The sequence below is a fragment of the Caballeronia sp. LZ035 genome (assembly GCF_031451175.1).
Taxonomy (GTDB): Bacteria; Pseudomonadota; Gammaproteobacteria; order Burkholderiales; family Burkholderiaceae; genus Caballeronia.
This window is the reverse complement of sequence record NZ_JARUXS010000004.1, coordinates 689,992-744,978: the sequence shown is the minus strand read 5'-3', so window position 1 is coordinate 744,978 and position 54,987 is coordinate 689,992. Positions and strand designations below refer to the sequence as shown.

The window sequence follows — 54,987 nt, the reverse complement described above, 5'->3', positions numbered from 1 at the left end:
TCGCGGAGTTGTTGCCGATCACCGCGATGTACGGCACGCCGAAACGGTTCGCGGTTTCCATGTCGAAGGACGTCATGGAGAACGCGCCGTCGCCGTAATAACAGAGTACTTCTTTCTCCGGATTGGCCAAGCCCGCCGCGATCGCGAAACCCGTGCCGACGCCCAGCGATCCCAGCGCGCCCGGATCCATCCACTGGCCCGGACGGCGCGGACGCACGGCCTGCGCGGAAATCGTCACGACGTCGCCGCCGTCGCCGATGTAGATGGTGTCGTCGGAGAGGAACTGGTTGATTTCGTGCGCGACGCGGTAGGGGTGGATCGGGCTGGCGTCTGACGTGAACAGCGGCATCAGCTTGGCCGTCGCGGCTTCTTCCAGCGCCGAGAGTTCGCGCATCCAGCCCTGGCGCGCCTGGCGCTTGTCGTTCTTCAGGCGGCCGCTCGCGGCTTGCAGCGCGGCGCCGAGAATCGCACCCGGATCGCCGACCAGGCCGAGATCGATGTCGCGATTCTTGCCGACCGTGCGGTAGTCCATGTCGATCTGCACCAGCTTGAGGTCCTTGCTGATGCGCTTGCCGTAACCCATGCGGAAGTCGAATGGCGTGCCGACGATCACGATCAGATCCGCCTTCGCGAAAGCCTGCGAGCGTGTGCGGTCGAAATGATGCGGGTCGCCCGGCGGCAGCAGGCCGCGGCTCGCGCCGTTGAAGTAGCCGGGGATGTCGAGGCCGCGCAGCAAGGCGATCGCTTCTTCGTGACCGCGCGCGGTCCAGACTTGCTGGCCGTACAGGATGGCGGGCCGCTCCGAGTTCACCAGCAGATCGGCGAGTTGCTCGATCGAGGCGGGATCGCCCACGGATTTCGTCGACGCCCGATAGCGGCCGGGTTGCGGAATCACGGCTTTTGTCAGGTCGATTTCACGATCGAGCACGTCGCGCGGAATCTCGAGATACGCCGGGCCAGGCGCGCCGTTGAAGGCTTCGCGCGCGGCCATCGAGATCATGTCGGCGACGCGTTCGGTGCTCGGCACCGTGGCGGCGAACTTGGTGATGGGCGCCATCATGTCGACGTGCGGCAAGTCCTGCAGCGAACCCATCTTGTGCTGCGTCAGCGCGCCCTGCCCGCCGATATGGATGATCGGGCTTTCGGAGCGGAACGCCGTGGCCACGCCGGTCACCGCGTTCGTGCAGCCGGGACCGGCCGTTGTCACGACGCAGCCGAGCTTGCCGGTCTGGCGCGCATAGCCGTCGGCCGCGTGCGCCGCCACCTGCTCGTGACGCACGTCGATGATGCGGATGCCTTCGTCGACACAACCATCGTAGATGTCGATGATGTGGCCGCCGCATAGCGTGAAGATCGTATCGACACCTTCGTTCTTCAGCGCGCGGGCAACCAGATGGCCGCCCGAAATCACGCCGGCGCCGCGTGTCTTCGCCTTCAGGGTGTCATCGGCGGTGGTGGTGGCGGGAGCGGTTTCGGGGCGGCTGCTGACGACTTCGGACATTGTTGTCTCCTCCTCGATGGGATGGTGTGCGGTTCCGTCGACCTCGATTGGGTCGCCGTTGATGTGATATACAATATTCCACACACAGTATTAGTCAACTGTATCCCGCTCGGCGAAAACCCTGTGATGCGACGCGTCATCCGCTGAAAGCGCCGTCTCGCAGGCTACTCCGCTTCTTTTGTTGCGCAGCGCAACATAGCTGTGCACCTTCCGCTCGATTGAACCACTCTTGCGAAACCCTTTGCCGCGCCTTGATATGTGATATATAGTATTTCAGCGCATGACGAGAGCGTTCGTTCCGTCTTTGCGCCATTCCCATCAGAGGATTCTGGAGACGAGATGAACATTCACGAATATCAGGCGAAGGCACTGTTGCGGCAGTACGGCGTCGCGGTGCCGGAAGGTCGCGTCGCCTTCACCGCGCAGGAAGCCGCCGATGCCGCCAGCGCTCTCGGCGGACCCGTCTGGGTCGTCAAGTCGCAGATTCACGCGGGCGGGCGCGGCGCGGGCCGCTTCTCGAACGACCCGGAAGGCAAAGGCGGCGTGCGCGTCTTGAAGTCGGTGGAAGACGTGCGCGAGAACGCGCGGAAGATGCTGTCGTCGGTGCTCGTGACCAAACAAACCGGGCCGGCGGGCAAGGAGGTCAAGCGTCTGTACGTCGAGGAAGGCTGCGACATCGCGCGGGAACTCTATCTCGGCATGCTCGTGGATCGCGCGACATCGCGCATCACGATCATGGCGTCGACCGAAGGCGGCATGGAGATCGAGGAAGTCGCGGAGCGCACGCCGGACAAGATCCTCAAGGTCGCCATCGATCCGGCCACCGGCCTGCAGCCCTTCCACACGCGTCAGATCGCCTTCGGACTGGGGCTCGACGGCAAGCAGGTGAAGGCGGCATCGACGTTCATCGCGGCGCTGTACCGCGCGTTCGTGGATCTGGACGCGTCGATCGTCGAAGTGAATCCGCTGGTGGTGACCGGTTCGGGCGACGTGATCGCGCTCGACGCCAAGCTCAATTTCGACGACAGCGCGCTCTACCGTCATCCTGACATCGAAAAACTGCGCGACGAGGACGAGGAAGATCCCGCTGAAATCGAAGCGGCGAAGCACGGCCTCAACTACGTGAAGCTCGACGGCAATATCGGCTGCATGGTGAACGGCGCCGGCCTCGCGATGGCCACGATGGACATCATCAAGCTCTATGGCGGCGAGCCGGCCAATTTTCTGGATGTCGGCGGCGGCGCGACGCAAGAACGCGTCGCGACGGCGTTCAAGCTGATCCTGCGCGATCCCAAGGTGCGCGGCATCCTGGTCAACATCTTCGGCGGCATCATGCGCTGCGACGTGATCGCGCAAGGCGTGGTCGCGGCGGCGCGCGACATCGACCTGAGCGTGCCGCTCGTCGTGCGCCTGGCCGGCACGAACGTCGATGCAGGCCGCGAGATTCTGCGCACGTCCGGACTCACCATCATTCCCGCCGACAACCTCGCCGATGCCGCCGACAAGATCGTCAGCGCGGTCGCCGGCGCACGTCATTGAGGAGCACACCGACATGAGCGTTCTGATCGACAGGAACACCAGAGTGATTTGCCAGGGCTTCACCGGCGCGCAGGGCACCTTTCATTCCGAGCAGGCGCTGGCCTACGGCACGCGCATGGTCGGCGGCGTGACACCGGGCAAAGGCGGCACGACGCATCTGGACTTGCCGGTGTTCGACACCGTCGCGCAAGCCGTCGCCCGCACCGGCGCCGAGGCTTCCGTGATCTACGTGCCGCCGCCCTTCGCCGCCGATGCCATCCTCGAAGCCATCGATGCGCACGTGCCGTTGATCGTCTGCATCACGGAAGGCATTCCGGTGCTCGACATGCTGCGCGTCAAGCGCGCGCTGAGCGGCTCGGACAGCCGGCTCGTCGGGCCCAACTGTCCGGGCGTCATCACGCCGGGGCAATGCAAGATCGGCATCATGCCGGGCCATATCCATCAGCCGGGGAAGATCGGCGTGGTGTCGCGTTCGGGCACGCTCACGTATGAAGCCGTCGCGCAGACGACCGCCGCCGGGCTCGGGCAGACGACGTGCATCGGCATCGGCGGCGATCCGGTGAACGGGACCAACTTCATCGACTGCCTGTCGCTCTTTCTGGAAGACGACGCCACCGAGGGCATCATCATGATCGGGGAGATCGGCGGATCGGCGGAGGAAGAGGCGGCGCAGTTTCTCAAGGACGCGCGCACGAAGAAGCCGGTGGTCGGCTTCATCGCCGGAACGACCGCGCCGCCGGGACGCCGCATGGGTCATGCGGGCGCGATCATCTCGGGCGGCTCGGGCACGGCCGGGGCGAAGATGGACGCGATGAAATCGGCGGGGATACGCGTGGCGGATTCGCCCGCGGCGCTCGGCGAAACGATGCTGCGCGCGATGCGCTAGTCATTTTGGAAGCGCGGCGGGGTTAGCCCAACCCCGCCATGACAGATTGTGTCAGTCGCTGCGAGCGGAAGTCGTAACCTGCGGATTTTGTCCGACGCTTCCAGCTCCACCATGATCCGCTTGTTCTCCGCAGCAACCGCCACCGCGTTGGCCCTTTCGGCAAACGGCCGGGAGGCGCCCGCGCTTTCACTCAGTCCTTCCTTCACCGACAACGCCGCCGCTACACGCTTCGAAAGCAGCAGCAACGCCAACATCACGCATCCTCCCGAAGCCGTTGCGGCGTCGCGCGCCGGCACGAGCACTCACTGCAAGGAACTTGCCTCGTCGATTGCCGCCGCCACGGCGTCGCCCGAACGAAGCGTCGCGGTGGACGTCACCACACTCGACCATCAACGCATCGTCACCGAGTCCGTTCACGACAAGCGCGGTTATCTCGAAGCGCAATCGATGAGTTCCGGTTGTCCGAAACCCTGATGCCAGCGCACATCAAAAAACAAAGGCCGCCTGACACATGCCAGGCGGCCTTCCATTACCACTAAACATCTGGCCCGACGATCAATCCAGAAAGTCGCAATTCGCCTCGACGAACGCGGCCAGATCGAGCGAATGCTGCTTCACGAGCCGCTCGACGAGTTCGGTATCGCGCTTCTCCAACGCCTCGATGATCCGCATGTGATCGACGATCGAACGCGATGCGCGGTCGCTCTGCGCGATCGTCATTTTGCGGATGGCGCGCACGTGCACGAAGATGTTCTTGATGGTGTCGAAGATGATCTCCGACTTCGCCAGCCGCACGATGGCCGAGTGAAACGCGATATTCGCTTCGGAATATTCGTCGATATGTTCGGCCGGCGTGGAATCGCGGAAGTTGTCGAACATATGGCGCAGCTGGGCGATTTCCTCGTCCGATGCGCGCTGCGTGGCGAGGCGCGCCGCCATGCTCTCCAGCGCCGCCCACATGTGAATCATCTCGACGATCTCGCGCTTCGTCTTGCGCAGGATATACACCCCGCGGCGCGGCACGGTGCGCAGAAACCCTTCCTGCTCCAGCAGCGTCATGGCCTCGCGAATAGGCGTGCGGGACACGCCCAGCGCTTCGGTCAGCTCTTTTTCGTCGAGACGAATCTCTTCCCGCGAGCGGTAGATGTCCGCCTCGGCAATGGCCTGCCGCAGCTTGGCATACGCCTGGTCGCGCAGCGACACCGTGGCGTTGATCGGCTCCAGCGAAAGCGTGAGTCCCGAGGTGCGGACTTCCGGCCGTTCTACGGATTGAGTATCAGATGGCATTGATGGCTTGATTTCCCAAGTGCGGACGGCCAGCGTCGATACGCTTGCCCGAGCCGCCGTTCTGGTCGTCCGCCGCGAGACCGGCAAAGCGACCGTGATTCTGCGCGCGCTGCAACATGCTCTGCGGCACCGCCGATGCAATCATAAACGTAACACCCATACCCACGGCAACCAGCGCGAATCCAACGACAATCAACAGGGCGATGCTCATTTCAGGCTCCGGTCAAATCACTCAAGAGCCCTCAGTATATGTTGCGTCGCAACAGGGCGCAACATATTTTGAATCTTGTATATCAGAAACAACGCTGGCGCCATGAAGGCAGTTTAGGCCGCTTTTTGCGGCTGCGGGGACGACACAGGCTTGGCGGTGCCCTGGTTCACGCCCTCGCGCAGCTTGATCAATGCGAGAACCGCATCGAGCATCGGCGTTTCGACGTGGACCAGGCGGCCGATTTCCTGCACGACAGTCATCAGTGGATCGATTTCCATCGGACGTTTGGCCTCGCAGTCCATCAGCATCGAGGTCTTGTGCGCGCCCACCGCGCCCGCGCCGTTGATGCGCCGCTCCACGTCGACACGGAAATTCACGCCTATCCTGTCGCCGATGGCCTTCGCCTCCAGCATCATCGCCTTCGAGAGCGCGCGGGTGCCGGGATCGCTCGTCAGGACGTCGAGCGTCGCGCCGGTGAGCGCGCTGATCGGGTTGAAGCAGAGATTGCCCCACAGCTTGAGCCAGATTTCGTCGCGAATGTTGTCGCGCATCGGCGCTTCCATGTCCGCTTTCGCCATCAGATCGTGCAACGCCTGCAGACGCGGCGTGATCTCCCCGCTCGGCTCGCCGATCGGAAACTTCTTGCCGTAGTGATGTTCGATGACGCCCGGCTCCGCGATTTCCGCCGCCGGCAGCAGCACGCAGCCGATGGCACGCTCCGGCCCGAACACATCCCATTGCCGTCCGCCCGGATCGACGCTTTGCAGCTTCGTGCCTTCGAGTTCGTTGCCGTGCTTGTAGAAGTACCAGTAAGGCAGGCCGTTGACGGCGGTGACGATCGCCGTGTCGGGACCGAGCAGCGGCGGGATCAGGTCGACGACGCCGGGAATCGAGTGCGCCTTGAGCGCGATGATGACAAAGTCTTGCGGGCCGAGTTCAGCGGGATTGTTCGTGCAGCGCACCTTGACGGTGTGCTCCTCGCCATCGATGCGCAGTCTGACGCCGTGCGCCTGCATGGCCGCAAGATGCGGCCCGCGCGCGACGAAACTGACATCGGCTCCCGCGCGCGCCAGTTGCGCGCCCATATAGCCGCCGATCGCACCGGCGCCGTACACGCAGATCTTCATGGTTCGTCTCCTGTTTTGTAGCCCGATGTCCACTGATATACAAGATACTACATTCCGTATGGAGCAAGAACAAGGCGTAATGCGTACGGGCGAGCACGCCAAAACCCGCATGCGCCGGCGACGCCGCGAGTGGCAAAGAAGAATGGAAGGCGCCGCTCAGGCTTCGGCGATCTGACCGCTGCCGACAGTATGCGACGTCGATGCAACGACGTGTGACCACACGCTCGCCGCGCTGGCGCGCAGCGCGCGGCCGCGACGGCGCACCAGCATCAGCGCGCGCGCGGTGGCGGGGATGAGAGGAAGGAGATGAAGCGCGGCGGGATCGCAGGCCGTGCGCGCGTGCATCGGCAGAACGCCGACGCCGAGGCCGGCCGTGGTCATGTGCGCAATCGCCGACGCCTGGGTGAAGCGCTGCCGCACCGCGCCGCTCACGCCGTGCAGCGCGAGCGCGGCCTCGATGGCGGCGAGGCTGCCGGTGTCGTCGTCGAGCAGCAGCAAGGGCGTCCCGCGCAGCTGGCGCCAGTCGAGCGCCGCGGCCCCGGCCCATCGGTGCGACATCGGGACCACCGCCGCGAACGCGTCCGGATAAAGCGGCTCGGCGGACAGTTCGTCGAGCGTGTCAGGCGCAATGACGAGGCCCATATCGGCCTCGCCCGAGCGCACGAACTGGAGCACGGCGTTCTGCGGACGATCCAGGACGACCACCGTGACATCCGGCAGACGCGCACGACACGAGGCGAGCATCGCGGGCAGCAGGCTTGCCGCCAGTGCGCCGCTGCACGCGAGATTCACAACGCCTGGCTCGGCGCCAAACCGGCCATGCGGCCGCAGCGTCGCTTCCAGTTCCTCGACGAGCGGCGCGACCCGCGCAAGCAGCTTGCGGCCCGTGTCGGTGAGCGTGACTTGACGCGTGGTGCGATCGAAGAGCCGCAGCGCGATTTCTTCTTCGAGTTCGCGAATGCCCCGGCTGACCGCTGACTGCGTGACCCCGGATGCATCGCCGGCACGGGTGAAGCTGCGATGCCGCGCCAGCGTCACGAACAGTCTCAGTTGATGCAGCGAGACACTGAGCGCCGGCGCGGCATGATCGCTCGAATCGTCCAGATCGCTCATGCCCGCGCCGTCCTGCTTACTGCACCGTCTTGTGCGATCCGTCCCAGCCGGCCTGGAACGACGCATTGACCGGTGATTCACTCGACGCCTGCGCGACCGTATTGTCGATCCAGCGCTTTCTCATCGGCGCGAGCACGAACTTGGCGCACAGCCCGGCCGCGATCGACGTCACCGCCGCCGCAATGAACACCGCGTTCCACGAGCCGATCGACGCAAGCACCGATGCCAGCGGCACCAGCATCGACGCCGTGCCTTTCGCGGTGTACAGCGTGCCGGCATTGGCGGCGGCGTACTTGCTGCCGAAGGTATCGGCGCAGGTTGCGGGGAAGATCGAGAAAATCTCGCCCCAGCACAGGAACGTCAGCGCCGCGAACAACATGAAGAGATACGGGTTGTGGCCGAACTCCATCAGCCCGAGCAGCGCGATGCCCTCGCCCAGGAAGATGATGAACATCGTGTTTTCACGGCCGATCTTGTCCGAGATGAAGCCGCACAGCGGACGCGTGAATCCGTTGCACAGATTGTCGATCGACAAGGTCATCGCGAGCAGCGGCAAGGTGATGCCGAACAGGTTCACCGGCATTTTCGCGAAGCCGTATTCCTTGGCGATCGGCCCGAACTGCGCGGTCGCGATCACGCCGCCCGCCGCGACGAACACGAACATCAGGTAAAGCACCCAGAAGATCGGCGCGCGCACCATCTGGCTGGTGGTGTAGTCGATCTTCGTCGCCACGATGCGCTTCGCCGGAACGATGCCCGCCGGCGGCTTCGGCCGCACCAGCATCAGCGCGAGTACGAAGATGCAGACGCCCTGCAGGATGCCGAAGAACATTAACGCATGCTCATAGCCCGAGCGCTGGATCATGTTCGAGATCGGAATCACCGTGACCGCCGCGCCCGCGCCGAAGCCGGCCGCCGTCAATCCCGCCGCCAGGCCGCGTTTGTCCGGGAACCACTTGAGCGCCGTGCCCACGCAGGTGCCGTACACGCACCCCGCGCCCACGCCTGCCACGACCGCCCCGATGTAGAGATGCACGAGGCTGGCCGCGTGAGCGTCGATGATCCAGCCGAGCGCCGCGCACAGCGAGCCGCCGATGACCACCGGCCGCGGCCCGAACTTGTCGACGAGCCAGCCCTCCACGGGCACGAGCCAGGTTTCGGTGACGATGAAGATGGTGAAGGCGGTCTGGATCGCCGCCTGACCCCAATGGTGCTTGGCATCCATTGGCACGACGAACAGCGTCCATGCGTACTGCAGGTTGGCGACCAGTCCCATGCAGAGAATGCCGATCACCAGCTGGAACCATCTGTTGTGATGACGCCCGTGCGATTGCCCGGACACAACCGTGTCTGCGCTTGCCATGTCTGTCTCCGTTGTGTTTCCCAGCGCTCGTACGGCGCTTGATGTGCTGCGAGAAGCCGGCGCGACGCGTCGGCGGCGGGCGGTCGGTCAGGAGAAAGGTTCGGTCCAGGCGGCGTGGGCGGGAGGCCGCCGGTCTGTCTGCGTGCGGCGCGGGGCGCGCGCGATGATGCAGGCGATCGATTCGCACATCGGGCAAACATCCGCGTCAGGCGATCGAAGAATCATGTCGAGCGATTCCCAGTTGAGTCCGGGTGATTCGAACCAGCCTTTGCAGGCGTCGCATGCTGGTGATTGATCCTGATTGATGCGTGCTGCGGTGCTGCGGGGCGCTTCTGGTGTGCCGCGCGAGGGTCGGTCGGTGCCTGGGGCCAGCATGGCCGGTCGCGCTCTGTGGGACTGTCCACCTTACAACTCACGGGGACGTGAAAGCATCGTGGGGGAGAAAAACGATTAAGGAAAGTTAGAAAAAATTATTGTATAAATTCAGTATCGTTAATGGATGAGGGATTGCCGTGCTCCGCAACGCCACCCTGCGTCAGTTGAAGATCTTTGAAACGGTCGCACGGCGACTGAGTTTTTCCCGCGCCGCCGAAGAGCTGTACCTCACGCAGCCAGCGGTGTCGACGCAGGTCAAGCAACTCGAAGAGCACGCAGGACTCGCGTTGTTCGAGCAGCTGGGCAAGAAGATTTACCTCACGCCGGCCGGCAACGAAATGCTTCATCACAGCCGCGCGATCCTGGAGCAATTCCGCGAAGCCGACGACGCCATGGCCCGCCTCAAGGGTATTTCCGGAGGCACGCTGAATGTCGCGGTCATCAGCGCGGGCGATTACTTCTTTCCGCGCCTGCTCGCTGCCTTCACGCTCCGCAATACGGACGTGCGGCTCAATCTCGCGGTTCACAATCGCGAGGAATTGCTGCACCAGCTATCCGACAATCTCACCGACCTGGCCGTCATGGTGCGCCCGCCGCGCGACATGGATACCGTGAACGTGTCGTTCGCGCCGCATCCGTATGTGATCGTCGCGCCGCCGGATCATCCGCTCGTCGGGCGCCGGGACCTTCCGCTGGAGGCCTTGGCCGACGAGCCGTTCATCGTTCGCGAGCGCGGCTCCGATACCTGGAATTCGATGGAGGAAGGATTCGCCGGCCGCCTGACCAACCTCAACGTGGCGATGGAGATCACGAGCACGGAGACCATCAAACAGGCGGTGATCGCCGGCATGGGGCTCAGCTTTCTTTCCGCTCATACCATCAGCATGGAGCTGCAGATGGGCAAGCTGGCGGTGCTCGATATCGAGGATTTTCCGGTGATGCTCAACTGGTTCGTCGTGCATCGCAACAACAAGCGCCTGCCGCCGGTGGCGCTTGCCTTCAAGGATTTCCTGATTCAGGAAGGCGCCGCGCAGATCGAAGCCATCACGCAGATCGTCGCCACGACGGGCAAACCCAATACATAAGGTTTCATCAATACATACTCGAAGAAAGTTTAACTGTCGTGTATGGATCGATTTTTCTATCCTGCCATGAAGCCCCTCGGCCAACAGGAGACGATCATGATCCATACGACGCACGACAATGACCGCGAAGTTCAGGCGCAGGTCTGCGCATTCAATACGGCTTTCGAAGAACTCGACCTGATGTTCCGCTGGGACGCGCAGACGTACCGCTCGCTTGCCTCCGCGGACAGCGACTACGGCAGGATCGCGCTGTACATCGAGATGCATTGTCCGCATCTCCTGAAGGCGTACAGCGCCGAATTCCTTTGCCAGGCTATCGTGGAGCGGAAGAATTCAATGGTCGAAGCCTGCCGGCAGAACACCGTCCAGTACGAGGACAGCGCACAGCGCGCGCGGCTCTGGCGGGCGCGCGACCGGGAAGCTGCGCAGTTCTGAGCTGCTCTTGCAAAAGGAACGGGCGGCCCGGCAATCCGGGCCGCCCGTTTTGCGTTCAGCCCTTCAGGGCGTCAGCGCCACCCAGACAGCCTTGGGCTCCGTGAAGTTTTCGATCGCCACATCGCCATGTTCGCGGCCGAAGCCGGAATCGCCGCTGCCGCCCCACGGCAGCCGCACGTCGGTGTAGCCGTAGGTATTGACCCAGACGGTGCCTGCCTTCAATCCGGCTGCCATCCGATGCACCCGGCCGATATCCGCGCTCCACACGCCCGCGGCGAGGCTGTACGCGGTGCCGTTGGCGATGCACAGCGCGTCGGCTTCGTCGTCGAATGGAATCACGCTGGCCACCGGCCCGAAAATCTCTTCCTGCGAGATCCGCATCTCGTGCTCGACGTTGGCGAACACCGTCGGCTCGATGAAATAGCCGCGCTCGCCGACACGTCGTCCGCCGGTGACGAGCGAGGCGCCTTCGCCCTTGCCGATATCGACGTATTCCAGAATCGCCTTCATCTGTTTGGCGGAGATGACGGGGCCCATGTTGGTTTCGCGCTGGGTGGGATCGCCGAGCTTGATGGTGCGGGCGCGTTGCGCGAGCCGCTCGACCACCTCGTCGTACACCGCACGCTGGGCCAGGATGCGCGAGCCCGCCGAACACACCTGCCCCGCGTTGAAGAAAATGCCCGATGCCGCCGCGCGCACGGCGCTGTCGAGATTGGCGTCGGCGAAAATGACATTGGCCGACTTGCCGCCCAGCTCGAGCGTGACGCGCTTGAAGTTGCCCGCGGCGCCCTGCAGGATGCCGCGTCCGACCGACGGCGATCCGGTGAACGTCACCTTGTCGACGCCCGGATGCGCGACCAGCGAATCGCCGACAACCGAACCCTTTCCGGTCACGATATTGAGCACGCCAGGCGGAACGCCTGCCTCGAGCGCCAGGCGGCCGAGCATCAGGGCGGACAGCGGCGTGATCTCGGCGGGCTTCACGATCAGCGTGCAACCGCAGGCGAGCGCCGGCGCGATCTTCCACATGCCGATCATCAGCGGGAAGTTCCACGGCACGATCGCCGCGACCACCCCGACCGGTTCGCGCACTGTGTAGGTCAGCGCGTCGGGCCGCGTGGGCACGACCTGACCATTGATCTTGTCGCACCAGCCGGCATAGTACGCGAGCGTATCGATGGCGGCGGGAACGTCCTGACGCTGCACCGCCGCAATGGGCTTGCCGCCGTCGAGACTTTCGAGTGCGGCGAGTTCGTCCTGATTCTGGCGCAGCAGTTCGGCGAACTTCATCAGAATGCGGCCGCGTTCGGCTGCACGGATCGCGTTCCAGGGTTTCAATGCGGCGCGCGCGGCCTGTACGGCGCGATCGACATCGGCGGACGTGCCCTGCGCGACCTGGGCAATCGGATTCTCGGTGGCCGGATCGAGGTTGGTGGAATACTCGCCGCCGCCTGGCGGTATCCATTCGCCGTTGATCAGCAATTCATAGCGCTTCAGGTCAGTCTTGCTTTCCATGTCTCGCTCCCTGTGCTTTTCCAGACTCCATCATGGTGGGGCAGAAAGACCATTCATGAAAGCAAGACATTCTTATCGTTCATATAGGGCGAGATGAATGGATGGAAGCCCGGCCAAACCAAGCCGAAAGCGTCAGTAGAGGGCACGATAGTCCCAAGCAAGGGAATCCAGTTCTCCATTCATGAATTTCTCGTAGCTGGTGAAGAAGTAGCGCAGGCTTTCCGGATCGTTCTTGAGATACGCCAGGCCCAGCACGACGAAGCTCACGCTATCCGGATTGAACTGCATCTTGGGCGCGTAAGTGCCGACGACATCCTGCAACTGCTGTTTGACCTTGCTCTTGTCGGTGTAGAGCGCTTCCAGCGCTTGTGGTCCGAGTGGCTGATCCGTCCCGGGCACACGGTTGCGCAGCCTCCATTTGCGCCGGGTCGGATCCTTCTCGATTGCAAACCTGAGCGTCTGCAAGACGACGTTCTTGAACTTCGGATCGGTTGCCAGATCCTCGACTGGAATTCCCCTGAGTTTTTCGCCGCTGTTCACCACGAGTCGTTCAACCGAATTCCGTGTTCCTGTCCGTGCGGCATAAACGTCCAGCAAGTCTTCCGCCGACATGTGATAACTCTCGTGAATCAACATCCTCGACATCACCTGATCGAACTGCGAACCCATGATCGCAACTTCATCCAGGCCTTTCTCGAAAGCGGTCAACAGGAAGGTCACATCCTTCGACGTCATTTTCAGGGGGTAGTAATCCTCGTGGGGCTGATAGAGAGGCGGCGCATTCGATGGATAGGTGGTGATCAGGACATCTCTCTGATGCCCCTGCTTCGCATAGCGTGTCGTGGTGGACACGTTCAGCTTGGCCAGCGAAGCGCCGCACAGCGGGAGCCGCGTATCCAGAAAATGATCGAGCACATCGTCTCCGGATTCGCCGAAGAATATCTCGAACAACCTTGCTATCCGAAGCCCCTCGCGGCTCTCCCGCAAGGCAAAGCTGGCTTCCTCCAGCAGGCTCAATGCTTCATGCTTCGCGCGGGCCAACACGTCACGCATCTCCTTGGCGGTTTGCAGGCTCAAGCCTTCGTCAATGTGCGTGATCGCAAATCTCCGCATCGATGTACACGGTGGCGTCGGCTCCGGAACCACCTTCCATTCGCCGTCGAAATACCTCAGCGACGGGCCATCCAGACGACTGACTGGATGAACGGCGTTATAGGTGTTGGTCCGCCAGTTGAATCTGACCTCGCAGAATTTCTCGCCTGCCCTGACATATTCCGTGTACTTCGGGACAGGCAAGGCTTCGCGCAACGTATAGGTATGGCTTGAGACATTGAATTCCAGACTGGGCCTGGCGGCCACGGGTCTCAGATATTGATTGTCAATCCTGATGCCGCGCACGTTCCAGTCGTTCGGCAGATACAGTTCCGCCTTCAGCCGGGCGGGCCTGATGACTGCGGCCTTCGATGCTCGCCCGATATCCGCTATATCGATTGGAAGCGGAACGAGTATGTCCAGCAAGGCGGCAGCAATGATTCTGGCGACCTTGGACACGTCCGCCCCCACTTTACTCACCCCGATGACGCGCAGGACGTGAGTGGCCAGCGCGGACCCGGACAATCCAAGCGCTCTGCCCGAACGTACGCTTTCCCGCAATGTGCTTCGAGAGATCACTGCACCGATCCCTTTGCTCGCCGGGTACAGAGACAGTATGACCGTGAAGGTATCGACCAGAACATCGAGCGGACTGACTTGATAATCCTTGTCGAACGAGATCAGGTATCCCAGCTTGTAGAAGGGCACCAGGTCGAACAGCAATCGTTGACCGAAGCCAGGTCTGTAGAGCTTGGTTTTGTACTGCGGGACCCGGTCTTTTATGACCCTCGTCATTTCGAGAGACAGGTAGTCCGCGATACTTGCATGCTTCGCTTTATCCAGATTCCCGGCACTGATCTGTCGAATTGAACTTTGCTTGATACCGCCAGGGCAATTCTTGGGAATCCTGGGATCACTGCATACGAACACTTCCTCGAAAACGTATTCGAATATCTGCTTGCTGGATTCGCTCAGCGTACGGATATCCTTCCAGAATCGGTATTGCGGGGCGACCCTGGCCTTGCCAACATCTTTCGCCGCAACCCTGAGACTGCTTTTGTCGGCGCTGTCCGGGCCAAGTTTCGCCAGAATCCAGTCGCCGCCGCCAAGCTTGATGAAGAACTCGTCAGACTTGTCGATTTGGTTGCCGACGTGAATCGCCTTCGTCATCGAGTAGTATTCACGGAATGAAATCTCGAGCGGCAGTAGCAGCGTCGCTACGGTCCACGCCGCATCGTAAGACAGGCTGTTCGCCTCATAACGTTCGAATTGAGCAAAGAACTCCGTGTCGTTCGCACATAGCGTACTGGGCTTCAGATTCATCAAGGTCCGGTAGCCTGCGGGTGCCCGGCCTATCTCGCTCAAGGGATGCAATGCCTGCGAGCGTTCGGAGAAATAATCCGAAACGAGGACGTGATCCAGCGGGGTGATGGACGCAATCGACACTCGCTTTTCACCGATCCAGAGCACGATCGCGGCGATGATTGCCCGGTGCGATGGATTCAGTCCGGATGACGGCTGTGATGAAGCGATAACCCAGTCCGCCTTTTCCAGTGAGGCAAGAATGTCCAGGTAGTTGCCGGCAAGACTGATCGCAAGCTGCTTCGGGTCGAACCGAACCACTTCAAACAGAATCTCGGAAAAGTTATCGGCTAGCTGCCACTGCCGGGATATATAAAGGCGCGCGTTGCGCATATCGCCAATCCTGACCATCTCCGGATCGCCCAGATTCTCACCGCTCTTGTTCCGGTGCCAAACCCTGAAGATCTCGCATTCCAGATCAGCAAGAATGCGCGAGTACGCGATTCCCTGACGTAACTTCTTGCCGAAATCGTCACTGACCCATTGCTTCGACAGTTCCTCCTTCTCCTTGCTTCGTCCGATCCTGAAGCCCGCAACGTAATCGTTGGCCAGGATTCCCTCCTGCAGGGCCATGAGGTCGGCTCTCCGGCATTTCAACTTCTCGTCCACGCGAAGCAAACGTCTGTACTCGCCGGCCCACCACTCCGCATTGGCATTCATGTCGGCGGCCAATTGATAGATCTCCTTGAGCACAACCAGCAGGAGCGGCTCAGCCTTGGGTCCATCCGCGCATGCTTCCGGGTCGGGCTTGGCGCGCTTCTCCACGAGGACATAATATTCAGCGTTCTTGAGCTCCACTTCAGTCGCCGTTATCTTCGTGGTCAGCTCATCCAGTTTCTTCTGAATCTGCTGGTCGGTCGTATCGCATACGGAAACGGCAAAAGTGATATCCGGTTCATTGACTGGCTCGTTGCGTCCCAGTTCCACACCCACCTGCTGCATCAGATCGTTGCTCAACGACGTGCTCGTTGCGATGGCGGGTGGCCACTGTTTATCAGGCGGTGTCAGCCTTTGGAGAAACCATACAAGGGACTTTCTGAGCAAGGCCATTCTGAATGCTTCAGAATCCGGAATTTTGACGTTGTCACGAAGCGAGTCCGTGGCGAGATCATCCAGTCCGATCAACATCTGTGACCAGGTCATGGGACCCGCACGCGTCAGCAAGGTATTCGACCATTCGAGAAGCTCCGACATCCGTGAACCCTGCAGAAGCTGGTAGATATTCTGCATCGCCACGCCGGCATCGAGGGGAACCCATGCGCCCTTGAAGCAGACGAGTGTCCGGGACTGCTCCTTCTTCTTTCCGGTGAAGAGAATGCCCAGCACCGGGGTCAGCATGACGAATGGCCAGAATTTTTCTTCGAGATGCATGTATAGCTTTCGATCGGACTGGTAAATGCCGCCTGGCACCGGAGGTTGAGCGACATCCAGGTTATTCAGTGCAACCGTGTCGTCGAGATCGGAGAGTTGCCTGAGCAGATCGGCGCTCGCGGCGGTATTGGCGCGCGCGAATTGACCGTACAACCCGAGATCATCCGCGCCGAATTCAGGCGTGCAGCGCGTCCTGTCGTCGAAGTGAATTCTTTGCCATTGCCCGAGGCCCTCGTCCCACGCCGCGTGAACCAATGGCGTCGCCGGCTTCTTCGGCACAAGCGACACTGCCTTGATGAAATAGCCGCGTTGGGTATTCTTGCAACCGACCAAAGGCTTCTCGGTACATCGGTAGAAATTCGCATCCAGTTTGAGATAGAGCTCTTCACTCTTCAACCTGGGCGGATGGATCGAGGTCGAATACAGTCCGGGATAAGTGTCGACGCGATGCAATCTCTCGGGGGGCTCGACCGGCGCGGCCTCTTCAAGCATCGCCCTTTGCAGTTCATCCGTGTAGATATGAACCGGCAAGGGCGACGGACTCGCGACTTGCGCCAGATTCCACCGGGACGCTTCAGCCGACCATGCAAGATAAACGGTGTCCGGACGCGCCTCCCTTATGCCCATCACTTCGATCAGCCCTGGATGAAACATCACGCATCGCCAGAACTGTCGGTCAAGGCAGATGAGTCGATTTCCCTGGGCGTCCGCATACAGCCGTGCTTCCACGCCGACACCCCTGACGTAGGGATAAGCCGACTGGTCGCTCCACCGCCCGATTGCGGCTATCACTTCTTTGGCGAGAGCCGCCGGCGCAGGCTTGCTCGTTGTATTGACACCGGCGTTGGCCCCGGGCTTCAGCTTCCAGTTGCGTCCGTCGAATGCTATATAGAGTTGCTTGCCGCCCCCGGAGAGAATGGCGTCGCGCTTCGCCGATCCCTTTTTGCCTGAAACGGTGGACTCGACCGCGTCCTGATTTTCTGCTCCGGTAATTGGCGGAAAATCATCGAACTTATGGCAGCTCCAGAAGCGTCCGTTGGCGAAAAGAAGCTTTTGCGTGCCTGCCTTGTTGGAATACAGCTTGTCTTCGACCTGCGGAAAGTATTCGACTTCCGGTGCGTAAGCGTCCGCAGCGGAAAACATATTGGCCACGGCGGACTCGAGCTGGGCATCGACCGCCGAGTCACCCGGCATGGGCCAGATTTCAGGGCTCGCTGCCGTGGCTGTCACGGATCGCCGCAAGCGCTGTGTTCCCGCCTCGACGGCTTCAGCTTCTGTTGCGTCCAAGGTTGCGCCGGCTTCCGAATGTGTCGCGTGAGTCGGACGCAGGTCGATCGGCGCGTCGATCACCAACTGATGCGACAGCCCCGAAGGCGATTCGATGCCGCACAGGTATTCACTCGCAAGAAGGTCGGGCCTGTCGGGCATGTCGTCGCCGGGCGCTGCGTCCTGTTCGGCTGATGCGTCGTCGAGCGGCGTCACGAGGGCCCAGACCGATCCCGCCGCCATCATCGCCGCCAGCGCCCCGAGCAACACGGCGTATCGGTTTCGTTTTGAAGCACCGCTGCTGTCGTCGATGCTCTCGCCGATTTCGCTGACGTCCGGTGGCAGGGGCTGCAACTCCATGGACAAGGGCACGTCTTCAAAGCGCTCGACGCTCGGCGACTCGCTTCGACGCCTGGCCGAGCCAGGAACATCGGCGCCGCGCCCCGCGCGCCAGACAAAAAACAGCGTCAGCATCAAGGAGAGACTTGCAGCAAGTCCAGCGGCACCGGCTATTCGCGTCCAGTTCATGCCGGTGGCTTCCTTCGACCCGGCGTCCGTGACGAGAAAGTCATGGATCGTCAGGACGTCGCTCTCGTCCTGATGGTGCGACGTGCCGGGTTCGGCGGTCGTCGGCGACGGAGGATCAGCGGTCGAGGCGGCATCGATTGCCGCCCCGCCAGGCAGCTTGCGGGTGCGTGGCTTGACCCACCAATGCCCGCCTCTGAATTCGAGCGGATGCCAGGCGATCCGATCGTGCTCCCGATTGGTCGACAACACGCACAAGACGCCTTCTTCGCGGTCGTAACGCACGCGATAAATACCGCCCCGCTCTTCGATGTACCGCCTGCCCTGTATCGTATGGATGCCTTGCTCGGCGACGGAATCACGCACGGACACATCGACGGCCCATGCCCTGTTGAGCGGCATCAACTCCGCCAGCCTCGAAGGCGCAGTCTCACGCTGCACGGGAGACCGGTTCAACAGCGCATCCGTCGCCTGATGCAATTTCCCGAGTATCCACGCTTCGGTCTGCTGTTCCAGGCTCTGCCGGAGCCGCATGATGACGGGCGCCTCGTTCGCCGCCAGCGCGTCGGCCAGTCTGGCCGCCCATTCGAGCCAGGAACCGGCTTGCGGTAGTTCGATGTGCTCGCGCGCCGCCATCAGATCGGGCAACAGGGGCAGGATGTGCCGCAAGCCGGCGATGGCGTCGCTTCCCTCGAAAGACGCATCGGCGATGTGGCTCAATTCCCGCGTGAGCTCATCGAGCCGACCAGCACGCTCGGTGGGATCCGCTGTGGCCAGCCGCGCAGTCAGCCAGGTGAGCCTCACCACGATGAAGGCACGATAGAGCGGCTTGGTCTGCTCGAATCCCTGGAATCCGCTCAGCATGGCCTGCCAGTCGCCCGATTCCGGCTGCGCCGGGAAGCGCCGGATCGCCGTCAATGCGTGACTGAAGTGGGTCTCGCTGAATGACTCCAGAAGCAGCGGGCAGAGGTCCCTGGTCGCCTCGATGAGTAACCTGATATCGTCCGTGACTTCCACATCCCGCGCGATCTTCCTGATTTCGCCGAACGTCTCTCGAAGCGCGACGAGACTGCCTCTCAGATCGGCGAGATTCGGGCTTGCGCCGAGCGTCTCCGCGCGTTCGCGGATGCGTCGCCGAAGATCGCCGACGCGTTCCGCGAGACGCTTGTCGTTGGACCGCGTGACGTCGGTTCTGTCGGCGTGTGACAGCATGAGCGGCCAGCGCGCCGCGATCTCCATGCCGATGCCGTGTATCTCCGCGATGATCCCTTTGACCGCTGCGACATCCTGGGCCATGCCCGACAGCAGCTTGTTGACCGTGGCCTGCCATGAGTCTTCTATCGTCACCTGGCCCAGCAAGCCTTGCAGGACTCGCTCCACGCCGAACAAGGGCGCGTACCCCAACGCGTGCCAGACAACCGCCGCGCTCGCGCTTGCGATCACCTTGAACTTTGCCAGGGGCACAAGCGCAACTTGAACGCTCGCAAGCACGGAATCGGCACGAGTCGCTTCGATGAAGCCCTTGAACAGTTCCTGCGCCAGCGCGGTATCGACGAAGCCAGTCATCCACTCGTCTTGCGACACCCCGCCGAGCGCGAGAAGCTCGCGCATTTCGGCGCTCTGTACCAGGCTCAGGAGCCATTGCGCCTGCGCGGGCAATGCGTCGCCTTGCGGACCTGCCCAGGTTTTTTGAAGCAGCACCGAAGCGGTTCGCAACATGCTCCGCATTTCCGGCGACACGTGCTTCAGCAAGACGTCGATCCGATCCGGGTCCTGCATTGCATGCGCGAGCCAGCCGAGTTGTTCGGGGACGCTTGCGTCCGCTGAATATGCGGGAAGATTCGAGGGTTTGAATTGCTCGGCGACATTCGAGAGCATTCGCGCCCATTCCAGTACCGGCTGAAGGGACTGGGGAAGCCACGCAGCCGGCCCGTCTTCCCTCAACAACGCTTGCAGGAATTCGGTGAAGCTGCTGTGTTCGTGCGCGCTGAGCAGAGCGCCGAGGTGTCCCGTCAGCATCTGGCAGGAACGCAAGGCCTGGCTCACGCCTGTCCGCGCGCTTTCGGGCAGCACGCGCGCCAGGCCAGGATCACGCGCCGCGCGTTCCAGTTGCGTGATGGCGCGCTCGATCAACCTGACACGCGCTTCTGCCGAAGAACGGTCGCCACCCTTCCACGATTGGAGCAGGCCATCCAGCAGGTCCGCGATGATCATGAGAGGCACACGCGCGACTTCAGGCAGCAGCCGGCCCGATTGATTCCTAATGAGACTCGCCGATGCGCCGAGCCTCGCCGTCAATGTGCCGGCGCTGTTGTGAATCTCGTGAAGCGAGCCATAGAGACGCTCGCCTGTCTGATATTGCTCCATCAATACGTTGGACGTGTCGATGACGATCAACACGGGTTCCGGTATGTGGCTTCTCAACGGCGCGCCTGCCGGTCCGCCAAGGAAGCCGACCAGCGCGGCAAGCCGGTGATGGAGCGCGCCCGCTGCGCTGGGTTGGTCGGCGGAACCGTCGCCGCCGAGGCGATTGCTCACCACCAGCCAGGTCTCGCTCAGGGCCCGGCAGTAGGTGGTGAACGTGGTGAACCGGTCGAAGGATGCGACGTCTCCTTTCGCGTCGTCGCCGGGCAACGTGATCAGGGCTTGAGCCAGACCCGTGAGATTGCCCGCACGCGCGAAGATGGCGCGGGCATCGTCCATGCGCCGCATGCATGCGTTCAACGTCGCTGAGGATTGCAGCGCGGCACGCATCGCTGCATACGAGGTTGCCGGCAAGCGGGCTGCCTGCAGTTCGATCAGATGACGGGCCTGCGCGAGCCTGTCGTCCATCGAGAGGCACTCGTTCGTCAGCGTGGGCTCGAGGCTTCGAGTGAGGACGTCGATGGCCGAGTAGCTGCCCAGTCCTCGCTTGAACCATTCGATGGCTGATCGAGAGACGTCGCGCATGTCATCCGGCAACACCGCGCTGCAGCGATCGACAAGCGAGAGCCAGGCGACCACGCTTTCGAGCCAGGATGCATCGGCCCGTGCGTCACTTCGTGTGGTTCGAAAAAGACTGTCCGCCGCGCGCCAGAGTGTCAGTGCATCGGCCAGCCTTGCAGCGGCGCTGGTTGCTTGAGGCCGGTAGGCATCAGGAAGGTAGGCAACGTAGGTTGGCAGCAACTCGCCGAGCTGCAAGAGCGTGGTGAGCCAGTCTTCGCGGCGCGTGTAGATGTGCTGGAGATCGCGGAAGGCCGTTTCGCCGGCGCAGCACTGCTGAACGACGTCGCGACTGAAGCGCAGGGCGATACGCGTGACCAGATCCTGGACCGTCCGGATGAAGATGCCGTCTGCGGGAGCGGACGAGTCGGAGCCTGGGGGCGCGTCCTCCTGATCCGGCATGGGATCGTGTTCAAGCGTCCAGGCCGACGCACGCGGACTCGTTTCTGTGAAAGGGTCGAACGAAGCATCGGGCAAACCGACGCCTCTTCGTCGTGGCTGGCATTCGTCGCGCCTGTCCCATTCCCACATCGCGTGCTCCTTCGCCTTTCAGGCGCACCGGGAAGCGATGCTGGAAAAGCGGGTCGAGTGATGCCCAGCGCAAACTGCGGAAGCGACTGGTGAAACGGATGAATCAGGCTCGGACAACGCGTCGCATCGCTGCGGGCGCGCTCGGGATTGACCTGGTGATTTCGGGCTCGGCCGGTGTGGTCAATGTCATCGATGCTACGCGCACGAATTCTCCTTTTTTAAATCAGGACACTAATTCACAAGGCACGAGCATCGTGTTGAAAACACGGGCAGTTTTGATTGATAGAGGGAAGAACTGGGCGGACGATTTTTCGTCCGGATGCCTGAGCGTTTGTCTCAATGAAACCGCACGGCGTTCGAGAGGGGATTCTTGCGGCGACGCGTATGAGCGGCAGCTCGGGCGTCAATCAGAAAGATCAGAAAAGCTGGTGGGCCGGGTGGGATTCGAACCCATGTGCATAGGGATTCTGGGGGATCGACGGGGCTTGAGGCTTTGATTTTTATAGAGACCTGTTCCTTCGAAACCCCTGTGATTCCCCGCATTGTCCCCGAAATTGTCCCTGGCGTCAGGGACTGAGACGGCCGAAGCAATATTGCGAATCGTGCAGTGTTTCAGAATGAGGGCGAACGTGGCAGATGGAGCCGTCGAGCTGAGCGATGTCGCCGCTAGAACAACTCACATCGAGCTCGCGTGAACGCAGTGGGAGTGCATGGGCAGGTATCTTACAGCGCGGCCGGTGCAACAGCTCGACCCTGATTTCGCGATGATCGACCTCGGCGCCGAGATAGCTGCTAGCCCAAGACGGAACGCGACCACGCCGCACGAGCGATGCGTCGCCCACTTCCGGGGTTTCGTCGAAGGATGAACGGTGACGAGCGTTCTGCAATGAAGAATGACGAAAAGCTTTCGTAAGAGCACTTTCTTGGCCGTGCTTTTCGAATCAAGTTTGATGGCGTCGTGTGGCTCCAAGGAACGTGGTACACCCCAATATGGCGAGTGTCGACTTTGTGTCTATACTGCTCGTGCATGCCTGAGAGTTCTCAGGTGCCTGGTCGCTGCCTCGGAGCCAGGCATTTTAGCCGGCGATCCTGCCGGCTCTTTTTCGCCCGAGGGTCCGTATCGCAATAGGTAATCCGCGCAATGGGACCACTAAGCTACTGTGCTGATTGCGGCTCCTCGCTCCTCATAAACGAAAAAAATGGAATGTGGTGCCCGGTTTGCGCATCTCATCAAATTCTGCACATCGCGACCATCGTTCGCTTTGAACCTGCACTTAACGAACCAGTCTTTACAACAGATGGGGATCCAACGGAGTCGCGTTGACACCTTTTGAAGGTCAGAAAGCGCGATCAATCCCTATATTCAGACTTTTTGCGGGTACAGATTTGCGTGATTTACCCGCATCTCAGGGGAGTTGCCCATGCAATCCATCGGCCAGCAGATTGAAGATTGTCATTGGATGATTGAGGTACAGAAGAATCGCATCGCTCATCAAACGACGACTGGCGTCTCTACCAAGATTTCACGCGTCGTCCTCGATTGCCTGCATAGAAGCTTGCGCGCGTTGGAGCGCGTGCAGCGAATGGATCAACGTGAGGCCAGGCTTAGAAGAGATCGCCGTGAGACCTAATCGACATCGACCACAGGCAAGCCCTGCGGCTCGTACGGAATCGAAACGCAGTGTTTCACAATTTTGATTGCGCCTTCAGCCGCAACGTCCATACTTTGAAAGGACGCTTGCATGGCGTCTGTTGCATTCAACCCTCATTGCCCGGCCATGTGCCGGGCTTTTTTGATGGGCGTGTTATGGAATCTTGCTTTTTGTAATCTATCGACTATTCTCCTTCTGAGCGTTCTCGTTGCCTGCGACGATGCTCACTGCAATGTTCGTCAACCCGTCCCTGCGGACGGGTTTTTTTCGCCTATAGCTTCGGCTTCAACGTCCATCCGCAGTGCTCGATGCCCATCTTTAGGTTTGTAGTCACCTGGTCGAGGAAAGGCCGCGACATCGCCATGACGTCGGCGTCGCTCGGCGTCTCAGGCTTGAAGTACAGGCACGAGTTATCCACGACCCGGGTCGGCCCCGGCACTTCCTTGACCTGCACCGGGGTTGTCGGCGCCGGAACCGTGGAGCAACTTGAGAAGCTCAGCGCGAGCAGCAGCGTCGTCGAGAGCAGCTTGAGAGTTTTCCACATCGGTTCGCTCCTGCGCGGCGGCTGCCGCTGTTTTTGCCGCGTCGGCGTCCGCCTGCACATCGGCCGTCTTGCGCGCGCTGAGATTGTCTTCTGCCACCTGCTGCTTCGCCTGCGCGGCCGCCACGCCGGCCTGCGCCTGCATCTGCGCGGCCGCCACCTTGGTCTTCGCACTCATGTGCGTGAACAGCGCCCACGCCGCGGCGAGGCCCATGCCAATCCATGGGCCGAGCTTCATCAAGAGTTCGATCATGGTGATTCTCCGGTGACGGCCGCGACGGCCTGCGCGTGCAGCGCGGGCCACGTGTCAGGCTTTGGTTTCCCAGGGCGCCAGACGCGCTGGTACAGCGCCCACGATCCGACTGCATCGCCGATCTCCGGCAGCCGCTTAGGGTCCGTGAAGAGGCCGAGCCGCGCGACGCCGGCAGCCAGCACGTCGTCCTCGTCGAGCGCGCCGTAGATCGTCACCGGATCGAACGCGACGCCGCGCGCCTTGCAAAGCACGCTCAGCCAGTACCGGCTCGACGGATGCAGGTAGAAGCCCCAGATTCCGCCGCGGCTCGCCTGCGTGCCCTGCTCACACTGCCAGAAGCCGCGCGCCGGGCCGCCGCCCATTTGCTGGCGCGTCGCGAAACGCGATTCCTGCAGCCCGATGCTGAGCATCATGACGCGCGCTTCGCCGGTGTCCATCTGATACGGCAGGATGGCGAGCGCCGGAGCGATCGCCGTGCGGATGACGTCATTGAGTTCCATCGCCGCCCTCCTTCGGCACGCGGTGCAGCGACGTGTAACGAATCGCGATGAAGCTCAGGCCGAACAGCGTGTAAGCGATCCACTGCTGGACGTTCTGCGGGATCACGTCGCGCAGCTCGCGTGGCATGCCGGACCATGTCTGTGAGATGAGCGGGCCCGCGCCGGCAAGCGCGGTGAATGCGGCGCCCGCGATGACCGTGCCGCGCTTGTGCAGTTGCTGCCACTCATTGGCGAGCGTCAGGCGCAGCCGAGTGAACGGGATGAGAGGCATGTGCCCTCCAGAAATGAAAAAGCCCGGCGCGCGACCGGGCTGGTGTAGAAAACGGTGATGCGGTCAGCGGCGGTTTCCCACCCAAGGTTGCGCAGGCTGCGGCGGCTGCACCGCCGTGTCCAGCTTCTTGTCGACGGCCTTCGCCGTGCTCGCGGCCTCGACAGCCTTGGCGGTCGCGACGGTCACCTTCTGCTCAACAGACTCGGTCTTCTCGGCCGCCGTCGTTGCCGCTGCGGCCGCCGCTCGTGTCTGCTTCAGCATCGCCGCGGTCCGCGCGTCATTGACCTTTGCGCGATCGCCGAGGAAGCGCAGCGTGTACGCGACGACCTCGTGGGTGTCTTCCATCTGCGCGCGGATGTCATCGAGCGCTCGTTTCCCCTGCTCGTTGAGCGCCGTCAGCCCGTCGACCTGGGCAGTGAATTCGCGCGTGCACGCCGCGCGCTCCTCCGCCCTGACTTTCGGGAAGCGCTCGATCAGCACAGCCCGCTCGTCCGCGTCGGCGCGTGACTGCCACTGCGCGCCCGCGAAGCCAGCAACGAGCACCAGCAGGCCAACGGCGATGAGCAGCTTGAACTGCCGCCACCAGTGATTAAGCTTTTCCAAGTTCGCTCTCCAGTTCGGCAATCCGATCCTCGAGCGCGGCGCTGCGCCGCCGCTCCTGGTCGAGCTCGTTCTCCGCGATGCGCCGCAGCTTGCGCTCGGCCTCTACCTCCACATCGCGCTCGTCGAGCTTCTTCTCCAGCGAATCGATTCGCTCCGTCAGCCGCGCGATCTCGTCCCTCATGTTCTTGAGGGCAAGCGCCTCCGACTGGTCGATCTGAATGTCTTTGCGCCGGCTCCGTACCTCCTGCCAGATCCACCGAAAAGCGAGCGCGCCGAGCGCGCCCATTCCGGTGCTCTGTGACCACTCAGGCAATGGCATGGAAATCTTCACCTCGTACTGTCGCCGGTCATCCGGGCATGAAAAAGCCGCCCGCAGGCGGCTCGCTCCTATCTTGCCTGTTTCTTACTCGGCGATCTCGGCGCCGATGAAGTACTGCCGTGCTGCGGTCGGCGACGTCTTGTCATCAGCCGGCGCGACGATCTTCTGCTCCGCGTACGCGCGCGCATCCAGCCCCGTCGTCGGCAATTCAGCGAACTCGATCGCCTGGCTGAACACCGGCTGCTTGCCGTCGTCGTATGTCTCCTTGCTCACGAAGGATTCGAACTGTGCAGCGCTGCGGGCGTTGCGATAGTCGATGGTCACTTGTTGCACCACGTGATAGCCCGCGGTCGCGCCGGTTCCGGGCGTGACGTAGTCGATGATGATTGCCATGTGCTGCTCTCCTAGATGTTCGAAACGTCGAGAACCAAATAGTCGTATGGCAGGTGAATCTGGCTCTCGGGGACTGCTTGGCCGGTGAAAGTCGAAGTCGCCGGGTTCTCGGTTTTCCACGTCACACTGGATCCTGAGAACGAGACCGCCGGCAGCGTCAGAACGCTGATGACCGTGATCGGATTCGTCGTTCCCGTGCCGTTGTTTTGGACGATATAGCGCAATTGGCCTTGGACAACTGCCGGCGTGCCGGTGTAGCTGCGGGTGATGCCCGTGTCCATCGGCTCACCCGACAGACCGCCGGGCGAACTCAACATGTCGACCACTCGCATGTACTTCGTGCGCGAGTCGAACACCAAGCCGCCAACGTTGTTGAAGACTTGCAGACCGTAGTTCCCCGACAGAGTCGCGGTCGCCAAGTCGTCGAAGATCCAATACTGGACGCTGACACCCGAGCCCTGGCAGTGGAAGTAATAGGTGATGCTGCTTCCAGACACTGTCGAGTAGCGGAGGTAGCACTTTCCCGATGACCGCCACGCGATCAGCGGGCTCACGCCCGCGCTCACAGTGAGCGTCGCCAAGTACCAGCCAGTGCCGCCAGACGGCGATCCGCCGGATACGACTGTGCCCTTCTCACGCAGACCCAGATTCTTGTATGTGCTGTCGATCTGGACGTTCCCAGACGAATTGAACACCTGCAGGCCGAAGTCAGCCATCAATACACCCCATACAGCACACGAACAGACCGGTTTGGATAGGAAGTCGTCGGAAACGTCCAACTGATCGTGGTTCCGCTGCGCGACACGGATGGTGGCACCGTCGACTGTGAGAACGGGTCAATGTCGCGAACGTTGAACCACGGCTCTCCGTTCGAGAACACCGGCACAGAGATCGATCCCGACGCCGTGCCGGTATCGATCTGTCCAGCGAACCGCGTAATGCGATCTGTGACCTTCAGCACGGCGTTGCCGGCCGCGTCATAGCATTCCAGTCCGTAGGCCATCAGGGGATGTATCCAAGGCGCACACGCAGCGTGCCTGCCGAGTCATAGACCTGCTGGCCGTTCGCGTTGAGCAGGTTCCGACCGCCGCCGCCTGTGCCGTTGATTTCGAACGTGCCAGCCTTGTTGATCTGCCAGCCCTGCTGCCCGGACACGAAGTTGTTGCTCTGGATGATGTCGCCGATCATCAGGTTAGTGATCCAGCCGGTGCCGATGAACGCCTGATTGATGAAGGTCTGCCCTCCCTGGATGACGAAGGGCGAACTGATCGACGTGCCGTTCGGATCGAGAACGGCAAAGCGGCTGGCTGAAACAAGCACCTGCGACACGATCACGCCGCTTGTATTGTCGACACCCACCCCGATCCCGGCGTAGTACATGGTTCCGTCGGCGCGAACCTGCGTCCTGATCGTGTACGACGCCGCGACGCGGCCGTTGAGGTCCGCGTACGAGTTCGATGCGGTCTGCGCCAAAGCCTGCGCGTCGTTCGCCGTCGACTGGATCGTCGTGATCTGCGAAGCCTGCGCACTGTCGGCGTCAATCCGCGCCTGCGTCTCAGTCTGAACCGCCGCGATCAATGTCGAGTTGTTCGACGTGATCTGCGCCGTGACGGTCTCGACGTTCTTTGCGATCGCGAGGTCGGCCTCGGCGCGCGCGCTCTGCTCGGACCACACGCCCGCGTATATCTGCGTCGAGCCCGCGTGGTCGTCCGTGCTGCCGGCCAGCGGCGGCAACAGCACCTGCGCGCTGACGACGTCGAGGCGCTCGGACAACGCGCTATCCGCATCCGATCGGGTCTGCGACTCCTGCGTGATCGCGGCCGCCGTCTCCTCGACCGTCTGCTGAAGATCAGGGATCGCCTGAATGTCTGATAGCAGATCCTGCGCGAGCTGCGTGGCCGTGATCTGGCCGGTCAGATACGAGAGGATTTCCGTCGCGTCGCTGCTGCTCTGCCCCAGCACGCCCTGCGCCGTGGTCGGATACCACGGCCCGATGTTGCCCGTCGTGTCGACCAGGCGCGCCCAGAAATAGAACGATTGGCCCGCGGCGAGTCCCATCAGATTCGCGCGCGCCTGCGGGTACGGATAGAGCGAAAGCCGCGTCGCGGTGCCGCGATCATTCGTCTTGCTGTACCAGACGTCCGTGTACGCGGTGTCGCCCGCGGAACCGTCGGCCGGGAACGCCCAGTCCAGTTGGATGGCGAAGACCTGTGTGGTCGTGGTAAGCGACACCAGCGCCGGCGGCGGGCTCGTCTTGCCGGCCAACTGGGTGTCGACGCCGTACGCAGGGATCGACGTCACGCCCATGGCGTTCTGCGCGCGCACGCGCGCCAGATACGTGCCCTGGTAGATGCCGCTCACCTCGACTTGCAGGCCGCCGGTCTGGTTTGCAGAGACCCAGTCCCCGTTGTCTTTGCGCCACTCAGGGAGGTAGTTCACCGCATTCGAGGCGGCGTCCCAAGCGATGACCATGATGGTCTTCGAGATGCCTTGATCGACGACCGAGTAGGTCGACACGCGCACGTTCGCCGGCGGCGGCTGCACCGACGGCGGAATGACGGTGATCGGCCGTACCTGAATTGCGGCGCCGTTGTCGATCGCCGCGTATTTGCCGGGCTCGTACTGCGTCGCGTTAATTGTGTAGGTGATCTGGCCGTCGTCGTCCGATTCCTGCACGCTCACGACGCGGAACAGCTGCGACGCGAGGTCGGCGCTCTCCACCATCCAGATTGCGCCCGCCGTCGGCGGCGTCGTGAAGACGTCGGAAACGGTGACGGCATCGCCCGCCACGCTCTGCACGGTCCGCTTCTGCGCCAGCCCGGAAGGCAGGATGGCCGTTAGCGTGTCGCCGGCAGCGATCGACGGCGCCTTGTCGAGCGTGACGACGCGCCCGGCCGCCGCGCGGATCCGGCCGCCGGTGCGCCAGCCTGCCTTCGCTGGGTCGGCCACGGCGATGACCGTTCCCGGCGGGCAGAGGGTGCCATCAAGGCCGACCTGGAATGAAACCGTGTTCGTCTCGTACCGGCTCGTGAGGAGCGTCCACAGACCGAGCCGGTGCGCCTGCCCCTGCGACGTCGTACCGAACGCTGTGATCTCGGCCTTCATCACGCCGTAGCGCGCCATGCCGTCCTCGTCGGGCACGTACTCGACGGCCTGCTGATAGCTGTTCGCCGGGTCGTTCCAGCTGATCAGCGCAGTCGTGTAGCGCGTCTTGCGCGCCGAGCCGACATATTCGAAGCTGCCATTGACGACGTTCGCCGCGGTATAGACGTACTCTGGATCCTGCGGCATGTCCGCGTTCGCGACGACCTGCCCCGGGCCCCAATATGCGATGCCGCGGAACACGGTCGCGAGATCCTGCAGGACTTTGTAGGCATCAGCGCGCGACTGGATGACGGCATTGCACGTGAAGCGCGGCTCCTGGCCGCCCTTGCCGTCCGACACCATGACGTCGCAATATTGCGAGATTTGATACAGATTCCACTTGTCGAGCATCGACGCGTCGACGAGCTTGCCAAGCCCGTAGCGGTCGTTCAGCACGAGGTCGTAGAAGATCCACGCCGGGTTGTCAGTCCATGCCGTCTTAAACGTACCCTGCCAGGTCCCTGAATAGGTCCGGAGCACAGGATCGTAGGTGTCTGGAACACGAACGATCAGGCCATAAACGTCATATGACCGCGTCGGCACAGAACTGAAAGACTGCGCATCGAATGTAAGCCCGGCCAGCGCGCTCATCGGATAGCGTAACTTCCTATCGATGATCTCGGTGATAGCCTCGATGTTGGTCGTGTCGGCTACCAGCGCGCTGTGCGCATTCGGCGTGAGACGGCGGACACGCACAAGCCATCCGGTCGTCGCCGGCGGCAGTTCTACGCGCACGCTGCGCTCATAGAGCGACGTCGCCTTGCCGTCAAAAGCGCCGGTCAGAACCTGCGCGTAAGCACCGCCGTCCACCGCGACGTCGATCGCGTACTCGACTCGGTAGCCTGTGATGTCACCCGTCGTCTGGTTCGACTGCTGGAACTGAGGCACCCCAAAGCGGATACGCGCGGCGGTGAGCTGCGTATCCTGGAGTTGATGAACCCATGGGGTGTCGGACGTCAAAGCCGTACCGACCGTAATTTCATTCTCAACGGATGGAAAACCAGACATATATGTCTGGTCCTGCGTTCCCGTCCGAGTATCCAGCGAATAGTTCGTGAAGTTGGTCGAGCCGTCGGCGTTCTGAATCGGTGTGTCGTCCAGATAGACCGACTGCAGTCCGGCCACGAGGCCAAGAATCGGCCCTTCAGAAATGAGGTCCAGCACCTTGGCATAGGCGACCGAACGCAAGCTGTCCGGCGATTCCGTCGGCGTGCTCGACGAGCCGCCGCCCTTGGATCCACGGATGAGCATCAGGCTTGGTCCTCGGAATAGATGCCGGCGCTAATCACCTTCGAACCGACGCGCATCCGGCCGTAGACCAACGGTACGCAGTCGCCCTGCGCGGCGCTGTTCACCGGCCCGTTGAAGTAGTAGGACGTGCCGTTGTCGCCGCTGCTGCTGGCGAGTCCGCTTGTCTGCGGACTTAGCATTTGCACCACGCCGCCGATCGCCATCGAAGCGCCGAGGCCGAGCAGGGTCGAAGAAGCGCCCGCAAAAGTAGCCGCGTTGAGGCCAGGAATGAAGGCTGACGCGATCAAAGCCGCGCCAAGAATGACCTGGAACAGGCCGCCGCTCTTGCTGCCGATGAGAATTGGCGCAATTCGAAGGTCAGAGTCGCCCACGGGATGCGGCAACTCGTCTTCCCCGAGGTTCCGGCGGCCGTTGAAAACTGCGAACGTCAGCCCGCTGTCTTTCGCGCACAGCATGAATTTGCGAAAGCCCGGCAGCAGCACCCCGAGGGCGCGCACTGCCTCGGCTGTCGACGACACCGCGAGCGTATGCACGCGACCGAAGCGTGCACCGAGCACGCCATACAGCCGGATTGTCCGAAGCTTTTCGCTCACGCGACTTCTCCTTTATAGCGAAGCACCGTGCGCAGCGCGTGCGCCCACATGCCGCCCCACACCGTGCGGCCAGACAGACGTCCGTGCATGTGGTGCAGCATCACGCCACTTCCGAGATAGACGCCCGCGTGGTTCGGCACATCGTTCTTGCTGCGGATCTGCATCAGCAACACGTCGCCCGGCTGAAGGTCGGCGTCCTGGCCGACGTCCATGAAGCCCGCCTCGGCGAAGTGATCCATGTAGAGGCTCGACGCGCCGTCTTCCCACCAGTGATCCGAGCGCTCGAAGTCCGGAAGGGCGATGCCACGCTCGAGGTGGTACCAATCGCGCACGATGCTGTAACAATCCAGCGTGCCGTGCGCCCACTCGCGGCCGATGAGCGGCGCGACATAGCCGCTCGGGCCGAACTCGCACCAGTCCTCGACGGCGTTGGTTCCGTCCGGCTGCACGCCCACCGACGCGATCACCCACTTGTCGACGCCGCTCTTTTCGGCCATCGCCTTATCGCCCATACTCGGGCGCGCCGGCGCGCCCGGATGCGAATGCACGACCGCGGCGATCGGCCCCATGTCCTCGGCCAGCGCATAGTCCTCGGGCGACATCACGAAGTGCTCGCCGGGCGCGGCCGACAGGTTGCGGCATGGGACGTAGCGCTCGAGCCCGTCGTGCAACACGACGAGCCCGCACGACTCGCGCGGGTATTCCGCGAGCGCGTGATCCGCGATCGCTTTTTTCGTCTCTTCGTTCATCAGGAAAGGGTGTCGCTGAGGAAGCCGCCGAAACTGAGCGGCTCGTTGACGCCGAAGCGGCATTCGCAGCCGCTGATCCGTTTGCTGCACCGGTCGAGCGCTGAATCGCCCACCGGCTGATCGTTCGCATCGAAGTACGCCGCGCCGGTGTATCCGCAGTTCGCATCGCGATACTGCCACTGGCAGATGGTCACGATCTGGCGCGCCGGAAGCTGCTGGCCGCCGAAGTCGAGCGCGCTGGATAGCGTGAACTCGACCTGCACGTTCGTCTCGCTGCTCTTCTGCTCGATGTACCAGAGTTCTGTGGCCATCTCCTCGGTCGGATCGGCCGTCGGATTGCCGCCCGGAAAATTGACCGCGTCGAGGTACTTGCTCAGCGTGCGCCGGCGCCGAACCTTCGCGCCGACCAGGTCGGCCAGATACACGCACAGAGCCGAGATCGTCCCGTCGACGTTGGCGACGGTCAGCTTCGGCTCGGGCTGCTGCGCGTCAGATGTGTGTTCGAAGCCAGTCGCCTCGATCGGCCACGGCTTGTATTCGTTTCCCTGCCAGAAGATCGACGCGGTCTGCAGATGTCCTTGAAAGCGCAACAGGTCGCCGCCGATCGCCGTGCAGTCGACTTCGAACATCTCGACCAAGCGTCCCGGCTCGAGCTGCTGAATGTCGGCGGAGATGGTCATGACGCGCCGCCCTCAAGCTTGTCGATACGCTTGTTGGCAGCGTCAAGCTTGCTCGACAGTTCCTTGACCGCCTCGATGAGAGGACCAACCAAGTTCCCATACGACACGCCGAGATAGTCATCCTCGCCGCCCATAGCGGAGACAACCTCGGGAAACTGGGCCTGGACTTCCTGCGCGATCACGCCAACCTGCCGTACCCCTGGATTGGACTTGAGCTCGTAGAAGACCCCGCGCAATGCCAAGATGCGATCAAGCGGACTGTCGATCTCGACGATCTCCGACTTAAGCCGCGCGTCCGATCCGTTGATCCACGAGCCATTTACGGCATTGCCGTTTCCGACAGCATCGAAAGTGAAGAATTTCGAAACCCCACCGGTCCGCATGGCGATGCTCCCAGAGCCGCCGTCATACAGATACAGCACGCCGCCCGTGCCAATGAGGAGGCCGCCCGCCGCAGTAGATTGCGGGAACGTCACCGCGCCTGTGAATGTTCCGCCCGTCTTGGGCATGTAGTTAGCTGGCGTCAGGTTTCCGCTATCCCACGCCGTGTTACCAGCGAAGGTGGGCCGTTGCGTGAACGCCCCCACGCCAGTAGCCGCCGCGAAAGACAACGGGTTGTCGAGAAACGCGCCCGTAGCATCGAAGCGCGAAAAGTTGAAATTATTCGCGGTGCTCTTTTGCAAACTCCAACGCGTCGTGCCGTTCGATTGAAACCGCACGTCGGCGAAACCGCTGGCCGACGTGTCGTTCAAATAAACGATAGGGCTGGCATACGCGGAAATTACGACGCCGTTCGCCGTAATCCCGCCGCTTGCGGTAAGAATCCCATTAACCGACTCGTTATCCGAGTTGCTTCGGCCGCGCATAAGCACGGACCACTTTGACGTGCCGTCCGTGTCGAGGAGCGCGGTTTCGCCAGGGTTCAGCTTGCTCAAGCCGATCGTATCTGAGGAGCCTGTCGCTTTCGAGAGCGTCACAGCCGCAGCGCCAGCGTTGCGCAGCAATAGGATCTGGTCGGCGGCGCACGTCGATGCCTGCGGTAAGGGGACGGTCTGCGCTCCGGTGAAGCTGAACGTCACGCGCTGCCCGACATCTGCCGCGGTAAGCGCGCGCACGGCGGTCAACGGCGCGATTGACGTAAGCGTCGCTTGTTTCGCGAGCACATCGACGTTCGCATTGACCTTCGTGTTTGCGACGCGCGAGGTATCGCCGTCAACCGCCGTCGGCGGAGTGCCGAGGTTGACCTTTTGGAGAGTAGCCATCGAGATTTACGGTGCGAAGGTTTGATCGAACGTCGCGGTAATCGTGTAGACGCCGCCGTCACGCGTCGGCTCGCTCCACGATTTACAAACGAAGAGCGCAGGCGCTGCCCACAGCAGCGGAGTGAAGTAGAACGACGTCGCGCCCCCATGCGCGCGCAGGAACGCGAGGATCGCGCTGATCGTCGCCGCGTCGTTCACGAACTGATAGCTGAAGCTGGACGAGACGTTGTTAAGGCCGTCTGCGGCGCGCTGGGTGTACCCATCGCCGAAGGCGGCCTCACGGACTTTCGTTGTCACGTCGCCAGACGAGCCCGCGACGGTCGGCTTCCAGATGAAGGTGTCGGCCATTACGCGATCCCGTTCTGCATCTTCCACAAGGCTCCGCCCTGGCGGCGCTCATTCACGACGACCGCGCGCACTGCGGCGGTGATCTTCTTCTGCAGATCGGCAGCGCCGGACGCGTTGGCGCCGGCGTCAGCGCCGCCCTGCACGGTTACGGGCGCGTCGATGTTGATGTCGCCGGCGCGAGCGCTCGGTGAGACGCCGGACGCGGCGCCGACAAGGCCACCCGAAGCGAAACGCGCGACGCTGTGCACGGCAGCGCCGTTGTTCATGGCGTCAAGATTCGAGGCTCCGATGCGCCGCACAGCCGCAGCCGTCATCACGAATTCGCCGTTGCTGAGACGCGCAGGAATGCTGTCGCTCGTGCCCGTGCCGGGTCCGGCGATGTATCCGCCGGTGGCGTGCCCGTACCCGGAAATGAGATCGTCTGGCGTGCTCGTTGCCGAGGCGCCAACAGCCTCGCTTCCGGCCGCGCCGAAGAAGTTGAATGACGCGAGGATCGCCTTGGCAATGAGCGCTTCGGTTTCGAGCTTGATCAGGCTGCCGATAGCCGCCTTCACGAAGTCGCCCATGTTGAGCTTGCCGGTCGTCGCAAAATCGGCGACCGCATCGCCCAGGCTGGCGATCGAGTTCTGCGCGGTGTTATTCGCGGCCGACGCGAGATCGTTCGTCTTGTCGATGATGTCCTGAAGACCGCCCTTCGCGCCGGCCACCCAGTTTTGGCTGGCCAGATCGCTTCGATCAAAGAAACTTGTGGTTTCGTCGCGGCGGGCGTCGAAGCGGCTGTTGATTGACGCCCGCTCTTCGGTATCCTGCGGCGTACCGTCGAGCCGCGCGTTGATCGCCTTCTTCTGCCAGTCGGCAAGCTCCTTCTGCCGCTCCGTTTCGATGTTCAGCAACTCGATCTGACGCTGCCGTTCTTTCGTGCCGAGCGTCATAGTGTCGAGTTGGATCTTGTGCTGCGCAGACAGCGCGTCGTTCTGGTCCTGGATCTTCGAGTTGGTCTCGTACGCCTCGGTGTTCAGCTTGTCGATGCGCGTTCTCAGGTCGATTTGCTTCTCAAGCGACGCGTTGAGGCTGTACTGAGCCAGAAGCTCGGTCTGATGCGCGACGACACTCTGCTGCGCCTTCGTCAGCGTCCTGCCGGCGAGGCTGTCGATCTCCGCGCGCAACTCGACTTCTTTCGCCGCCCAGCCGGTCAGCTTTTCCTGTCCGCTGAGCGATGCCTCGAGGGTGGCCTGCGCCTGTTTCGCCTGATCCATCAACGAGTCGGCGCGGCTTTCCTGATACGCCTTCGGCGCGTTGTCGCCCTTCGAAAAGTTGATCTGACCGGTGGGCGCCGCGCCGTGAGAATCTCCACCCGGCGTGGTATTCGACCAGAGACGCGACATGAAGTCAGCGTAACCTTGCCCCTGCTTCTTCAGGTTGTCGTAGCCGGCCTGCGCGGACGCCGCGGCCATCTTGAACTGGCCCGTCATCCCGTAGGCGACCACTGTCACCAGCGTGGCGATAACTTCTGATGTTTCCTCGAACGCTGCGACGAGCGTCGCGACCGCGCTCGCCGCTGTCTTCATGATGATCGCGACGCCAGCGTAGAAGTCGTTCAGTAGCGGCTTCATCGCGACGTTGTCGGCAAGGGCGTCCGTCAGATTGATGATCGTCGGCAGCAGCGCGGTCTTCGCCGCGAGAGTCAACGCATCCATCTTCGCGTGCGACAGTTCGAGCTGCTCCTGAAGCGCGGACAGTTGCGCGATCGTCTTCGCAGAGAGCACGGCGCCGACGTCGGTCGCGGTGGCTCCCAGCTGCGCAAGCCGCGCCGACCCTTGGTCGAGCAACGGAATCAGGTTCTTGCCGGCGGTCCCGAACAGCTCGTTGGCGACTGCTGCCTTACTGGCACCGTCCGCACTCTTCGAGAACGCGTCCGCGACGCGCGCGAGCAGATCTTCCGGAGACGCGGACTTCAGCGTCTTCAGCGAGACGCCGACCGCCGCAAACGCGGCCGCCGCGTCCTTGTTGCCGTGCTGCGCTTCATTCTGCGCCTTCGTTAGATCGGCGAGCGCCTCGGCCGCATCCTTCGTCTCGATGCCGACCGTCTTCGCGGCGAACCCGAACTTCTGGACGTCGTCAGTGGACAGGCCCGTCTGCTTCGAGATTTTCTCGACCGTCTCACCGTAAGCCGCCAACTGCTCGCGCGCAGCGAACGTCGAATGGGCAGCGATTGCCAGCACGCCGACGAACGCACCGACGCCGAGCACGACCGGGTTGAGCAGCATGTTGAATGCGCCCGTCGCCTCTGCCATCACCAGCAGGGAGCCGGCGAACTGCTTGTAATTGCCCTGCGACAGTTCGTGCCCGAGCACGAGCAGCTCGCGCTTCGCCGCCGATGACTCCAGGCTGAAACTGTGCGTGTGCTCCGATGCCTTCGCGATCTGGTCGATGTATGGCTTGACCGAGTCGGACAGCCCGAGATTCGCCGCTCGCATTGCGAGGATCTCGGCGCGCGATTTGCCGGCCGTGGAAGCGTTCTTCAGCAGCGCGTCAGTGAAAGCTTTCACCGCGCGCGCGCTGGCATCCGATCCGCTCGCGGTCGCCTCGGCAATGGCGTCCTGCGCAACCGCCGCGCGCTGCGCCATTTCCGACTGCGTGTTCATGAACGCAGTAGCGGATTTGCGGGCCTTGTCGAGTTCGGCGGTATAGCCGGACGAGTCGGCCCCTACCTTAACGACGGTTTCATTCGCCACGCGCGGCCTCCTCAGCCTTTTTCTGAATCACTTCGATGACGGCATCTGCGGCCGCCCGCTTCGTCGCCTCGAATGCCGGACGAAGGAACGGCTTCGCGGCAGAGTGCGACGTGCCGAACTCGACGAATCGCCCGTAGAAGGCATCTTTCGACCAGGTCACCAGATAGATGGCGAGGTGGCCAGCGATCGATTCCTCTTTGTCGTAGGCGATCAGGATCGACCGCTTGAGCGTGCCGGGCACGTGCTGCGATCCCTTTCGCTCATATGGCGTGCCGACCGGCGCGCGCAGACGAACCTCGGAATGGATGACGCGCGCGCCCGCGACCGCGGCCTGCCGCAGCACTTCTTCGCTCGCAACCGTTTCCAGCCGATCGAGATAGTCGGTGAGCGCGGTCGGATTGACGATCTCAATCTTTTTCGCCACCTGATCTCCGTTTGACCTTGAACTTCTTGCCCTTCGCTTGCTTGATGTCGATGCCGAACAGAGCCAGCGCGACGAAACGCGCCTGGTCCTTCGGATCGTCGAACAGGATTTCCTTTTTCGGCTGCCTCACCCAGGGCATGAAATCGGCAGGCTCGAACGCCTTCGTTTTTGGGTCGCGGTGGATGTTTGCTGTCGTCGCCGCCAGCATGCCCATGCGAATGTCCGCAATGCGCTCGCCGAACGGCTCAATGTTGTAGAACGCCATCCAGTCGGCGAACTCAACGCTGTCGATCTCGCGTTGCGCTCGCGCGACTGACATGCCGAGCGCGAGCGCTAGGCGGTGCCAGAAGAGTCGCTCTGGATGGCGTCTTAGTTTTTTTCTGCTTCCTGCGCCTGAGACGTTCCGAGCGCGTTGACCTTCGTGCACGCAAGACCGATTCGACGCACCGTCTCGGCGCTCATGCCGCGCAGCGTGTCGAGGTCGGCTGTGGTGAACATCGGCGCGCCCTTGTCGTCGACGACCGTCGCGACGATGACCGCGGAGAAGTAGACGCTATCGCTCGTGCCCTGTTCTTGCAGCGTCTTCTGCAGTGCGTCGCGGGCGAAACCGTCCATCACCTTGACGCGGATCTCGCCGAGCCCTTCGACGTTGACCGTTTCGACGGTCGGCTGTCCCAGCGACAGGAGTTGCTCTTTCGTCAGCATGCGCGAGCGCTCCTTAGGCTTCCGCCGGCGTGACATCGATGTCGCCGGAGATCTTGATTGCGACCGTGCCCTTCACCACAGCGTCGACGCCGGCGGTGATGGGGAACGACTTCACGTAGCCTTCGAACTCGATGGTCGTGCCATCGCTCAGCATCACCTGATACTGAGCAACCACGCCCGAGCGCTTGTCGGCGAGCAGCGCGGCGTGGCTGGCTTCCTTCATGTTGACGTTGATGTCGAACGACACCGTGTCCCAGTCCTGGAGCCCTTGGCGATACTCCTTCGCGGTGCTGTCGAAGTCGGTCACATCGATGTCGCTCGCCGAGCCGGAAAAGCCGTTCAGGTTCGACACGTTCTTGACCGCGGTCCAGACCGGCGTCTGCGTCGTGCCGGTGTTCTTCGAGATCTTCGTGCCTTGCGACGAAATTGCGGTGCTGGTCATGGGTTCACTCCTGATACCAGATTGAGAAATCCTGCTGACTGCCATAAAGCTTCGTGTCGTCTTCGAAGACGCTCACCGGCGCGCCGATCGGCACGCCGCCAACAGGCTCGGCAGTCAGCGCAGCACGAACCTGTTTATTGATGGTTGCTGCCTCGCCGCGCGTCGTCGACCAAACAACGACCTGCATGCGGCTGTTCTGCAGCGTGTCGGCGCCGTCGAACGTGGTTTCGTCAACGCCGCCGACGCCCTGATAGACGATCCGAGGCAGCGCCGCGCCAGCGGGCGCGACGTCCGGATACACACGGCCGCCGGCAAGCGCCTTGATCGCGCCGAACGTGACGGATTCCGCGCTAGCCATTGTTCGCCCCGGTCGTGCACGGCAGATCGACGTACTCGCGGCCCGCGAGATCCGGCAGCGGCGCGCCGATGTTGAACACGACGCCGTCAACGATGGCGCGCATGCCGTTCGTGATGTCCGTCCGGTACCGAATCCGGATGCTCGCCGACGCGGTGCCGACGTCAGCGTCTGACGTGAGCGTTTCCTTGCCGGTCAGCATGCGGACGTTGCCCCATACCGTCGCGACTTCCGTCCAGCCTTCGATCGGCTGCCCGATGTCGTCGAACCCGCCGCTGTTGCGCTCGATGCGCACGCGCCGATCCAGATCGCCCGCGCGCATCAGACGCCGAGCCCCGCGCGGTACGGAAACAGCAGTTGCCGCGAGCCGATCGGCAGCGGCATGACGCTCGACGACGTGCCGACGACGACGTCCTCGCGATACGCGTACATCTGGCCGAGGATCAGCAGGATCGCGGCGCGCACGGTGTCATTGATCACCATCGGATCGTCGCCAGCAGTGTCATCGAGTACGGCCGCGGCCATGTCCTGCGCGGTGGCGTAGATCTTCCGGTCGAGATAGTCGGATGCCGACTGGACCGCTGCGCTGACGTACAGCGCGATCAAATCATCCTCGACGCCCGCGTCCGCGCGCAGATGCGCTAGCGCTTGCTCGGTCGTGATGATCGGCGTCGGATCGGCCATTTACTTCGCCACCCTTGCCTTGTTTTCCGGCTCGGGAGCCTTCTTGTTGCTCGGCGTCGGCGCCGCCTTGCCTTCCGGCTCCGGCATCGTCGTCACGAGGCCCGCCTTTTCGAGATCAGCGACAACTTCCGGGGTCTCATGCACGGCGTCGCCCTTCCGATAGTTCTTGCCGTGCATGAAGCCGGTTGTCGCTTTCGGAGTCGATTTGCTCATTTCCATCTCCCAAAAGAAAACCGCCTCCGGAGAGGCGGCTTTCAGGTCTCAACGCTTCCTGCCGCTCCGCTTACGACACCAGGCCGAAATCGCCCTTCGTGAACGCTTGCGGGCGGTAAACCGCCAAGCCGAGGCGCTCTTCAGCGCGGATGGTCACCATGTTCTTGGTGAAATTGTCGGCGTCCTCCGTCGACACCATCACGTTGGCGTCTTCGCGATCGAACACCTGTGCGCCGAGCTTGAACGCGCCGACGAGGAACGCGTCGACGTCCATCGCCTGCGTGTTCACGACCGGACGGCCCCAGAGAGTCGGACCGGCGATCGACTGCGGATTGGCGAAGAGATACGCGCCGTCCGTGGTCTTCGTCAGTTCGATTCGGGTCCAGTCGGTCGGATTCAGCACGATGCCCGTGGCCGGCAATTCGGCGAGCTCCGATTGCAGCAGCGCAAGGCGCAGCATATCGATGCTGGTCGCATCGGCGAGCACGAACGGCGCCGCATAGGCCGTGGCTTGCGTGTAGATACCGTTCAGGTTTCCACCGGTGCCCGAACCCTTGAGCAGTTGCAGTTCCTCGACATATGCCAGGCCGTAGCGCAGGCGGCCGTCGATGTACGAAGCGAGCATCGCCGCGTCATCGAGGATCTGCTTCGATGCCTTGACGAAGTGCGCGATCGTTGCGACCGACGTCTGTTGCAGATCGAACTTCATCGTCGACTCTGCCTTGGCAGCGCCTTCCGTCGCCTGAATCGCGGCGTTGTTCGTGAAGCCGGTTTCCCGGATGTACTCGATCGCGTTCGAGGTCGTACGGCCCGGCGTGAGCAGGTCGCGCACAGTCATCCGACGCTCCGGGGGCGCCACGATGCCCTGCACGCGCTGCGTTTCCACCAGCGCGCCGGCCGAACCATCAGCGTTCGTCGTGAGGCTGGTGATGGCCTTGAGAGCGATACGGGCCTTGCCCTCCCGAGCCGTCATGACCGCCTTGATGGCATCGTTTTCGACGACCATCTGACCGAGCGACTTCACCTGCTCGCTGCCTTCGCTGCCGCGGCGCGCGAGCTTCTGCTCAGCTTCGGTCAGACGCGCTTGCAGTTCACCCTGCTTCAGGAGCAACTCGTCGACCTTGGCCTTCGTCTCGACACTGACATCGCCAGCCGACTTTGCCTGCTTCAGCGCTTCTTCGCCCGACTTCTTCACCTCGTCACCGATCCGCTTGAGCTCGGCCGTCACCTTTTCCATGACTTGCTCTGGATTGTCGCCGCCCGTGCCGCCGTTCTTGCGGCGGAAGCCTTCGGCAGCAGCGATCGAGCCGATGCCGGCGAGCGTCCACGCGTGATCGCCGATCGCGCCCAGCATGTCGCCATGCTGCAGAGCGTGTTGCACGACGATCGATGCGGCATGCGCGTCGACCGCGAAGACCATGGCCAGCAGAACGCTCGCGCCCATGAAAACCTTGCCCAGAATGTTGCGTTGCATGTTGAGTTTCCTCAGAAAGAAATGGATTTGAGGCTGTCCAGCAGCCGATTGCCTACATCGTTCGCCTCGCTGCCAGACTCACTCTGGAGCAGGTGCTTCAGCCCGCGGTTGGCGATTACCGCAGACTGCGATTTCGAGAAGCCTGCCTCGCGCAGGAACCGCTCGAACTCAGAAAGGGATGGCATGCCGCCGTGCGCGATGACCGATTTGACGGCCTCGATGCGCGCGTCGGGGTTCGCCGGATTCGTCACGATGCTGATCTCGACGAGATCCAGCTCGTTCAGCGTGCGCACGCCGGTTTTTTCGTTGTAGCTGGAGTCGAGCACGTAGTAGCCGATCGACAGCCCCGTGATCGCCTTCGACTTCATGCCGCGGTACGCGATCTTCGCGTTCGGGGCATCGTCGACCCACAACTCGCCATCGCCAAAGAGGCCGTGATCGTCCTCTTTCAGGCCCGACCACGACCCGATTGGGGTATAGCTGTCGTGTTGCCAGAGAATGGGCAGCGCGCGCCCGCTCGCCTTGAGTTCCGTGAGGCTCTTCCCGAACGCGCCAGGCGCGACGATCTCGCCGTAGCTGTCGACATTGCCAAAGACCGAGCCGTAACCGGAGAAGTGGCCCGCGTCATCAACCGATTTCACATCGAGATCGAACGCGCGGACCTTGTAGCCGCCTTTTCCGCTCTTGCGATTCATTTTTGCTCCTGGCTGAGCCAATTCTTGAGGGCGTCTTGCGCCGCCGTCGCGTCGGACTGTTCGCCGAGCTTGTCGATCGGCAGAAGCGCCGATTGGACCGTCAGAACGGCGGCATTCCCGCCCATCGGCGGCAGGTTCTCTTTCACGCGGCACTCGTCGCGCGACATGAGCCCGTTCTGCGTCATCTGCGAATAAAAAGCCGCGCGCCCGGCGCTGTCAGCGCGCAAAAGACCCTCGACTGAAAACTCGGCGTAGTACTTATCGCGCTCCGCGAGCGTGAGGCAGCCCTTGCGCACCGTCTGTTCGATGCGCGTGAGCCACGGACGCAGCGAGAACGTCAGGAAACCGATCATCTGCTGCTCGATTCCGGTCCCCCAGCTCGTCGATTTTTCGCTGTGACCGACCATAAACGGCGGCACGCGGAACCAGCGGCAGATTTCCTCGACGTTGAAGGCCTTCGTTTCGAGCAGTTGGACGTCACCCGGATTCATGGTGATCGCCTGATACTTCATGCCGGCTTCGAGCACCATCGTCTTGCCGGACTGCATGGCGCCGCCAAACTGCGTCGTCAAGCTCGTGCGGATCTCTTCGCGCTTGTCCTTCGCCAAGACTTGGTCTGTCGACAACACGCCGGACGGGCGCAGCCCGTTCCGGAACACGCTGCTGCTCGTCTTATTCGCGGCCGTGGCGTTGCCGAGCACCTCGCATGCGTACGCGATCGCCGAGAGCCCCAGCATCCCGTCCAGACTGAAGCCTCGGAAGTGCAGCACGTCGTCTTCGGAGAGCGTCGACGTCGTGCCGTCGATGTCCTGATACGTGTATTGCAGCGACCCGTCTTTGAGGCGCTTCACCTGCGTGCGCTGCGGAAGCATCAATTCGAGGCCGATCAGCACGCTCGCAGAGCGAAGCTTTCGCGCGTAGCCATTGCCCCATAGCAACATGCTCGCGACGATGACTTCCCAGAACTCCGTTGCCGTGTTCTCGGCGTTCGGCTGGCTGTGCAGGATCGAATACAGCTGATGCGATGACGCGATCGAGCGCGTTCCGTCCGCTGCTTTCAGGTAGAGGTTCAGCGGCAACGTCGCGATCGTTTCGGCGATCAGCCGCACGCACGCCCACGCCGCGGAAAGTTGCAGTGCCGAATCGACGGTCACGGACTCGCCGCTCGACGAGCTCATCCCGCCCCAAGCCGCCCAGAACGAACCGTCCGTCAATGAAATAGGCACGCCAAGCCACTTCAGAACGCTCGCCTTAAAGCGCCCCGGCGACTTTTGCTTGCTCTGCTTCATACGATAATCGGGCTCGAAAGAAAATCTCCGATGGAGCCGGTTTGCCCGTCGAGCATGGCCCGGCCAATCGCCATAATCAGCGCCACGGCGCCGTCAATCTTGTTGTCGCTGCCCTGCTTGATCGGCCGCACGACATCGTCGTTACCTGGCAGGTTCTTCCCGACCACGTTGCTCACGCACCAGGTCATGATCGGATTTCCGTCGTGATGGAACCGGCCCGAGGTGATCGCGGCCTCCAGTTCCTTCATCGGATCGGACATGTTCGTGTAGTTCTGGATGATGGTGACCGGCGTCAGCCCTTCATCCTCGAGTTGGTGCGCGAGATTCGTCGCACCGTGTGGGTCCATCGGAACGCACTGCACCGGACAACTGTGATTCGACAACACCGCTTCGTGCTGGATGTCGCGATAGTCGATTTCCGCGCCGGCAGTTTCAAATAGATGGCCGGTATTTACCCACTTTTGATAGCGCTCTGCCATGCGCCGGTTCTCGGTGTTTTTCACCGTGTCTTCCGGCACCCAGAAGCGCGGCGCGACGCTGTAGTAATGCCGTCGGCCGTCAATGTCGCGCCAGAAGAGCCGCGCCATGTTGTTCAAGTCGAGCTTTCGCGCTAAATCGAGCGCCAGAATGCATTCCTGCCCTTCGAAGCGCTCAAGCGTGAGCGTCGTGTCTTCGCAAGCCTTCCAGTCTTCGAGGTTGAAGAAGCCCGCTTTCGCCGACGTCCACACGTTCAAGTGCTTTGTCTTGAACGTGTTCGTGAAGCGCGCGGACTTGATCGCGCGCTGCTGCTGGCTCTCCAGATACTCCTGGTAGACCGATATGCCTATGTTCGGGTTGGCCTTCGCCAACACGCGCGGGTCGGTCCAGTCGTCGCCCTCGTCGATCGTCCAGATCCACCCGAAAAGCTCGTCGTCGGGCACGGTGCCCTCGAGCATTTCGATCGTCTGGCGCCGCTTGTCGTAGCACGGCCCCTCGATGTTCGCGCCGGCCGTCGTGATGACGAACATCAGCGGCTGGCGCCGCGCGCCCATGCCCGTCAGCATCGTTTCGTACAGCGCCGAGCTGTCGTGCTCGTGGTACTCGTCAACGATCGCGCACGAAGGCGACGCGCCGTCGCCCGGATTGCCGATCAGCGGCTCGAAGCGGCTGCCGTCCTCCGGCTTATTCATGTTCGAGGCGTTCACCTCGATGCCCGCAGCCTCGATGAGCAGCGGCGAGCGCTTCACCATCAGCCGAGCGGGCCGAAACACCTCCCAAGCCTGCTTCTCGGTCGTCGCGCCGGCATACACCTCGGCGCCGAACTCATCGTCGAGCACGAACATGCCGATGCCAACGCCCGCCGCGATCACGGATTTCCCATTCTTCCGCGGCACTTCCCAGTAGCTTTCGCGGAACCGCCTCTTGCCCGTGCGCTTGTTCAGCCACCCGAAGGTGCACATCAGACCGAATTTCTGCCATGGCTCGAGCGTCACGAGCTGGCGCTTGAATGCCCACTCACCCTTTGTGTGCGGCATCAGCTCGATCAGCGCGAGCTTCTTCTCAGCCGTCGCCGCGTCGAACTTCCACTTGAACTCTTTCTTCCTGCTCGCCGCTAGCTCGTCGAGATGCCGCTGACACGCGAGCACGACAAATCGCCCCGCCGGGCGCTTGCCGCGCACGACGTCGCGCGCGAACTGGAGACCTTGCTCCACGCGCGGATACGTTGTTGCCATCGATGATTAGCTGCCGAGCAGCGCGCCGAAAGGGTTGTCGGGCCGTTTGTTGCCGCCGCCCACCATGTTCTGGCGGCTCGACGGGTCCAGCCCGAGCAGCGCGCCGAATGTCGCCATCTGCCGCGCCGCTTCGTTCTGGATCGTCGCGGCCGGATTTTTCATCGGCGCGCCCTGTGCGCTCATCACGACCAGGCCGTTTCTGCGCAGATCCTCGCTCGCGAGGCGGTGCCGGCCGTACGCTTCGCAGAACAGCTCGAGGTTGTGCAGATCCGTGACCTGCACGATCTTGTGCTTGCAGAGCGACGGCGCGACGCGCGCCCACATCTCGGCGGCATAGCCCTCGATCCACGCGGGGCAATCAATGTTGGTGACCTGACCGTAGTCAGGCTCGTCCTTATTTAACGCCCGCTTGCCCGGATTGCCGGCCAGTTCCTTTTTGGCCGTGGGCTTGGCGCGGCGCCCGGAGCGGCCTTTGACGCCGGCCATTTTCTCTCCGTTTTTGCAACCATTTTCCGGCGAATGCCGTTGTAACTTTTACCCGAGATCTCGCCGCGCGCCGCCAAAACCGATTTTCATTTTTCGCGGTCGTGAAAATCTGATGGAGCGGTCGGTCCCAAGCGCGTTAGGCCTGGACTTTTGCACCACCACCCCCATAGGGAACTTCTATTGCATTTTCTACCTGCCTATTTTTTGGGCATCGGTACTCTTTACGCACCATCGCGGTGCGTCCCCGTGATTGCGTTGTCTTCACGCAGCAGTTTCACGACCGAGGCCCAGCGGCTCAACGTTCCAAGGCTGATTCGCTGCGCGCCACGCTCGCGCCGCTTCTGCGGCTTCGTGTGCCGTGTCGAAAAGGCCGAGCCGCGCAACGCGCCCATTGACCGCCGCCGTCGCGCGGTACCGTCCGCTGGCCACTTGCATAACCCCGCGATAACCAGTGGTGTTGCGCTTCGCTGCGCCGCGATTCTGCGTGTTGGCTGCGATGGTGACTGCACAAAGATTGCATCGCCGATTGTCCAGCTTGTCTCGGTTGATGTGATCCGCGACCAGCTTGCAACCCTTCTCCAATCCAAGCACGACCCGATGCATATAGATGTAGCGACCACCCGCGCGCCGGATCGCATACCCATCCTTGCATACAGTCCATCGATACCCGCTGACCAATGAAAGGTCTGCGTCATCAACAACGGCATGCGCAACGACCAGACGTGCTTGGTCGCCGCGACCGAATAGTTCGATCGTGGTCGTCATCTTGTGTCCCGAGGTAGGCTCTATTGAGCGGAACGAATGAGCGCGCTAGCGGCGCTCGCTGCCTGTCTTCGTCGCATGACAGGGCTTGCAGATCGACTGGAGGTTCTCGTCGTCATCGGTGCCGCCCTGCGCTTTGGGCAGGATGTGATCGACCTCAGTCGCCACCGTGACGCGCCCAGCACGACGGCAGACCTGACACAGTCCGCAGTCGCGCAACAGGATGCGATCACGACGCCTGACCCATGCGTTGCCGTAGCCGCGCGCGTGGCGATTGCCGCGCACCGCATCAGGCTTCCACTTCACTTCTTCGCTTGCGTGCTGCTCGCAGTACGTCTTGCCACCAGGCACGAGAGCGCTGCACCCGCGATGCTTGCAAGGGCGCATTGGTCTGGTCGGCATTAGCAGGTTGCAACAGTGAGGTTCGTGAACTAGCCTCGAACGAGGCTATCGCGCACACGCCGCACCAATGAAAAAGCCCGAGCGGCGAACCGTCCGGGCTTTAGAGGCAGTGATGCAGCCTATCTATTAGGGCGTGATTTTAGCTCAAAGTGTTCAATCGGTAGTACAACTATTTTGTTCAATGATTTTTGAACACTTCTCCCCCATGTGCTGCTCGTGCACGCGCCGGATCGATCGGCTCAGGGACTGCGCCCGGATCGCAAAGCGGCGCGCGCGATTGTAGATGGTCCCGCGGGCGCACTGCCGCTCGGCCGCAAGCGCCTTGATATTCGTGCGAAACCAGTAGATCCCGAGAAAGCACTCAGCCTCATCATCATGGCCGCCCTGCTCGCATAGCGCATGGATTGCCATGTTGAGGTATGGCATGTCCGCTTCGAGGAACGAGTCCGGTTCGCCAGTGCTCAGCGCGCGCGGCGGTTGCAGACGGGCCAAAACGTTCTGCTTCACCTGCGGCGCGAAGAAACGGCGCGTGCGGCACCAGTCGACCCACCGATTCATGTTGTCGTCGGCGGCATTGCTTTGGCGGGTTGTGAGTTCTTGCTCCGTCATACATCCTCCGATTTGTATTTCTTGCATCGACGCATCGCGGTCCATTCCGTCGACGCCTTTTGATTCCCTTGGCTGCACACGTATTTGCGCGTGCCGCCCCAGCGAGATAGTTCCAGCGCCGCGCATCCGAGGCATGTGCCGTCCTGCTTACGCTCAAGGACGACTGCCGGATCCATAAACTCGAAGCGCCTCATCGATCGACCCTATACGGGATGGACCAGTAGTCGAGCCACTTCTCCAGTTCCTCGCGCAGCTCGCCGGGGCTCGGCCAAGGAAACTGCACCTCGCCGCTGTCCTGCTCAATGCCGACGATGGCGCAGCCGATGAATGCGATGTGCTTCTGCTCGCCGTCATCGCGGCAGGCGGCGGTGTCTACCAGCGGGCGCGGGATGCGGGATATGTCGATGTAGACGTATTCGGTCATTGCTTCGGCGGTGTCGGTCGGGTCCAGTCACGGCGCTTGATGCCCAGCGCCACCCACAGCGGATCGAAGTTGTCAGGGATCACTTCGCGCCTCCTTTCATGCCGGCCTCGAAGCCGATTGCGATCAGTTCGGCGATTGCATCCGGAAGCTTCACCGGCGATCCCGCGAGATCGCGCGCGCGTTCGGCCACGGCCTTGCGGCACGCCTCCTGATCGAAGAGCGGTTCGAGTTTCGATGAGTCGATCATGCTGCGTCTCCTTGCTTTGCCGGCACCGGCGCATCTGCGGCGAGCCATTCCTGATCACCGCTTTCCAAGAACGCGGCGAGCGTCTTTTTGTTGTCTTGGATGAGGCAGCCGATCCACGCATGATCCTCGTCCACCCATGCCGTGCTTTTCTCGCCGACCCACGTCCGCGCGTTCGGCGGAATGAATGCCAGCACCTCGACGGCGACGTCGGCGCCGTAGCGATTCGGCTTGCGGCGCAGGCCATAGGCGGTCGTGTGTACCGGGCTCGGCTCGTTCGTCACGACCTGACGTCCTCTCCCACGGCCAGTTCGGAGCACGGTCACACGCGGGGCCATCACATACGCCTGTACCTGCATCGGTTCCATCGTTCTCACGCTGCTTCCTCCGTCAAACCCATCTTCGCGGCGCGCACCGGCTCCCAGCGCGCGTATCCCACATCCCACTGCCGAAACTTCGCTTCGCGCGGCGCCGGGCCCTGATCTATCCACGCATGGCACGCCTGGCAGCCGGGCACCGTGAATTCGTGCTTCGCCTTGATGCCCATTCCTTTGCCATGGCGCGCCTGGTTCGAATGGCACGGCACGACGGTATTGCGACCGATGCACACGCCGAGCACGCGCAGGTAGCAGGACTCGCCGCGGCACGCCGCCAGATACTTCGAGCCCTGCTCGACGGTCGGCTTCTTCACGCGAGCTTTCAGAGTCGAACGGCGCTGCGCAGTCGAGCGGTCCGCCAGCGGCCACGCTGAGCGCGCCAGCGGCGTCTTGCGTTGGATGGATGAGCGCTTCACAGTTGCACCACAGCAGGCGCGCCTATGACACCGAGCACCGTCACATCGAGGACAGGCATGTCACCGCACAGCCCCACAAGGTGCGAAGCGACAAAGACTCGAAGGCCCAGTCCGCGCGCGAGGCTGTGTTCGACGTTCGCACCGGCCGACGCCTGCCAGCCCGGCAGAAGCGCGATGCCGTCGCACTCGACGAGCTCCTTAATGTCGGCGCGCATGCACGCAAGCCAGCCTGCGCTGGGATCGACGTTGATCTCTGCCGGACTCACGATCTCGAAGCCAAAGCCACGCAGCCGTGCGGCCTCCGCGTGGAACGCCGGAAAGTTGAGTTCGGGATACCCGGACATCGGACCCGCGATATATAGCTTCATGCGGCCACCTGCTGCGCGATTGTTGAGAAAGGATTGATGGCGCCGCTCTTGACGCGCCGCGCCGCGCGCCAGTCGCGCATGTATTGATTGCGGCTTCGAGCAGGCGGCCGGGGAACGTCCGGCTCGCTGCCGATCGCCCAGACCGGCCACAACGCGCCCGCGGTGCCGTGGTCCGTGCGCCCCCAGCCAGCGATGCGGTACGCCGTTCCGTGACTGCGCTCGAGAACTTCCGCGACGGTGCCGCGCGCAGCCTTCACGCGCCGATAGATCTGCGTCACGGTCATCTGCCGGCCGTCCGCCAGCGCCTTGCGAACTTCCACATCCACCCACGAGAACGACACGTTCTTCAGATTTCCACCGCGCGCGGTGAGGCCGAGTCGTTTCGCACGCTCAAGCGCGGCGCGCCACGATCGGCCGGGCAATCGGTGAAGGTGGCTTTTCAGGGATCCCTTCTCCGCCCAGAGCCGTCGCAGCTCTGCGTCGTCTGCTTCCGTCCAAGGCCTGTTCGCGTCAGGGCGAAGGCCGAGCTGCAATTCCCGCGCTTTGCTGCGCACGGCTTCATTTGAGCGGCCGAATCTCGCAGCCATCGATTCCATCGGGGCATCCGTCGGCCATGCTTCACGAAGAGCAGCAACCTCAACCGTCGTCCAGAGCTTCGTGACCATTACGCTGCCTCCAGTTCGAAGCGCTTCGTCAGCGCGCCACGCTTCACGCGAACGACTTGGCGCGACTCGACGCGCCGCAGCGATTCGCCGTTTGCACGCGTGTATTGCAGCTTCGAGACCGTCTCAAGCAACTGCTCGAACAGTTCGATACCAGCATTCACAGCGGGTAAGCCACCAGTACCGAACACAAGGCGCGCGCGAGTGTGGTAGTTCTCGGCGCATTCGATCATGGCGTTCTGGGCGGCGAAGATGATGTTGATGCCGATCTCGCGGTTCCCGGCGTCCTCACACAAGATCTGCGCGATGTTGAGGGCGTTCGTCACCGTATGCCAGGCGTCTTTTTCGTTCGTGCCGCGCGACAGCGAGAACGCCGCAGCGTGCACGGCAGTCAAGATCGACGTGCGCGTGCCTAGGTCGAGCGGCTCCGAGCCATTCGATATGAACGAAATGATGTCCTTGCGCTTTGATTTCGGGACGTACTGCTTGCGCGGTTTCTTGGTCGTGCCCATCAGATTTCCTTGATCGTGATGTTGTGCACCGCCAGCATTTGCTTACGCTTTTGGATGTAGGTGCGGTTCTTCCGCGTCGCGACTGACTTCACGTCCTCGACGACCTCCTTGCCCGCGTCGACGTCGAAGTAGACGAAGTCCGCGACGTATTTCGATGCGCGCTCCCACGTGCCGTTATCGCGCTGCTTGCGTGCGGTGAGGACGTACGGGACCTGCAGGCGCAAATCACGGATGCGGCCCGCCGCCTTCAACTGGATCAGGTGGAACCAGCGCGAGCGCTCCTTCTCGCTGTCGAACTTGATGCCGTCGTGCTCGCACTTCGAGTTGCGGTACTTCGGCGGCTTCTTCGGCGCGCGGGTGAGCGACGGATCGAACGGGTCGGTGACATCGATGTCGTCCAGCGCGGAGTTCTGCGGCGGGTTGCCCGTCCGCTTGTAGATCTCGCGCTGCGCGGCCGTCATGGCCGGAAGGACGCCGGCGTCGCGCACACGCGCGGTGCCGACCTTCTTCGTGCCCTCAGGGACGTACATCGGCCAGGGTGCGGAGCGCTTCGTCATGCAGCCTCCGAATTGCCGTTCTTGTCGCGCGGGATGTCGTTGAAGTACGCGTAGAGCTGCTCGTACCGCTCTTCGCTCTCGCGGCCGACCGTGCGCAGCATGTCTTCCATCCATTCGCCCGGGCCCGCCGCCTTAAACACGCGGACCTTGAAGTGCATGAACGTCTCGCCTTCCTTCTGCTTCAGGTTGAGCTGCGCGGCGCGAGACTCGATGCCGCTCGACGTTTTCCACCAATCCGGACTCATGGCGTAAGACATCGCACCGGTCTGGCCTGCGCCGCCGGGATCGCTCTTGACCGGGAACAGTCCGGTCCAGCCGCGCAGCACGGCTTCCTCGATCGTCACTTCCGGCGACTGCCCGGCGGCAGCCAGCTTCACGAGGCGCTTGATCGACACCGTTGCGGCGCCGCGCGTCCAGGGCGCGTCCTTGGCCTTCGCCTCGCGGTGCTCGCACCACATCGCCCAGACATCCGGCGTGATGCCTTCAGGAAGTTCGATCAGGCGAAGCTCGTCATGCAACGCAACTCGCGGCGCACGCCGCGCGCCTTGACGGTTCAATGACGGTTCTTCTGATGGTTCTTTACGGTTAGACGGCACCTGGTGCGGGGGTGGGACGCATCTGGTGCGGGGGTCCCCCGCATCTGCTGCGGGGGTGGGTGCATCTGCTGCACCGGTGCACGCCGTGCGGGGGTGCATTTCCTGCGGGGGTGCATATGCTGCGGGGGTGATGGTGTAACTCGTGTGCCGGCCGTTGTTCCGATTGGCCAGCACGATGCCCGCCGACTCCAGCCACTTGATGGCGTTCTGCACCGCGCGCTCCGATGCGCAGATCCGCTTGGCGATGGTCGCGATGGACGGCCAGCACACGCCCTGGTCGTTGGCGTTGTCCGCGAGCGAGATCAGCACGGCCTTCTGCGCAAGCGACATCCCTTGGAGTGGCCAGCAGGCCGACATGATCATGGTGCTCACGCGGTCACCTCTGTGCCGTACTTACGCTGCAAGAACACCTGACCGCGGCCTGTGACGACGGTCTTGAACGTCGGATGCGGCTCTTTTGCGTCATCGATCCAGACGCTCTCGATCACGCGGAACAGGCCGCGATCCTTGTAGATCTGGTACGGCAGGTTGTCCGCCATCAGGATGTGATCGGCGCGCAGGCGGGAGAAAAAGCGATTCCGGCCGATGCCGAGCACCGAAGCCATCTGGCTCATCGTGATCGAGTCGTTTGTGTTGCGCACAGCCTTTGCGAACTCGACGGCCGGCGCCTGCTCGGCCACGGTCGCCTCGAGCCGCATCACGCGTTCGGTGTATTCGAGCAGCGCGCCGCGCAGAAAGGCGGGATCGTTGAGGCTGATCGCCGGGCGGGCGCGGCTCTCTTCCAGCTCCTGCCACCGATCGATGATCCGAGCACGCATGGCGATGCTGTAACCGGAGACGAGAATCAGCGTCTCTCGCTTCGGCAACAGGAAGATCGGATAGCGCTGGCCGTTCTGCTCGTTCAGGGCGGTATCCTCAAAACTGAGGACACCCCCTACCCCGTGCAGATCGAGCAACATCAGGCGCGCGTCGCGCATTACGTTGTCGTGTCGCTTGCCGGTGAGGTCGGCGATCTCGCGACTCGACATCGTCAGATTGCTCGACAGTGCGATTTCGTTCATGGATGACCTCACAGGTCGTGATCGTGGCCGCACGGCAGCGTGCCGTCGGGTGCCTGCTTCGCGCCGCATGCGATGCAGATCTTGCGAGCAACGCGCTCTCGGTCTGCGTCTGTCGCCTGCGGGCCGTCGTAGAAGCAGCCCGTGAGCCATTCGGGATACGGCATAGGGATGAAGTCCGGATTGGCGCTCATCACGAAGCCTTGCGATCGCCAATGCTGGGAACCGAAGGCTTGGTGGGCTCCGGCGAGCTGTAGATCATGTAGGTCAGCGCGAGCATTTCCTGGACGCTGCGGTGGATCTCGTGCGCGATACCGTCGAGTTCGGCGCGTTCGTTCTTGTCGACGTTGTTGTCTTCCGTCGCCTTGCGATGGCAAGCCGCCAGTTCACCAACGCGCTCAACGATGCGCAGAAACTTGTTCTGGATCTGTTCGTTGTCGAGATCGTCGCCCGCCTGAGGCAATGCGATGAACGTGCCGCCGGACTGACGCGCGACCTCCTCCGCGAAAAGCGTCGTGCCGCTGATCGCCTGCATCTGCATTGCCATGTCAGGGTGAACTCGCTGAGGCGGCGTGCCTTTCTCGTGAACTCGGTTATCAAGCGCTGACGTCGTCATCGCGAGTTCCCGCGCCATGGTGTCCCGGCCGCCGGCCGCTTCGATCATCTGTACGTACGCTTGGCGAAATCCCACGATTCCTACCCTCAGTTAGTGGTGTCCCCGGATTGCTCGTTGCTAGATACTTCGATCAACAACAAAAACAACACGATTGACGGGGTAAAACAAAAATGACAACAAGCGCGAGAGACCATTGCGCCGTTAGTACTGCGAATCTCGGACCGGTGGGCCATCCATCCAAACCGGCCGCAGACGCGGCGCCGCTTACTTCGTTTTTTTGGCTGGTCCTGCTGAATCCTCTCCGCGAGCACTCAGCAGGACCGCCCTCTTCTGGTGGGATCTCCAGCCTCTGGCAGAATCAAGGCCCCACACCACGAAGCACCCGAAACGGAGATCCCATGAACGAACAACAATTTTTCAAAATCCTCGACGCTATCGACGGCATGCAGCAAATACAGGCGGCGATCCTCGCTGATACTCACGCCATGTTTGCCATTGTCCGAGCCCTTGCAGATGCCAACGCAGAAAACCCGGTCTTTGTAGCCAGCCTGAAGCACCAAGTCGAACATCGATTAACTCGCCGACTTAATGCAGCGGAGATCAACGACAAACAGATCGAAGATTTCCGAGAATCGCTCAAGTACCTTTTGCCTCAAAGCTTGCGCGACATCTGATCTGCTCGTTGACGGGCTTCTCGCTCCCAAGCAACTAAGCCCATCAGAGAGTTCGTATTGACCTCTAGATTCGAGATCCTCACGCTCAACTCCTCGGACGATCGGTGGGCTTCGAGGCCCGAACGAATCAGCCACAAAACAACCCGTGCATACAAACGCTCGATACCCATTACGCAGCCTCGGCTTCTTCGACGAGTTCAGGCCAGATCAAATGCCAGTCATTGCGGTGGAAGGTCTTTCGCGAAACGGCGCCATGGGTAGCGCGTTCTAACCCGACGCAGTTCTCCGGGCTCGGGATGCGATCGGCATAACCGTGTCGCCACTGCCGGATCTGAGCGTCACTCTTCACGCGGTATCCAAGTGCACTCATACGGCGCCGCAATTCGGCAATCGTTGGAGCGCCAGGCTGAGAGAGGAATTGATCGAGGTCCATGAAGGCCATTCTAGTAGCATTTGCTACGTTTAGCAAGGAGCAAATGCTATGTGTAGCATGCGCTACTATCCGGGAATGAATGAACTTGAATTGAACAATCTCCGTGTATCCCTGTTGCGGGCGGCCATCGATCGTGTGTCCAACGGCAACATCAGCGAGTTTGGCCGGAGACTTGGATATAAGGACGGGGCGTTCATTCGTCAGATGCTCAATAGCAATCGGGCTGTCAGCGAGAAGACCATTCGGTCCGTTGAGGCTATTCCCGGGCTGCGGGGTTGGTTCAGTTCGACAGCAGGATCAATCACTATTCCGAGTGCTACAACGTCAGCTGACGCACAGTCCAAACTGCACGTCAATCCTCCGAACAAAGAACTAAACAGCCCCTTAATCGGACAGAAATCGTCTCAGACCGACGGTACGCTTCACGACCTAAACATCGAGCTTGGCCCCGAAATCAGAGGGAAGCTTCCTCTCATCACATGGGTACAGGCCGGAGCCTGGGAGTCGGTCGTGAACACATTTGCAATACGAGACGCGGAAGAGTGGCTTCTGTCACCCATTCCGACATCGAAGAGCGCCTACTACCTTCGCGTGCGCGGACTCAGCATGTACAACCCGTCCGGCGAGCCGTCGTTCAACGAGAATGACCTGATCCTTGTTGAGCCTCAGAGCGACGCTGAGAGCGGGAATCTCGTAGTCGTCTTGCTTGACGACAGCGCGGAGGCGACGTTCAAGCAACTCATCGTCGAAGACGGGAAAAAGTACCTGCGGGCGCTGAATCCAGATTGGCCAAATCGGATCATCGAAGTCAACGGCAACGCGACAATCTGCGGCGTCGTGAAAACAAAAGTCGTGCGTTACTAAGGAAACGACATGAGAGAAGCAAGAGAGCCGACGCTCGCGCCTGCGAGTGCGCCAAGCAATCGGCCAAGCAGCAA

At 62.1% G+C, this 54,987-nt stretch carries 62 protein-coding genes (2 of these 62 cut by a window edge); 10 read left to right on the top strand and 52 right to left on the bottom strand.

From position 1 onward, the window contains the following. Positions 1-1,501: the 5' portion of a thiamine pyrophosphate-binding protein gene (locus QCE88_RS33800; protein ID WP_309909745.1), read on the bottom strand. 266 nt of this gene lie to the left of the window's left edge; the window shows 1,501 of its 1,767 coding nt (coding positions 1-1,501); the start codon lies at positions 1,499-1,501; the stop codon falls past the left edge of the window. Positions 1,502-1,840: 339 nt separating this feature from the next. Between QCE88_RS33800 and sucC the strand changes: the two genes are divergently transcribed. From sucC to QCE88_RS33785, 3 genes are all read left to right on the top strand, one after another. Beyond that, positions 1,841-3,040 carry an ADP-forming succinate--CoA ligase subunit beta gene (gene sucC / locus QCE88_RS33795; RefSeq protein ID WP_309909744.1) on the top strand — a complete coding sequence of 400 codons (1,200 nt, stop codon included), beginning with the start codon at positions 1,841-1,843 and terminating at the stop codon, positions 3,038-3,040. 13 nt (positions 3,041-3,053) lie between these two features. Beyond that, entirely contained in the window at positions 3,054-3,926 is an 873-nt protein-coding gene (gene sucD / locus QCE88_RS33790; protein WP_309909742.1) for a succinate--CoA ligase subunit alpha, read from the top strand. A gap of 111 nt (positions 3,927-4,037) precedes the next feature. Then, positions 4,038-4,400, top strand: a complete 363-nt coding sequence (locus QCE88_RS33785; RefSeq protein ID WP_309909741.1) for a hypothetical protein — start codon at positions 4,038-4,040, stop codon at positions 4,398-4,400. Positions 4,401-4,481: 81 nt separating this feature from the next. On the opposite strand, the gene QCE88_RS33780 is transcribed toward QCE88_RS33785, so the two are convergent. The 5 genes from QCE88_RS33780 to oxlT form a co-directional block, all read right to left on the bottom strand. Beyond that, the gene (locus QCE88_RS33780) at positions 4,482-5,213 is read right to left on the bottom strand and encodes a GntR family transcriptional regulator (protein WP_309909740.1); all 732 of its coding nucleotides are present in this window, start codon (positions 5,211-5,213) and stop codon (positions 4,482-4,484) included. Further along, entirely contained in the window at positions 5,203-5,424 is a 222-nt protein-coding gene (locus QCE88_RS33775) for a hypothetical protein (protein WP_309909738.1), read from the bottom strand. Before QCE88_RS33775 ends, QCE88_RS33780 begins: the two co-directional genes overlap by 11 nt. Positions 5,425-5,537: 113 nt before the next feature. Continuing rightward, positions 5,538-6,551 carry a 2-dehydropantoate 2-reductase gene (locus QCE88_RS33770; RefSeq protein WP_309909736.1) on the bottom strand — a complete coding sequence of 338 codons (1,014 nt, stop codon included), beginning with the start codon at positions 6,549-6,551 and terminating at the stop codon, positions 5,538-5,540. Between the two features lie 156 nt (positions 6,552-6,707). Continuing rightward, positions 6,708-7,664: a LysR family transcriptional regulator gene (locus tag QCE88_RS33765; RefSeq protein ID WP_309909735.1), complete on the bottom strand. Its 957-nt coding sequence runs from the start codon at positions 7,662-7,664 to the stop codon at positions 6,708-6,710. Positions 7,665-7,680: 16 nt separating this feature from the next. Then, positions 7,681-9,027 (bottom strand): oxalate/formate MFS antiporter, encoded by a 1,347-nt coding sequence (oxlT, locus tag QCE88_RS33760; protein ID WP_309909733.1) that lies wholly within the window; start codon positions 9,025-9,027, stop codon positions 7,681-7,683. A gap of 512 nt (positions 9,028-9,539) precedes the next feature. Here oxlT and QCE88_RS33755 point away from each other — a divergent pair. Together QCE88_RS33755 and QCE88_RS33750 are read left to right on the top strand one after the other, a co-directional pair. Beyond that, the gene (locus tag QCE88_RS33755; protein WP_309909732.1) at positions 9,540-10,487 is read left to right on the top strand and encodes a LysR family transcriptional regulator; all 948 of its coding nucleotides are present in this window, start codon (positions 9,540-9,542) and stop codon (positions 10,485-10,487) included. Positions 10,488-10,583: 96 nt separating this feature from the next. Next, a complete protein-coding gene (locus tag QCE88_RS33750) occupies positions 10,584-10,922 on the top strand; it encodes a hypothetical protein (RefSeq protein ID WP_309909731.1) in 339 nt (112 codons plus the stop codon). Between the two features lie 63 nt (positions 10,923-10,985). Here QCE88_RS33750 and QCE88_RS33745 read toward each other — a convergent pair whose 3' ends face one another. Continuing rightward, complete coding sequence (locus QCE88_RS33745) at positions 10,986-12,437, bottom strand: aldehyde dehydrogenase family protein (protein ID WP_309909730.1); 1,452 nt, start codon at positions 12,435-12,437, stop codon at positions 10,986-10,988. Positions 12,438-12,569: 132 nt separating this feature from the next. Then, complete coding sequence (locus QCE88_RS33740) at positions 12,570-21,566, bottom strand: hypothetical protein (protein WP_309909728.1); 8,997 nt, start codon at positions 21,564-21,566, stop codon at positions 12,570-12,572. A 98-nt stretch (positions 21,567-21,664) separates the two neighbouring features. Here QCE88_RS33740 and QCE88_RS33735 point away from each other — a divergent pair, with 98 nt between their 5' ends. Next, entirely contained in the window at positions 21,665-22,063 is a 399-nt protein-coding gene (locus QCE88_RS33735; RefSeq protein ID WP_309909727.1) for a hypothetical protein, read from the top strand. Positions 22,064-22,987: 924 nt separating this feature from the next. Beyond that, positions 22,988-23,197: a hypothetical protein gene (locus QCE88_RS33730; RefSeq protein WP_309909725.1), complete on the top strand. Its 210-nt coding sequence runs from the start codon at positions 22,988-22,990 to the stop codon at positions 23,195-23,197. Between the two features lie 431 nt (positions 23,198-23,628). On the opposite strand, the gene QCE88_RS33725 is transcribed toward QCE88_RS33730, so the two are convergent. The 43 genes from QCE88_RS33725 to QCE88_RS33515 form a co-directional block, all read right to left on the bottom strand. Further along, positions 23,629-24,012 (bottom strand): hypothetical protein, encoded by a 384-nt coding sequence (locus QCE88_RS33725; protein WP_309909724.1) that lies wholly within the window; start codon positions 24,010-24,012, stop codon positions 23,629-23,631. Continuing rightward, positions 24,009-24,512, bottom strand: coding sequence for a hypothetical protein (locus tag QCE88_RS33720; protein ID WP_309909723.1), 504 nt, complete (start codon positions 24,510-24,512; stop codon positions 24,009-24,011). The genes QCE88_RS33725 and QCE88_RS33720 overlap by 4 nt, the downstream gene beginning before the upstream one ends. Then, a complete protein-coding gene (locus QCE88_RS33715) occupies positions 24,499-24,783 on the bottom strand; it encodes a hypothetical protein (protein WP_309909721.1) in 285 nt (94 codons plus the stop codon). Before QCE88_RS33715 ends, QCE88_RS33720 begins: the two co-directional genes overlap by 14 nt. 63 nt (positions 24,784-24,846) lie before the next feature. Next, entirely contained in the window at positions 24,847-25,386 is a 540-nt protein-coding gene (locus QCE88_RS33710; protein WP_309909720.1) for a hypothetical protein, read from the bottom strand. Next, positions 25,373-25,672, bottom strand: coding sequence for a hypothetical protein (locus tag QCE88_RS33705; RefSeq protein ID WP_309909719.1), 300 nt, complete (start codon positions 25,670-25,672; stop codon positions 25,373-25,375). The genes QCE88_RS33710 and QCE88_RS33705 overlap by 14 nt, the downstream gene beginning before the upstream one ends. Positions 25,673-25,789: 117 nt before the next feature. Beyond that, positions 25,790-26,098, bottom strand: coding sequence for a hypothetical protein (locus QCE88_RS33700; protein WP_309909718.1), 309 nt, complete (start codon positions 26,096-26,098; stop codon positions 25,790-25,792). Between the two features lie 11 nt (positions 26,099-26,109). After that, positions 26,110-26,814 (bottom strand): hypothetical protein, encoded by a 705-nt coding sequence (locus QCE88_RS33695; protein ID WP_309909717.1) that lies wholly within the window; start codon positions 26,812-26,814, stop codon positions 26,110-26,112. Beyond that, the gene (locus tag QCE88_RS33690; RefSeq protein WP_309909716.1) at positions 26,814-27,101 is read right to left on the bottom strand and encodes a hypothetical protein; all 288 of its coding nucleotides are present in this window, start codon (positions 27,099-27,101) and stop codon (positions 26,814-26,816) included. The genes QCE88_RS33695 and QCE88_RS33690 overlap by 1 nt, the downstream gene beginning before the upstream one ends. Then, positions 27,101-30,493: a host specificity protein J gene (locus QCE88_RS33685; RefSeq protein ID WP_309909715.1), complete on the bottom strand. Its 3,393-nt coding sequence runs from the start codon at positions 30,491-30,493 to the stop codon at positions 27,101-27,103. The genes QCE88_RS33690 and QCE88_RS33685 overlap by 1 nt, the downstream gene beginning before the upstream one ends. Then, complete coding sequence (locus QCE88_RS33680) at positions 30,493-31,086, bottom strand: tail assembly protein (RefSeq protein WP_309909713.1); 594 nt, start codon at positions 31,084-31,086, stop codon at positions 30,493-30,495. Before QCE88_RS33680 ends, QCE88_RS33685 begins: the two co-directional genes overlap by 1 nt. Continuing rightward, a complete protein-coding gene (locus QCE88_RS33675; RefSeq protein ID WP_309909712.1) occupies positions 31,083-31,835 on the bottom strand; it encodes a Mov34/MPN/PAD-1 family protein in 753 nt (250 codons plus the stop codon). The genes QCE88_RS33680 and QCE88_RS33675 overlap by 4 nt, the downstream gene beginning before the upstream one ends. After that, a complete protein-coding gene (locus QCE88_RS33670) occupies positions 31,835-32,515 on the bottom strand; it encodes a phage minor tail protein L (RefSeq protein WP_309909711.1) in 681 nt (226 codons plus the stop codon). The genes QCE88_RS33675 and QCE88_RS33670 overlap by 1 nt, the downstream gene beginning before the upstream one ends. Beyond that, the gene (locus QCE88_RS33665) at positions 32,512-33,777 is read right to left on the bottom strand and encodes a tail fiber domain-containing protein (RefSeq protein WP_309909709.1); all 1,266 of its coding nucleotides are present in this window, start codon (positions 33,775-33,777) and stop codon (positions 32,512-32,514) included. Before QCE88_RS33665 ends, QCE88_RS33670 begins: the two co-directional genes overlap by 4 nt. Before the next feature lie 6 nt (positions 33,778-33,783). Continuing rightward, positions 33,784-34,125 carry a phage tail protein gene (locus tag QCE88_RS33660; protein ID WP_309909708.1) on the bottom strand — a complete coding sequence of 114 codons (342 nt, stop codon included), beginning with the start codon at positions 34,123-34,125 and terminating at the stop codon, positions 33,784-33,786. Beyond that, positions 34,125-36,860, bottom strand: coding sequence for a phage tail tape measure protein (locus tag QCE88_RS33655; RefSeq protein WP_309909707.1), 2,736 nt, complete (start codon positions 36,858-36,860; stop codon positions 34,125-34,127). The genes QCE88_RS33660 and QCE88_RS33655 overlap by 1 nt, the downstream gene beginning before the upstream one ends. Continuing rightward, a complete protein-coding gene (locus tag QCE88_RS33650; protein WP_309909706.1) occupies positions 36,850-37,284 on the bottom strand; it encodes an HK97-gp10 family putative phage morphogenesis protein in 435 nt (144 codons plus the stop codon). The genes QCE88_RS33655 and QCE88_RS33650 overlap by 11 nt, the downstream gene beginning before the upstream one ends. After that, entirely contained in the window at positions 37,268-37,549 is a 282-nt protein-coding gene (locus tag QCE88_RS33645) for a DUF4035 domain-containing protein (RefSeq protein ID WP_309909704.1), read from the bottom strand. Before QCE88_RS33645 ends, QCE88_RS33650 begins: the two co-directional genes overlap by 17 nt. A 104-nt stretch (positions 37,550-37,653) precedes the next feature. After that, positions 37,654-37,989 (bottom strand): hypothetical protein, encoded by a 336-nt coding sequence (locus tag QCE88_RS33640; protein ID WP_309909702.1) that lies wholly within the window; start codon positions 37,987-37,989, stop codon positions 37,654-37,656. A gap of 13 nt (positions 37,990-38,002) precedes the next feature. Then, positions 38,003-38,431, bottom strand: coding sequence for a phage tail tube protein (locus tag QCE88_RS33635; protein WP_309909700.1), 429 nt, complete (start codon positions 38,429-38,431; stop codon positions 38,003-38,005). A gap of 4 nt (positions 38,432-38,435) precedes the next feature. Beyond that, on the bottom strand, positions 38,436-38,789 hold the full coding sequence (locus QCE88_RS33630) for a DUF3168 domain-containing protein (RefSeq protein WP_309909699.1): 354 nt from the start codon (positions 38,787-38,789) through the stop codon (positions 38,436-38,438). Further along, positions 38,782-39,108 (bottom strand): phage head closure protein, encoded by a 327-nt coding sequence (locus QCE88_RS33625; RefSeq protein WP_309909697.1) that lies wholly within the window; start codon positions 39,106-39,108, stop codon positions 38,782-38,784. Before QCE88_RS33625 ends, QCE88_RS33630 begins: the two co-directional genes overlap by 8 nt. Beyond that, positions 39,108-39,470 (bottom strand): head-tail connector protein, encoded by a 363-nt coding sequence (locus QCE88_RS33620; protein ID WP_309909696.1) that lies wholly within the window; start codon positions 39,468-39,470, stop codon positions 39,108-39,110. The genes QCE88_RS33625 and QCE88_RS33620 overlap by 1 nt, the downstream gene beginning before the upstream one ends. Beyond that, entirely contained in the window at positions 39,471-39,683 is a 213-nt protein-coding gene (locus QCE88_RS33615) for a hypothetical protein (protein ID WP_309909694.1), read from the bottom strand. A 70-nt stretch (positions 39,684-39,753) separates the two neighbouring features. Further along, positions 39,754-41,157 carry a phage major capsid protein gene (locus tag QCE88_RS33610; protein WP_309909693.1) on the bottom strand — a complete coding sequence of 468 codons (1,404 nt, stop codon included), beginning with the start codon at positions 41,155-41,157 and terminating at the stop codon, positions 39,754-39,756. Between the two features lie 11 nt (positions 41,158-41,168). Further along, the gene (locus tag QCE88_RS33605; RefSeq protein ID WP_309909691.1) at positions 41,169-41,852 is read right to left on the bottom strand and encodes an HK97 family phage prohead protease; all 684 of its coding nucleotides are present in this window, start codon (positions 41,850-41,852) and stop codon (positions 41,169-41,171) included. Continuing rightward, on the bottom strand, positions 41,849-43,141 hold the full coding sequence (locus tag QCE88_RS33600) for a phage portal protein (RefSeq protein WP_309909690.1): 1,293 nt from the start codon (positions 43,139-43,141) through the stop codon (positions 41,849-41,851). Before QCE88_RS33600 ends, QCE88_RS33605 begins: the two co-directional genes overlap by 4 nt. Continuing rightward, positions 43,138-44,853 carry a terminase large subunit gene (locus QCE88_RS33595; protein WP_309909689.1) on the bottom strand — a complete coding sequence of 572 codons (1,716 nt, stop codon included), beginning with the start codon at positions 44,851-44,853 and terminating at the stop codon, positions 43,138-43,140. Before QCE88_RS33595 ends, QCE88_RS33600 begins: the two co-directional genes overlap by 4 nt. Before the next feature lie 6 nt (positions 44,854-44,859). After that, positions 44,860-45,339 carry a phage terminase small subunit P27 family gene (locus QCE88_RS33590; protein ID WP_309909687.1) on the bottom strand — a complete coding sequence of 160 codons (480 nt, stop codon included), beginning with the start codon at positions 45,337-45,339 and terminating at the stop codon, positions 44,860-44,862. Positions 45,340-45,600: 261 nt separating this feature from the next. Further along, positions 45,601-46,104 (bottom strand): HNH endonuclease, encoded by a 504-nt coding sequence (locus QCE88_RS33585; RefSeq protein WP_309909685.1) that lies wholly within the window; start codon positions 46,102-46,104, stop codon positions 45,601-45,603. A 45-nt stretch (positions 46,105-46,149) separates the two neighbouring features. Next, positions 46,150-46,503: an HNH endonuclease gene (locus QCE88_RS33580; protein ID WP_309909683.1), complete on the bottom strand. Its 354-nt coding sequence runs from the start codon at positions 46,501-46,503 to the stop codon at positions 46,150-46,152. A 153-nt stretch (positions 46,504-46,656) separates the two neighbouring features. Further along, positions 46,657-47,112, bottom strand: coding sequence for a hypothetical protein (locus QCE88_RS33575; protein ID WP_309909681.1), 456 nt, complete (start codon positions 47,110-47,112; stop codon positions 46,657-46,659). A gap of 190 nt (positions 47,113-47,302) precedes the next feature. After that, positions 47,303-47,536, bottom strand: coding sequence for a hypothetical protein (locus tag QCE88_RS33570; protein ID WP_309909680.1), 234 nt, complete (start codon positions 47,534-47,536; stop codon positions 47,303-47,305). Positions 47,537-47,615: 79 nt separating this feature from the next. Beyond that, positions 47,616-47,783 (bottom strand): hypothetical protein, encoded by a 168-nt coding sequence (locus QCE88_RS33565; RefSeq protein ID WP_309909678.1) that lies wholly within the window; start codon positions 47,781-47,783, stop codon positions 47,616-47,618. Continuing rightward, a complete protein-coding gene (locus QCE88_RS33560; RefSeq protein WP_309909677.1) occupies positions 47,780-48,064 on the bottom strand; it encodes a hypothetical protein in 285 nt (94 codons plus the stop codon). Before QCE88_RS33560 ends, QCE88_RS33565 begins: the two co-directional genes overlap by 4 nt. Before the next feature lie 89 nt (positions 48,065-48,153). Next, the gene (locus QCE88_RS33555; protein ID WP_309909676.1) at positions 48,154-48,573 is read right to left on the bottom strand and encodes a nuclease domain-containing protein; all 420 of its coding nucleotides are present in this window, start codon (positions 48,571-48,573) and stop codon (positions 48,154-48,156) included. Next, positions 48,570-48,941 carry a DUF4406 domain-containing protein gene (locus tag QCE88_RS33550; protein ID WP_309909675.1) on the bottom strand — a complete coding sequence of 124 codons (372 nt, stop codon included), beginning with the start codon at positions 48,939-48,941 and terminating at the stop codon, positions 48,570-48,572. Before QCE88_RS33550 ends, QCE88_RS33555 begins: the two co-directional genes overlap by 4 nt. Then, the gene (locus QCE88_RS33545; RefSeq protein ID WP_309909674.1) at positions 48,938-49,606 is read right to left on the bottom strand and encodes a hypothetical protein; all 669 of its coding nucleotides are present in this window, start codon (positions 49,604-49,606) and stop codon (positions 48,938-48,940) included. The genes QCE88_RS33550 and QCE88_RS33545 overlap by 4 nt, the downstream gene beginning before the upstream one ends. Further along, positions 49,606-50,115 carry a hypothetical protein gene (locus QCE88_RS33540; RefSeq protein ID WP_309909673.1) on the bottom strand — a complete coding sequence of 170 codons (510 nt, stop codon included), beginning with the start codon at positions 50,113-50,115 and terminating at the stop codon, positions 49,606-49,608. The genes QCE88_RS33545 and QCE88_RS33540 overlap by 1 nt, the downstream gene beginning before the upstream one ends. After that, on the bottom strand, positions 50,115-50,672 hold the full coding sequence (locus tag QCE88_RS33535; protein WP_309909672.1) for a DUF1064 domain-containing protein: 558 nt from the start codon (positions 50,670-50,672) through the stop codon (positions 50,115-50,117). The genes QCE88_RS33540 and QCE88_RS33535 overlap by 1 nt, the downstream gene beginning before the upstream one ends. Beyond that, positions 50,669-51,631 (bottom strand): helix-turn-helix domain-containing protein, encoded by a 963-nt coding sequence (locus QCE88_RS33530; protein WP_309911000.1) that lies wholly within the window; start codon positions 51,629-51,631, stop codon positions 50,669-50,671. Before QCE88_RS33530 ends, QCE88_RS33535 begins: the two co-directional genes overlap by 4 nt. 5 nt (positions 51,632-51,636) lie before the next feature. After that, the gene (locus tag QCE88_RS33525; RefSeq protein WP_309909671.1) at positions 51,637-52,329 is read right to left on the bottom strand and encodes a phage regulatory protein/antirepressor Ant; all 693 of its coding nucleotides are present in this window, start codon (positions 52,327-52,329) and stop codon (positions 51,637-51,639) included. An 8-nt stretch (positions 52,330-52,337) separates the two neighbouring features. Further along, complete coding sequence (locus QCE88_RS33520) at positions 52,338-52,520, bottom strand: hypothetical protein (protein WP_309909669.1); 183 nt, start codon at positions 52,518-52,520, stop codon at positions 52,338-52,340. Beyond that, positions 52,520-53,017, bottom strand: a complete 498-nt coding sequence (locus tag QCE88_RS33515) for a YmfL family putative regulatory protein (protein WP_309909668.1) — start codon at positions 53,015-53,017, stop codon at positions 52,520-52,522. The genes QCE88_RS33520 and QCE88_RS33515 overlap by 1 nt, the downstream gene beginning before the upstream one ends. Positions 53,018-53,340: 323 nt before the next feature. Between QCE88_RS33515 and QCE88_RS33510 the strand changes: the two genes are divergently transcribed. Then, positions 53,341-53,616, top strand: a complete 276-nt coding sequence (locus QCE88_RS33510; RefSeq protein ID WP_309909667.1) for a hypothetical protein — start codon at positions 53,341-53,343, stop codon at positions 53,614-53,616. 169 nt (positions 53,617-53,785) lie between these two features. Here the strand turns inward: QCE88_RS33510 and QCE88_RS33505 are convergent, their stop codons facing one another. Then, the gene (locus QCE88_RS33505; protein ID WP_309909665.1) at positions 53,786-54,049 is read right to left on the bottom strand and encodes a hypothetical protein; all 264 of its coding nucleotides are present in this window, start codon (positions 54,047-54,049) and stop codon (positions 53,786-53,788) included. Between the two features lie 57 nt (positions 54,050-54,106). On the opposite strand from QCE88_RS33505, the gene QCE88_RS33500 reads away from it, so the two are divergent. Both QCE88_RS33500 and QCE88_RS33495 read left to right on the top strand, forming a co-directional pair. Beyond that, on the top strand, positions 54,107-54,913 hold the full coding sequence (locus QCE88_RS33500) for a S24 family peptidase (RefSeq protein ID WP_309909663.1): 807 nt from the start codon (positions 54,107-54,109) through the stop codon (positions 54,911-54,913). Between the two features lie 9 nt (positions 54,914-54,922). Beyond that, positions 54,923-54,987, top strand: partial view of a DUF6232 family protein gene (locus tag QCE88_RS33495; protein WP_309909662.1) — the 5' end (the start) only. Its footprint extends 391 nt past the window's final position; the window shows 65 of its 456 coding nt (coding positions 1-65); its start codon is at positions 54,923-54,925; its stop codon lies off the right edge, out of view.

Bases quoted from the DNA above. Each gene is read 5' to 3' on its own strand.
- sucC (WP_309909744.1), top strand. From the start codon at position 1,841: ATGAACATTCACGAATATCAGGCGAAGGCACTGTTGCGGCAGTACGGC.
- sucD (WP_309909742.1), top strand. From the start codon at position 3,054: ATGAGCGTTCTGATCGACAGGAACACCAGAGTGATTTGCCAGGGCTTC.
- QCE88_RS33785 (WP_309909741.1), top strand. From the start codon at position 4,038: ATGATCCGCTTGTTCTCCGCAGCAACCGCCACCGCGTTGGCCCTTTCG.
- QCE88_RS33780 (WP_309909740.1), bottom strand. From the start codon at position 5,213: ATGCCATCTGATACTCAATCCGTAGAACGGCCGGAAGTCCGCACCTCG.
- QCE88_RS33775 (WP_309909738.1), bottom strand. From the start codon at position 5,424: ATGAGCATCGCCCTGTTGATTGTCGTTGGATTCGCGCTGGTTGCCGTG.
- QCE88_RS33770 (WP_309909736.1), bottom strand. From the start codon at position 6,551: ATGAAGATCTGCGTGTACGGCGCCGGTGCGATCGGCGGCTATATGGGC.
- QCE88_RS33765 (WP_309909735.1), bottom strand. From the start codon at position 7,664: ATGAGCGATCTGGACGATTCGAGCGATCATGCCGCGCCGGCGCTCAGT.
- oxlT (WP_309909733.1), bottom strand. From the start codon at position 9,027: ATGGCAAGCGCAGACACGGTTGTGTCCGGGCAATCGCACGGGCGTCAT.
- QCE88_RS33750 (WP_309909731.1), top strand. From the start codon at position 10,584: ATGATCCATACGACGCACGACAATGACCGCGAAGTTCAGGCGCAGGTC.
- QCE88_RS33745 (WP_309909730.1), bottom strand. From the start codon at position 12,437: ATGGAAAGCAAGACTGACCTGAAGCGCTATGAATTGCTGATCAACGGC.
- QCE88_RS33740 (WP_309909728.1), bottom strand. From the start codon at position 21,566: ATGTGGGAATGGGACAGGCGCGACGAATGCCAGCCACGACGAAGAGGC.
- QCE88_RS33735 (WP_309909727.1), top strand. From the start codon at position 21,665: ATGAATCAGGCTCGGACAACGCGTCGCATCGCTGCGGGCGCGCTCGGG.
- QCE88_RS33730 (WP_309909725.1), top strand. From the start codon at position 22,988: ATGCAATCCATCGGCCAGCAGATTGAAGATTGTCATTGGATGATTGAG.
- QCE88_RS33725 (WP_309909724.1), bottom strand. From the start codon at position 24,012: ATGATCGAACTCTTGATGAAGCTCGGCCCATGGATTGGCATGGGCCTC.
- QCE88_RS33720 (WP_309909723.1), bottom strand. From the start codon at position 24,512: ATGGAACTCAATGACGTCATCCGCACGGCGATCGCTCCGGCGCTCGCC.
- QCE88_RS33715 (WP_309909721.1), bottom strand. From the start codon at position 24,783: ATGCCTCTCATCCCGTTCACTCGGCTGCGCCTGACGCTCGCCAATGAG.
- QCE88_RS33705 (WP_309909719.1), bottom strand. From the start codon at position 25,672: ATGGGCGCGCTCGGCGCGCTCGCTTTTCGGTGGATCTGGCAGGAGGTA.
- QCE88_RS33700 (WP_309909718.1), bottom strand. From the start codon at position 26,098: ATGGCAATCATCATCGACTACGTCACGCCCGGAACCGGCGCGACCGCG.
- QCE88_RS33695 (WP_309909717.1), bottom strand. From the start codon at position 26,814: ATGGCTGACTTCGGCCTGCAGGTGTTCAATTCGTCTGGGAACGTCCAG.
- QCE88_RS33690 (WP_309909716.1), bottom strand. From the start codon at position 27,101: ATGGCCTACGGACTGGAATGCTATGACGCGGCCGGCAACGCCGTGCTG.
- QCE88_RS33685 (WP_309909715.1), bottom strand. From the start codon at position 30,493: ATGCTCATCCGTGGATCCAAGGGCGGCGGCTCGTCGAGCACGCCGACG.
- QCE88_RS33675 (WP_309909712.1), bottom strand. From the start codon at position 31,835: ATGAACGAAGAGACGAAAAAAGCGATCGCGGATCACGCGCTCGCGGAA.
- QCE88_RS33670 (WP_309909711.1), bottom strand. From the start codon at position 32,515: ATGACCATCTCCGCCGACATTCAGCAGCTCGAGCCGGGACGCTTGGTC.
- QCE88_RS33665 (WP_309909709.1), bottom strand. From the start codon at position 33,777: ATGGCTACTCTCCAAAAGGTCAACCTCGGCACTCCGCCGACGGCGGTT.
- QCE88_RS33660 (WP_309909708.1), bottom strand. From the start codon at position 34,125: ATGGCCGACACCTTCATCTGGAAGCCGACCGTCGCGGGCTCGTCTGGC.
- QCE88_RS33645 (WP_309909704.1), bottom strand. From the start codon at position 37,549: ATGGCGTTCTACAACATTGAGCCGTTCGGCGAGCGCATTGCGGACATT.
- QCE88_RS33640 (WP_309909702.1), bottom strand. From the start codon at position 37,989: ATGCTGACGAAAGAGCAACTCCTGTCGCTGGGACAGCCGACCGTCGAA.
- QCE88_RS33635 (WP_309909700.1), bottom strand. From the start codon at position 38,431: ATGACCAGCACCGCAATTTCGTCGCAAGGCACGAAGATCTCGAAGAAC.
- QCE88_RS33630 (WP_309909699.1), bottom strand. From the start codon at position 38,789: ATGGCTAGCGCGGAATCCGTCACGTTCGGCGCGATCAAGGCGCTTGCC.
- QCE88_RS33625 (WP_309909697.1), bottom strand. From the start codon at position 39,108: ATGCGCGCGGGCGATCTGGATCGGCGCGTGCGCATCGAGCGCAACAGC.
- QCE88_RS33620 (WP_309909696.1), bottom strand. From the start codon at position 39,470: ATGGCCGATCCGACGCCGATCATCACGACCGAGCAAGCGCTAGCGCAT.
- QCE88_RS33615 (WP_309909694.1), bottom strand. From the start codon at position 39,683: ATGAGCAAATCGACTCCGAAAGCGACAACCGGCTTCATGCACGGCAAG.
- QCE88_RS33610 (WP_309909693.1), bottom strand. From the start codon at position 41,157: ATGCAACGCAACATTCTGGGCAAGGTTTTCATGGGCGCGAGCGTTCTG.
- QCE88_RS33605 (WP_309909691.1), bottom strand. From the start codon at position 41,852: ATGAATCGCAAGAGCGGAAAAGGCGGCTACAAGGTCCGCGCGTTCGAT.
- QCE88_RS33600 (WP_309909690.1), bottom strand. From the start codon at position 43,141: ATGAAGCAGAGCAAGCAAAAGTCGCCGGGGCGCTTTAAGGCGAGCGTT.
- QCE88_RS33595 (WP_309909689.1), bottom strand. From the start codon at position 44,853: ATGGCAACAACGTATCCGCGCGTGGAGCAAGGTCTCCAGTTCGCGCGC.
- QCE88_RS33590 (WP_309909687.1), bottom strand. From the start codon at position 45,339: ATGGCCGGCGTCAAAGGCCGCTCCGGGCGCCGCGCCAAGCCCACGGCC.
- QCE88_RS33585 (WP_309909685.1), bottom strand. From the start codon at position 46,104: ATGACGACCACGATCGAACTATTCGGTCGCGGCGACCAAGCACGTCTG.
- QCE88_RS33580 (WP_309909683.1), bottom strand. From the start codon at position 46,503: ATGCCGACCAGACCAATGCGCCCTTGCAAGCATCGCGGGTGCAGCGCT.
- QCE88_RS33575 (WP_309909681.1), bottom strand. From the start codon at position 47,112: ATGACGGAGCAAGAACTCACAACCCGCCAAAGCAATGCCGCCGACGAC.
- QCE88_RS33570 (WP_309909680.1), bottom strand. From the start codon at position 47,536: ATGACCGAATACGTCTACATCGACATATCCCGCATCCCGCGCCCGCTG.
- QCE88_RS33565 (WP_309909678.1), bottom strand. From the start codon at position 47,783: ATGATCGACTCATCGAAACTCGAACCGCTCTTCGATCAGGAGGCGTGC.
- QCE88_RS33550 (WP_309909675.1), bottom strand. From the start codon at position 48,941: ATGAAGCTATATATCGCGGGTCCGATGTCCGGGTATCCCGAACTCAAC.
- QCE88_RS33545 (WP_309909674.1), bottom strand. From the start codon at position 49,606: ATGGTCACGAAGCTCTGGACGACGGTTGAGGTTGCTGCTCTTCGTGAA.
- QCE88_RS33540 (WP_309909673.1), bottom strand. From the start codon at position 50,115: ATGGGCACGACCAAGAAACCGCGCAAGCAGTACGTCCCGAAATCAAAG.
- QCE88_RS33535 (WP_309909672.1), bottom strand. From the start codon at position 50,672: ATGACGAAGCGCTCCGCACCCTGGCCGATGTACGTCCCTGAGGGCACG.
- QCE88_RS33530 (WP_309911000.1), bottom strand. From the start codon at position 51,631: ATGATCATGTCGGCCTGCTGGCCACTCCAAGGGATGTCGCTTGCGCAG.
- QCE88_RS33525 (WP_309909671.1), bottom strand. From the start codon at position 52,329: ATGAACGAAATCGCACTGTCGAGCAATCTGACGATGTCGAGTCGCGAG.
- QCE88_RS33520 (WP_309909669.1), bottom strand. From the start codon at position 52,520: ATGAGCGCCAATCCGGACTTCATCCCTATGCCGTATCCCGAATGGCTC.
- QCE88_RS33510 (WP_309909667.1), top strand. From the start codon at position 53,341: ATGAACGAACAACAATTTTTCAAAATCCTCGACGCTATCGACGGCATG.
- QCE88_RS33505 (WP_309909665.1), bottom strand. From the start codon at position 54,049: ATGGACCTCGATCAATTCCTCTCTCAGCCTGGCGCTCCAACGATTGCC.
- QCE88_RS33500 (WP_309909663.1), top strand. From the start codon at position 54,107: ATGCGCTACTATCCGGGAATGAATGAACTTGAATTGAACAATCTCCGT.